Below are 48,743 nucleotides of genomic sequence, written 5' to 3'. Positions count from 1 at the left end.
CACCGCGGCGGTGAGGGCGGTCGCGGCGGCCACCAGGCTCGCCGGTTCCAGCGGGAGGGCGAGGATGTCGACCGCCCCGGCGCGGCGCAGAATGGCGCGTTCGTGAGGGTCGGTGTCCTCGGTGAGAACGAAGGCCGGAATGGCGGCCGCGGTGGGGTCCGCCGCGAGCTGGGCGAGCAGTTCGGGTGCGGTCGCGTCGGGCAGGTCGTGGTCGAGCAGGATGAACGCCGGCCGCGCGCGGCGCACCGCGTCGACCGCGAGGGCCGCCCGCGGCACGGTGACCGGGTCGGCGGACAGGCTCCCGGTGAGCATGTCCGCGACCGCTGCCCGCACGGCCGGGTCCCCGCTGACGTGCACGACCCGAAAACCACCGGGAGCCGCCCGGCGCCCGGCCGTGGCCGGGCCGTTCCCCCCACCGACCCCGGAGACGCCCGCGTGCCGCCCTCCGTAGGCACCCTCGACGGCACCGTCCCGGCGGGCCCGCCCGTTGCCGGCTTCGCCGTACCCCGACTGGCCGTACCCCGACTGGCCGTACCCCGACTTGCTGTGACCGGCGCGTTCGTGACCGGTCTCGGCGTAATGAGCGCGCCCATGGCCGGCGTCGCCGTACCCCGACTGGCCGTACCCCGACTGGCCGTACCCCGCTTCGCGGTAGCCGGAGCCGGAGCCGCCGAGATGATCACCGAAACCGTCGTCGTCCTCGTCGGGGTCCTCGAAGCGCATGTCGACGGCGTCGAGCACGACGGCGAACACGCTGCCGACCCCGTACCGGCTGGCGACGGTCAGCACCCCGCCCATGGCGGTGACCAGGGCGTGGGACAGGGCGAGCCCCAGCCCGCTGCCCTCGATCCCGCTGCGCTCGGCGCCGAGCCGCTCGAACGGACGGAACAACCGGTCGATCGCCCGCGGGGACAGGCCCGCGCCGTCGTCCTCGACCTCGATGCGGATCCGGGAGCCGGTGATCGGCACGATGCCGACCCGCACGCTGCCGCCCTCGCGGCCGTACTTCAGGGCGTTGCCGACCAGGTTGAGCAGCACCTGCCACAGCCGGCGGCGGTCCGCGTCGGCGATGAGCGGCACGGCCGGGTCGATCACGCGCCGGATGCTGCGCTGGGCGGCGAGCGGTTCGACCAGCTCCACCACGCCCTGGACGATGTCGAGGACGTTGACCGGGCCCTTGTTGATGTCGCCGCGACCCGCGCGCAGCCGAGCCAGGTCCAGTACGTCGTCGATGAGCGCCTGCATGTGCCGGCCGCCGGTGATGATCCGTTCGACGTCGTCGTGCAGGTCGGGGGTGAGTGGCTCCAGCTCCAGTAGCTGGGCGAAGCCGAGCATCGCGTTGAGGGGGGTGCGCAGCTCGTGGCCCAGGCGCGCGATCAGCTCGTCCTTGGCCCGGGAGTCGTTCTCGGCGATCTCGCGGGCGCGCTGGTCGGTGGTGTCGCGGGCGAGCAGGACCAGCCCGCCGTCCGGATCGCGCCGGATGGTCACGTGGTGGGGCACGGTCGCCCCGGTGGGGTCGACCAGCCCCACGGAGCCGCGCCACTGCCCGGACTGCGCCAACGCGGCCGTGACGGCCTCGTCGAGCGCCGCGCGGAACGCCGGGTCGACGACCTCGATGAGGTCCCGCAGGTGCGGGTCGCGGGGGATCCGGTCACCGAGGAACGTGCGGGCCGCGGCACCCAGGTCGGTGACATGACCGTCCGCACCGACGACCACAGCCAGGTCCGTCAGCGCATCGAGCAGCGTGCGTGGCCCCACCTACGCCTCGTCATCCGTTTTCTTCCACCCCACGGCGGGCAATGGTAGGGCGTGCCGTCAGGGACCGTTGTCCCGGGTTTGCGTAATCGCCCAAGCGGGGGTCGATCGCGCAACTTTTCGTGACAAGTCACTAGCTTACCGACCCATCCGTTTTGTCAACGTAGCAGGCGCGTGGCGCTGCGTCGGAGGGATGGCCGCGGGGGCACCGGCGTGGTAGGTCTGATCGCATGCTGGTTGCCTTCAGTGTCACGCCCATCGGAACCGGCGAGGGTGTCGCCGAGCTGGTCGCCGAGGCGGTCCGCATCGTGCGCGCCAGTGGCCTGCCGCACGAGACCAACGCCATGTTCACCACGATCGAGGGCGAGTGGGACGAGGTGATGGACGTCGTGCGCCGGGCCACCGAGGCCGTCGGCGGCCGTGCCGGCCGGGTCAGCCTCGTGCTCAAGGCGGACCTGCGTCCCGGCGTCAGCGATGCCCTGCACGGCAAGGTGGCGAGCATCGACCGACTGCTCGCCGGGGACGAGGCCGGTTGATCCAGGCCGCCGGACGCCGCGGCGGACAACGGGCCCCGAAAAGTCCTCCACCGGCAGGGCCGTCAGCCCCGCCCGGATGTCACGATGGAGGCATGCAACGTAGGCCACCAGTCCCATCCGGATCGCCGCGGGGTGCGGGAGGCCCGGGACGACCCGGGCGCATGCCCGACAGCCTCGGCGGTCTGCGCCTCGCCGGCGCCGTCCCGCTGGACCCGAAGCCGGCCACCCCGCCTCCGCCCGCGAACGCCGGCCCCGCCGCGACAGGCACCGCCGCCGGCACCGACGGCGCGCCCGCCGGCCCCGTGGTCATCGACGTCACCGAGGAGAGCTTCGCGAGCGACGTCGTCAGCCGCTCGATGCAGGTGCCGGTCGTGCTCGACTTCTGGGCGTCCTGGTGCGGTCCCTGCAAGCAGCTCAGCCCGGTGCTGGAGAAGCTGGCCGTGGCCGACGGCGGTCGCTGGGTTCTCGCCAAGATCGACGTCGACGCCAACCCGGGGCTCGCCCAGGCGGCGGGGGTGCAGGGCATCCCGGCGGTGAAGGCCGTCGTCGGTGGGCGCATCATCGGTGAGTTCACCGGCGCCGTGCCCGAGCGCGAGGTGCGCAACTGGCTCGACCAGCTGCTCTCCCTCGTCGACGAGGCGACGGGCGGGGTGCCCGGTGCGGCGGCCGGGGATCCGGCGCGGGACCCGTACCTGGCGGCGGCGGAGGATGCGCTGGCCCGCGGCGACATCGACACGGCGGTCGAGTCCTACCGGGCCCGCCTTGCCGAGGCGCCGGGGGACGCGGAGGCGCTCACCGGCCTCGCCCGCGCCGAGCTGCTGCGCCGGGTGCGCGATCACGACCCGGCGGACATCCGCAGGCGGCTCGCGGCCGATCCCGACGACGTCGACGCCGCGATCGCCGCAGCGGACCTGGGTATCGCGCAGGGCGACGTCGCCGGCGCGCTCGCTGGCCTTGTCACGGTCGTGCGGCGCACGTCCGGTCCGCAGCGGGAGCAGGCGCGCGCCCACCTCGTCGACTTGTTCCAGGCGCTCGGCGACGCCGAGCCCGCCGTCGCCCCCGCCCGTCGCTCCCTGGCCGCAGCCCTGTTCTGACGTCGGTTCCTTCCGGCGAGCACCGAGGGGCTGGATGTGGTCACAGCACATGACCGCGTCCAGCCCCTCGGTGCCGTCGAGCCCCCCACAGCCATCGCCGGCCAGGGCATCGGCGCTCGCCGCCGAGCCCGGCCGCACCCGGTTCTGATGCGCTGAGCTTCGGTTGTTCGTCCGCCCGAGCGGACACTGCCGCCCGCCGGCTCGGTCGAGTTCCTGTCGTCCGCGACCGAATCTTTCCAGGAATGCCCCCGTCCCATCGGATGTGGGGTTTCCTTGATGGCGGAACCCGTCGGCGAGCAGCATCCGGCCGTCATGGCCGGACCGGGCGGGACCTGGGCGGCGCCATGGGCCGGACCGGCCGGCCGATCGCGAATCTGGTCAAAACTGGGATCGAGGCCGCAGAGTGTCCGCGGGCGGTCAGGGGGCTGGCCGAGATCAACTTACGCCTGCAACACAGCTACGAATGTTCCGGACCGGCGCCGGCCTGCCCGCTGATCACCGAATGGAATCCGGCGCCGCAACCGGAGGCTGGGCCGTGGGCACCCGGCTGGCGCCCATGGCTACCAGCCGGGTGTTCGGCCCCTATTCGGGCACCAGCCAGACCGACGCGAGCGGCGGCAGCGTCAGGGTCGCGGAGGCGGGCAGGCCGTGGTGGGGTTCCTCGACGGCCTGCACGGCGCCGAAGTTGCCGACGTTGCCGCCGCCGTAGCGCTGCCCGTCGGAGTTGAGCACCTCCCGCCAGCGGCCGGGGAAGGGCAGACCGAGGCGGTAGCCATGGTGGCCGACTCCGGCGAAGTTCGTGACGCAGGCCAGTACCCCGCCGTCCGTCACCTCCGCGCCCGCCGGGCCGTTGCCGACCGCCGGCCCATCCGCCATGCCGGCTCCGGCCGGCTCGGCTCCGGCCGGGCGGCCGGCGGCGGAGGCTCCGTCCGACCAGCGTAGGAACGAGAACACGTTGTTGGCGGTGTCGTTGGCGTCGATCCAGGAGAAGCCGGTCGGATCGCTGTCCCGGCGGTAGAGGGCCGGGGTGGATCGGTACAGCTCGTTGAGGTCCGCCAGCAGGTTGGCCACGCCCCGGTGCGCCGCGTCGCTCAGCAGCGGCCAGTCGAGCGAGGCGGCCTCGTTCCACTCGTTGTCCTGGCCGAACTCGCAGCCCATGAACAGCAGCTTCTTGCCGGGATGCGCCCACATGTAGGCGTAGAGCGCGCGCAGGTTCGCCAGCTGCTCCCACCGGGAGCCCGGCATCTTGCGCAGTAGTGAACCCTTGCCGTGGACGACCTCGTCGTGGCTGAACGGCAGGACGAAGTTCTCCGAGTAGGCGTAGACCATCGAGAACGTCATCTGGTGGTGGTGGTAGCTGCGGTGCACCGGCTGGCGGGAGTTGTAGTCCAGCGTGTCGTGCATCCAGCCCATGTTCCATTTGAACCCGAACCCGAGCCCGCCGAGATGGGTGGGGCGGGTGACGCCGGGCCAGGACGTCGACTCCTCGGCGATCATCATGACGCCCGGGAAGCGCCGGTAGACCGTCGCGTTGGTCTCCTGAAGGAACGCCACCGCCTCGAGGTTCTCCCGGCCACCGTGCACGTTCGGCACCCAGCCGCCGTCGGGGCGGGAGTAGTCGAGGTAGAGCATCGAGGCCACGGCGTCGACCCGCAGGCCGTCGATGTGGAACTCCTCGAACCAGTACACCGCGTTGGCGACGAGGAAGTTGCGCACCTCGTTGCGGCCGACGTCGAAGACGTAGGTCCCCCAGTCGGGCTGCTCGCCTCGGCGCGGATCGGGGTGCTCGTACAGCGGGGTGCCGTCGAAGCGGCCCAGCGCCCAGGAGTCCCGGGGGAAGTGCGCCGGCACCCAGTCGACGATCACGCCGATGCCGGCGTGGTGCAGCGTGTCGACGAGGTGGCGGAACTCGTCCGGGCTGCCGAAGCGCGCTGTCGGCGCGTAGTACGCCGACACCTGGTAGCCCCAGGAGCCGCCGAACGGGTGCTCCGCGACGGGCAGCATCTCCACGTGCGTGAAGCCGTTGTCCAGGACGTAGGCGGTGAGCTGGTCGGCGAGCTCACGGTAGGACAGCCCACGCCGCCACGAGCCCAGGTGGACCTCGTAGACGCTGATCGGCTCGGCGTGCCAGGCCGTGCGGGCGCGCCGGGCGAGCCAGTCCTGGTCGTCCCACGTGTAGTCCGAGTGGGTGACGACACTCGCGGTGGCGGGCGGGACCTCGGTGCGGAACGCCATCGGGTCGGCCTTCTGCCGCCACACCCCGTCGAAGCCGAGGATCTCGTACTTGTACCGCAGCCCGACGCCGGCGCCGGGCACGAACAGCTCCCAGATGCCGCTGTGGCCCAGCGAGCGCATCGGGAACGCCCGGCCGTCCCAGAAGTCGAAGTCGCCGACCAGGCGCACCCCTCGTGCCGACGGCGCCCACACGGCGAAGCCCACCCCGGTGACGGTCGCACCGCCCGGGGTCGTCAGCTCGCGCAGGTGCGCTCCGAGCACCTTCCAGAGCTCCTCGTGCCGACCCTCGCTGATCAGGTGCAGGTCCACTTCGCCGAGAGTCGGCAGGTGGCGGTAGGGGTCGTCGACGACGTGTGAGTCGTGCGGGTAGGCCACCTCGACGCGGTAGTCGGGCAGGATCCCAGGCAGCGCCGCGGCGAACACCCCGCCGCTGTGCAGCCGGGTCGCCGGGTGGCGGTCCTCGCCGACGAGCACGGTGACGGCGCTCGCGTCGGGACGCAGCACCCGCACGACGGTCGTGTCCCCGGCCGGGTGCGCCCCGAGCAGCGCGTGCGGGTCGTGGTGGGTGCCGTTGACGAGCCGTTCCAGGTCCTCCCGGGCCAGGCCGATCGACGCGGCCGGCGCCTGCGCGGTGGCGCCGACGGGGCTGCCGAGGCCGGCGGCTGCGGAATCGGTGGTCGGGGCCGCGTCGGGGCCGACCGGGGTCGGCTGGTCGCCCGTCGCCGTCGGTGCGGCGGTGTCCGCGCCGTCGAGGTCGCGAAGGCGTCCCGGCTCCCAGTCGGCCAGAGCCACGCGGCCCGATCGGCCGCGGACCGGCGCGCTCGGCGGATCGAGGTCGGGCCGGCCGGTGATCTGCCCGGCGCCGCGGTGTCCCGTCCGCGCCGTGCCGTTGTTGACGTCGCCGTTGTTCACTGGGACACCCCTGCCTCTCTCTTCGCGATGGGGCTGATGGTCTGGCTGACCGGTGTCGGCGGCGGGTCGATCCGCCCCGCGCCCGCTCATTCGGCCGGCGGGTGGGTCTGGGTGAGCCGCTCCACCGAGGCCATCGGGATGCCGATCCACCCCGGCCGGTGACGCACCTCGTACAGCACCTCGTAGACGGCCTTGTCGAGCTCGAACGCGCGCAGCATCGCCGCGTCCTCCTGCGGGTCGCGACCGGCCACGGCGCCGTACCCCCGGCAGAAGGCCTCACGGTTGCGGTCGGCCCACTCCTGGGCCCGGTAGACCAGCGCGGGTTCGTCGCCCCGCTCCAGCAGCATGGAACGGGCAGCGTAATCGAACGAGCGCAGCATTCCGGCGACGTCGCGCAGCGGTGACTCCAACCCCACTCGCTCGATGACCGGGCGGGCCGGCTCGCCCTCGAAGTCGAACAGCACCCAGCCCGAGTCGACCCGAAGGACCTGGCCGAGATGCAGGTCGCCGTGCAGTCGCTGAAACGGCCGGGGATGGACGACCGACGGTGCCGCGCCGGTCAGCTCGTCGTAGCACTTGCGCACGGCGGCCTCGAAGGGACGCAGCTCGGCGATCGCCTCGACGGCGGCGTCGAGGCGGCCGTGCAGGTAGGTCACCAGGGCGCGCAGCGCGTCCGCGGTGGGCTGGCGTGTCGGCAGTGCCCGGGCGAGGTCCGCGTGCACCTCGGCGGTGGCCGCGCCGAGCCGCTCGGCCTCCGCGGAGAAGTCCCCGCCGACCTCGTCGGCATGCAGGTCGGCCTCGGCGTAGAGGTCGCGCACGCTGGCCAGTGCCAGCCGCCAGCCCTCGGTTCCGCTGCGCAGGTACTCCTGGAGGAAACCGAACGTGGTCGGCTGCCCCTCGAGTTCCCCGGAGAACCACGCGACCGGGGCGGCGACGTGCGTGCTGCCGGATTCGGCGAGGGCCCGGGTGACCTCCAGGTCCGGGTTGAGGCCCGGCCAGAGCCGGCGGAACACCTTGAGGATGTAGGCGTCCCCGTAGATGATCGAGGTGTTGGACTGTTCCACGCCGACGGCGTGCGCGGGCAGGTCGTCCAGCACCCGCGTCGACTCGGCGACGAGGTCGTCCCGGCGGGCGGAGCGGCCGAGGAACTGCAGCAGGGCGGAGCTGCCGTCGGGGTCGTGCAGCCCGTCGTACACCAGCCCGCCGCCGCACTCGCCGATCAGGAAACCCTCGTGGCCGAAGGGGGCGTCGGCCCGGATCACCATGGGCACCTGGTAGTGGTCCGGCGGCCCGTGGTCGTAGTCGACGTCCACGACGAGCAGCCGCAGCGGCTCGAAGACGGAGATGTCCCGGCGGATCCGGATCCGCCCGACGCCGCGGCCCTTGCCGGCGAACCAGCGCTGTCGAGGAAGCCAGTCGGTCAGCAGGCCGGTCAGCTCGGCGTGGTGGTCACCCATCCTCGACCTCCCGATGCCTGTGCTCGACGATCATCGTGTGCACCTAACGTCGAATATCCCGAAAGTTACCTTTCGTCGGCCGTGTTGCGCGTACCTCCGCGGCGACCTCGGTGTTCCCGCCGACCCCGTCCCGCGGTCCGCCGGCCGCCCCTGGTCTCACCTGACCCGGCCATCGTCACCAAGGTCATCGTCACCAAGGTCGGGTCCTGCGTCCTACTCTCCCCCCGACGGCCTCAGGGGGCTAGGGGGTGAATTCCCCCGGTACGGTCAACGCGAACCAGTAATGTCCGTGTCCGGGCAACGTCAGAAGGTAAGGCAGCTCACCGATCGGCGGGAAGTGCACCCGGCCGAGCAGCTCGACGGGCACCAATCCCTCGAACCGCCGCAGATCGAGCTCCACCGGCTGGGCGAAGCGGGACAGGTTCGCGACACACAGCACCCGGTCGTCGCCGAACTCGCGCACGTACGCGAAGACCGACGGATTGGACGCGGCCAGCTCCTCGTACGTACCCAGACCGAAGACGGGATGGCGCTTGCGCACCTCGATCATCCGCTTCGTCCAGGCCAGGAACGATGTCTGCATCCGCTGCCCGGCCTCGACGTTGAGGGCCTGGTAGCCGTACACCGGGTCCATGATCAGAGGCAGGTAGAGCCGGGCCGGATCGGACGTGGAGAAGCCGGCGTTGCGGTCGGGCGACCACTGCATCGGGGTTCGCACGCTGTCCCGGTCGCCGAGGTAGATGTTGTCGCCCATGCCGATCTCGTCGCCGTAGTACAGCACCGGGGACCCCGGCAGCGACAGCAGCAGGGCGGTGAACAGCTCCATCTGGTCGCGGCTGTTGTCCAGCAGTGGGGCCAGCCGGCGGCGGATGCCGATGTTCGCCTTCATGCGGGGGTCCTTGGCGTACTCCGCCCACATGTAGTCGCGCTCGTCGTCGGTCACCATCTCCAGGGTGAGCTCGTCGTGGTTGCGCAGGAAGATGCCCCACTGGCAGTTCGGCGGGATCTGCGGCGTCTGGGCCAGGATCTCGGAGATGGGATAGCGCGACTCGCGGCGCACCGCCATGAAGATGCGCGGCATCAGCGGGAAGTGGAACGCCATGTGGCACTCGTCGTCGTTGCCGAAGTACTCGACGACGTCGGAGGGCCACTGGTTGGCCTCGGCGAGCAGCACCCGGTCGGCGTACTTCGCGTCGACCTCCTTGCGGACCCGCCGGAGATACTCGTGGGTCTCCGGCAGGTTCTCGCCGTTGGTGCCGTCCCGCACGTAGAGGTAGGGCACCGCGTCGAGCCGGAAACCATCGATGCCGAGATCCAGCCAGAAGCGCAGGACCTCCAGCATCGCCTCCTGGACATCGGGGTTGTCGTAGTTCAGGTCGGGCTGGTGGGAGAAGAAGCGGTGCCAGTAGTACTGGCCACGCACCGGGTCCCAGGACCAGTTCGACTTCTCCGTGTCCACGAAGATGATCCGTGCCTCGGGATACCGCTCGTCCGTGTCGGACCAGACGTAGAAGTCCCCGAAGGGCCCGTCCGGATCCGACCGGGACGCCTGGAACCACGGGTGGGCGTCGGAGGTGTGGTTCATCACCAGGTCGGCGACGATCCGGATACCGCGACGGTGTGCCTCGTCGACGAGGCTGACGAAATCGCCGAGGTCACCGAACTCGGGCAGGATCTGGAAGTAGTCGCTGATGTCGTAACCGCCGTCGCGCAGCGGCGAGGAATAGATCGGCAGCAGCCACAGGCAGTCGACGCCGAGCCACTCCAGATAGTCGAGCTTGGAGATCAGACCGCGGATGTCGCCCGTGCCGTCGCCGTTGGAGTCGGCGAAACCCCGGATGAGTACCTCGTAGAACACGGCCCGCTTGAACCAGTACGGGTCGCGGGACGTCTCTCCGACGGGACCGGCGGGGGCCGGGCGGGGGATGTCGTCGCCGATGGGCTCGCTGAGCGGCTCCGGTTCCATCACGACCGGGCCCGCACGGTGAGGATGTGCGCGGGCTCGACCGACGGATCGAGCCGGACGTAGTTGTCCCGGCTCCACTGATAGGTCTCGCCGGTGATCTCGTCGGTCACGTCGAAGGAGTCGTCCCAGCCGAGGCCCAGGGCGGGCATGTCGAGGCGCACTGTGGTCTCCCGCGCTTCGTGCGGGTCGAGGTTGACGATGACGAGCACGGTGTCGGCCGGACCGCCTGGTCCGCCCGGGCCGTCCACCTCGGCCAGCCGCTTGGAGTAGACGATGAACTCGTCGCCGTCGGCGTGGTGCAGGTGCAGGTTGCGCAGCCAGTGCAGCGCCGGGTGGGCTCGGCGGATCTGGTTGAGCCGGGTCAGGTAGGGCGCGAGCGAGCGGCCCTCGCGCTCGGCCGCCGCCCAGTCTCGCGGCCGGTACTGGTACTTCTCCGAGTCGAGGTAATCCTCGCCGCCCGGCCGGACCGGGGCGTTCTCATACAGCTCGTATCCGGCATACACACCCCAGGTCGGCGACATCGTGGCCGCGAGCGCTGCCCGGATCCGGAACGCTGCGGGCCCGCCCTCCTGCAGGTAGCCCGGCAGGATGTCCGGGGTGTTCACGAAGAAGTTCGGCCGCATGTAGTGGGCGGCTTCGATCAGCTCCTGGGCGTACTCCTCAAGCTCCCATTTCTGGTTGCGCCAGGTGAAGTACGTGTAGGACTGGGTGAAACCGATCTTGGCGAGGGTGTGCATCATCGCCGGCCGGGTGAACGCCTCGGCGAGGAACAGCACATCCGGCTCGGTGGCCTTCACCTGGCCGATGAGCCACTCCCAGAACTCGACCGGCTTGGTGTGCGGGTTGTCCACCCGGAAAATTCGCACTCCGTGCGCGGTCCAGTGCCGGACGACCCGCAGGATCTCCTGGTACAGCCCGGTCGGGTCGGTGTCGAAGTTCAGCGGGTAGATGTCCTGGTACTTCTTCGGCGGATTCTCCGCGTATGCGATCGAGCCGTCGCTGCGCACGACGAACCACTCCGGGTGGTGCTTCGCCCACGGATGGTCCGGCGCGCACTGCAGGGCGAGATCCAGGGCGATCTCCATGCCCAGGGAGCGGGCCCGCGCCACGAACAGGTCGAAGTCCTCGATCGTCCCCAGGTCCGGGTGCACGGCGTCGTGGCCGCCGTGCTCGCTGCCGATCGCCCAGGGCGAGCCGGGATCGTCCGGGCCGGGAACGAGGGTGTTGTTCGGACCCTTGCGGTTGATCTCACCGACCGGGTGGATCGGCGGCAGATACACCACGTCGAAGCCCATCGCGGCGATAGCCGGCAGGCGCGCGGTGGCGGTGAGGAAGGTCCCCGAGCGCGGCGGGTCGAGGGTCGCCCCCTCCGAGCGCGGGAACATCTCGTACCAGCTCCCGTACAGCGCCCGGGGTCGGTCGACCCAGATCCGGTACAAGGACGAGCGGGTGACCAGCTCGCGCAGCGGGAAGGCGTCCAGCAGGCTCGTCAGCCGAGGGTCGAGGGTCGCGGCGATCCGTTCGTGGGGATCGTCGCGGGTGTCGTCTCGCAGCGCCGCCACCGCCCGGGCGAGCTCGGCGCGGCGCCCCTCCGGCACGCCCGGCAGCGCCCGCAGCAGCAGGCGCGCGCCGTCCTCGAGGTCGACCGCGAGCTCGTCGACGCTCTGCCCCGCCCCGACCTTGAGCTCGATGCCGTGCCGCCAGGTGGCGACCGGATCCGACCACGCCTCGACGCGGTACCCCCACAGGCCCTCGTCGCCGGCAGTGATCTCCGCCTCGAGCCGGTCGGTCCCGACACCCGCGGAATGCATGCGGATGAACGGCGTGCCCTGGCCGTCGGGACCCGACAGCACGACGTTCGCCCCGATGAGATCGTGACCCTCGCGGAACACGGTCGCACCGACAGTGAGATTTTCGCCCACGACCGCGCGCGCAGGCCACTGCCCGCACGACACGACCGGGGTCACATTGGAGATGACTACCCGGCCTACTGAACGTCCGATCATCATGGCGACCTTATCCAGACGAACCACACCTCAATGGTCCGCCCTGCACGTGGCGAATAGCGACACCTCTGCGTGAACTGCCTGGGGCCTCCGGATGGGTGATTGTTGGTGTTGGGGTGGGTCCGCCGGCCCCGTCCGGATGGTTCCGCCGGAGCCGATGTTCCCCAGTTGCGGCGTCCACGAACGTCCGAACCTCGTCTGTTGTGCCGTCCGGCGTGCACTTTCGCTGCCGTACCGGTGACAGTGGCGGGTCAGGCGCGGGTTTGGTGGACCCGCCCATCGTTGATGATGCGTTGGGTGACCGGATGGTTCATGTTCCACCCGCGTTACCGGCGAGTGAAGTGACCGCCCGATCGGGTCATCGCGAGTCGGGTCCGGATCCTGTCGAATTCGCGACGGCGCGCGGGCCCGCGGCCTGGACGGGTAGGACGCTGCGGTCACGGATGGACCGCCGGTGGGAACCTCGCGCGTGACTCGTTCGTCCCGCAGAGCAACACGTACCCCGGCACGTGGCTTCGCGGGCGGAGAGTGACCGTGCTGTTCGCGCCGGGCAGTACGCTGCCGGCGCCCGCCCGCCCGCCGGGGTACCGGGGTCACCTGGAGGCGCACCGCGCTCCCGTACAGCGGCCGCCGCCCCGCGTGGTGGCCCCCAGACAACGCAGTTCGACGTACAGCAGGAGGAACAGTGGGAGTCAGTCTCAGCAAGGGCGGCAACGTGTCGCTGTCCAAGGAGGCGCCCGGCCTGACCAACATCGTGGTCGGCCTCGGCTGGGACGTGCGTAGCACGACCGGCGCCGACTTCGACCTCGACGCCAGCGCCATCGCGTGCCGCGCCGACGGCAAGGTCGTCTCGGACGGGCACTTCGTCTTCTTCAACAACCTCAAGAGCCCCGAGGGTGCGATCGAGCACCAGGGCGACAACCTCACCGGTGAGGGCGAGGGCGACGACGAGGCCATCTCCGTGAACCTCACGTCGCTGCCCACGGAGATCGACAAGATCGTGTTCCCGGTCTCCATCTACGAAGCGGACTCACGCCAGCAGAGCTTCGGTCAGGTCCGCAACGCCTTCATCCGCATCGTCAACGGCACCGGCGGCACCGAGATCGCCCGCTACGACCTCACCGAGGACGCCTCCACCGAGACGGCGATGGTCTTCGGCGAGGTCTACCGGCACGGGGCGGACTGGAAGTTCCGCGCCGTCGGCCAGGGCTACGCCTCGGGCCTGGCCGGCATCGCCCGCGACTTCGGCGTCAACGTCTGACCCGGTCCGCGTCACTGCGCACCACGCCGGGCAGCGTGCCCGGCGACCGGGTGGCCGGGGCTGGTCCTGTGACCGGCTCCGGCCACCCCGCAGGCGCCCGTCCGCCGGCCCGGGACGACCGGCGGCCACGCAACGTGCTCCATCACCTGGCGTGTGTGGAGGTAGTGCGCGGGTAGGGGCGTGCTTATTCGGTGTAACCCATTTGTCAGGTCGCGCCCACCGGACGAGCAGCTACGATGCCGTCGACCGCCGCTCCGGGCCAACCGGCCGCGGGCCGACGCGGTCTCCGGCGAGTTCAGGCGACGTGGCGGGATCCGACGGACCGCGGATCCGCCCGCGCGGCGCGACCGGGGTCTGGCGATCGGTCCGGGAAGGTGTTGATAGGCGTGCACGCCTTGCGGATCTTCGGGTGGTCGTTGGCGATCACCGCGATCGGGGTGGTCGGAGCGGGGGTGATCGGCAGCCCGCGGGATGCGGCCATCGTGGCCATCCTCGCCGTGCTCGAGATCAGCCTCTCCTTCGACAACGCGGTCATCAACGCGACGATCCTGCGCCGGATGAACCCGTTCTGGCAGAAGCTCTTCCTGACGCTGGGCGTCGTCATCGCCGTGTTCGGCATGCGGCTGCTCTTCCCGATCGTCATCGTGGCGCTGACCGCGCACATCGGCCCGGTCAAGGTCTTCGACCTGGCGCTCAACGACAGCGCGCAGTATGCGGAGAAGCTCGGTGACGCGCACCCGGCGATCGCCGCGTTCGGCGGGATCTTCCTGTTCATGCTGTTCCTGGACTTCCTGTTCGACACTGAGCGGGAGATTCAGTGGATCAAGAAGCTGGAGGAGCCGCTGCGGCGCGCCGGCCAGCTCGACGTGATCCCGACCGTGATCGGCCTCATCGCGCTGCTCGTCGTGGGCGAGGCGTTCTCCGGTGACCACACCCAGCAGGTGCTGACCGCGGGCGTCGCCGGCCTGGCCACCTACCTCGGGGTGCGTGGCCTCGGGGAGTTCTTCGAGGCACGCGGAGTCGGCGCCGAGGAGGACGACGACGCCGACGCCGAGACCGCCGGGGACTCCGGGAAGTCGGCCGGCACCCCGCGTTCCTCCGGGCCCCCGAAGCTGGTGCTCGCCACCGGCAAGGCGGCCGCCTTCCTGTTCCTCTACCTGGAGGTCATCGACGCGTCGTTCTCGTTCGACGGCGTCGTCGGCGCATTCGCGATCTCCCAGAACATCTTCGTCATCGCCACCGGCCTGGGCATCGGCGCGATGTACATCCGGTCGCTGACCGTGTACCTCGTCCGCCGGGGCACTCTGTCCGAGTACATCTACCTCGAACACGGCGCGCACTACGCCATCGGCGCGCTGGCAATCATCCTCGCCATCTCGATCGAGACCGAGGTCCCGGAGATCGTCACCGGGCTGGTGGGAGTGGCCTTCATCGGCCTGGCGCTGGTGTCGTCCATCCTGCACCGCCGCCGGCACGCCGATGCGGACTCCGAGGACTCCGCCGGCCCGGTCAGGGGCGACGAGGGCGAGGGCGGTCAGGGTCAGCCGCGCGAGGCGGTGAGTACGCCGCTGTAACACCGCCGCGGCCAGCCGCGGTCGGCGACGGCGGACGGCGGACGGACCGCCGGGCGTCTCGCTCATCGCGTGGGCGCCGCGGTCTGGAGCGGTCCACCGCGGATGTGACATCGTCGGGGCGACATCGGCGCAGCCGGCGACCATCCACCCACCGGCCGTATCCGTCCACCGATTGCAGATCACCAATCCGGCAACCGCAAAGGAGCGGACCATGGGCATCGATTACTCCAAGCGTCCCAGCGCACCACCGGCCGGCTCCGGACCGGTTTCGCTGAGCAAGGTGACGCTGACGAAGTCCGCGCCATCCGTGTCGCTGAGCAAGCAGGGTGGCGGCGGCCGGCTACACGTCAACCTCAACTGGAACCAGAATCCGGCCGGCGGCCAGCAGCAGAAAGGCGGCTTCCTCAAGCGGGTGCTCGGCGCCGCCGGTGGGGGCATCGATCTGGACCTGGCCGCGCTGTTCGAGCTCGCCGACGGCCGCTCCGGCGTGGTCCAGGCGTTGGGCGACGCGTTCGGCTCCTTCGACGGCCCCCCCTACGTCAATCTGGACGCGGACGACCGGACCGGTGCCGCCGTGGGCGGCGAGAACCTCTACGTCAACCTCGCGCAGATCGGCCAGATCCGCCGGCTGCTCGTGTTCGCCTTCATCTACCAGGGCGTGGCCTCGTTCGACCAGGCCGGCGCGGTGGTAACCCTGACGCCCGCTCAGGGTGCCCCGATCGAGGTACGCCTCGACGAGCAGGCCGGCGGCGCACGGATGTGCGCGATCGCCCTGCTGACGAACACCGGCAATGACTTCACGGTCAGCCGTGAGGTCCGGTACGTCAGCGGCCACCGCGAGCTCGACCAGGCATACGGCTGGGGGCTGGACTGGACCGCCGGCCGTAAGTGAGACACGCCGGTACCTCGCGATGACCCCCCCGGTCCCGCCGCCCGGCGGCGAGGAGGATCGATACCCGATGTTCCAGCCACGCCGCGATCCCGCGCCCCGCGGCCGGGGAAGCTGGTTCCCGCCCGGCGGGGCGCGCTCCGGCCCACCGGGCGAGGAGGTTCCCGGTCCCTCGGATCCGGATCCGGATCCGTTGGAGCCCGACCCGTTGGAGCCGGATCCGCTGTCGGCCACCGGCGACCCGGGACGGGACCCACGGGGGGCGCGGGACGGGTTGGAGCCGTACGGCGCCGGTGGTTACTCGCCGTGGCGAGGACCGAATCGTTCCACCCAGGACCGAGCTGTGCCGGATCGAGCTGTGCCGGACCGAGCTGTGCCGGACCGGACAGCTTTCGAGCGGTCGGAGCGGGACGCCGGGCCCCTGCGTGACGACCTTCTTCGCGGCTGGAATCCGGGGTCGGCCGGCCGAGGCCCGGGGGACTATTTCGCCCCGCCCGAGCGCACTCACCGCTCCGGCGGGTCCCAGGAGGTTGGCGGGGGGGAGACTGCCGGGTCCGGCACCCACTGGGACGAGTCCGTACCAACAGGGGTGCGCGGATTCGGGGTGCCTGCGCTCGGCGCGGCCCCGCCGCTCGACCCGTACGCGCGCACGGGTCGCGATCGTCCCGGTGCCCTGGACCCCCTCCGCGCCGATGACCTCCGCGGCGCCGATGACCTCCGTCACTCTGATGACCTCCGCCACTCTGATGACGCCCGCCACTCTGATGACGGCCCCGGCTCCGCGGTGGACGCCCTCGGCGGTGCGGCGACGAGTACGGACGCCGTCGACGTGGCGCCCGGCACCGACGGCTACGACGGCCAGCGCTGGCTTGACGAGCCGGCGGACGGCTACCTCGATGAGCGTTACCCGCCTGCCGCGCGGCGCTACGCCGCTGACCCCCAGCATCTGGCCGAATCCGTCCACCACGCTGCAGCGGACCCCGCCTACCAGGCCGATCCCGGGCGTCAGGTGGATGGCGCGGATCAGGAAGATCTCGCCTACGAGGCCGACCTCGCGGATCCAGACCACCCCGGCCGTGTCGAGCAGGCAAGGACGGGAGGTGTCGGCCTGGACGCCGAGGCGGACCCGGGCGGCCCGCGGTTCGACGGCGCCCGGCGCCCGTACCCGCAGGAACTTGAGCACTCCCGCCGCCTGGACTATCCGGACCTGCTCGCGCCGGGGGAGCGCGACAGCTCGGGCGAGTATCCGCACGAAGTGCAGCCCGACGACCAGATGGTGGCGGAGTTCGGACGGTATGCCGAGCTCGCCGGGCCGGCGGGCGGCGCCGGGCCGGCGACCGAGGTGTGGAGGTCCGACGAGGCCGAGACGACCGCGCTCGGCGTCGACGACGAGGTGCTGCGAGCGGCCGGTTTCGCGGTACCGCCGGCGACGGGTACCCCGCCTGTGCCCGGCGAGTATTCCGATGCCGCCGGGTGGGACGGGGGCGAGAACGCCACCTCCGACCCGAACCCCGGGGACGGCCCGAACCCCGGGGACGACCCGTACTCCGGGTATTCCCGATACGACCTTCCCGAGCCCGGCGGCTGCCGGGAGGACGCGAGTACCGGGAGCGAGGACGTCCTACCCCTGGGCGATGTCCTCGCGACATACGACGCCGCAGGCGATCCGGCGGATTCGGACTGCCACGGTGGCCCGTCCCATCCCAGTGACCCGGATCACCTTGGCGACCCGGATCACCTTGGCGACCCGGATCACCTTGGCGACCCGGTGGGCTCGCCCGTTTCCGGCTCCGACGACGATGTGGACGAGGTGTTGGCGGTGGCAGTCGACCGGGGCGCCGGTCGGGGGGGCGAAGACGGTCGTGGCCAGGACGTCGGCCGCGACGAGGCCGCCGAAAGGCTTTGGGTGTCGGGGCGCGTGGAAGACTCCGCGCCGCCGCCTCCCCTGCGCGGCGGGCGGCCGGTCACCGGGCCGGCGGGGGACGGCGATCTGGCCGGGTCGATCGGCGCGATCCAGGCGGTGGCCCTCGAGCGACTCGCCGGCCAGGTCGACGAGCTCGCCCGGCTGCGCCGCCACGACGCGGAGCTGGTGGACCGGCTGCACGCGGAGAACAGCCGGCTGCGCGCCGGTGAGCTCACCGAGGCGATGGCGCCGCTGCTGCGGGGCCTGATCCGGCTGCACGATCAGATGGGTAGCCTGGGGGCGGACGATCCGCAGAGCGTCGCCGGCATCCTGCGCAAGCAGCTGCTCCAGGTGCTGGACCTGGCCGTGGACGTGCGGCCTTATACGGCGGTACCGGGCGGGACATTCGACCCGGCGCGGCATCTGGGTTTGCGGCGGGTGGCCACGGACGATCCGGGACGGGACGGGACTATCGCCCGCACCGTGCGACCCGGCTTCGTCCGTGGCGAGACGACCGTCGTCCGGCCCGCGGAGACCGAGGTCTACCGCTCGCGCTGAGTCGCGGTGGCGGCGAACGCTGACGAGACTTGCGAAGGGAAGAGTTCAGACGGTGGCGGGTACCAAGGTGTTCGGGATCGACCTGGGCACGACCTACTCCTGCATCGCCCAGGTCGACGAGTACGGCCGGCCAGACGTGATCCGCAACATCGAGTCGCAGCCCACGACGCCGTCGGTCGTGCTGTTCGACGGCGGTGGCGAGGGCACCACGTCCTTCGTGGTGGGCACCCAGGCCAAGAGGCAGGCCCGCATCCGCCCCGACGACGTCGCGCGGCTGGTCAAGCGGCACATGGGCGCGTCCGACTGGCGTTTCGTCGCGCACGACGTGGAGTACAGCGCCTCGGCGGTGTCGAGCCTCGTGCTCAAGGCGCTCGCCGCCGACGCGGAGCGGGCGACCGGCACCCCGGTCACGGACGCGGTCATCACCGTGCCGGCGTACTTCGGCGACGAGGAGCGCAAGGCCACCAAGCTCGCCGGTGAGCTGGCCGGGCTGAACGTGGTCGACATCATCAACGAGCCGACGGCGGCCGCATTCGCCTACGGTTTCGGCCAGGACGGCGCGGAGGAGTCGACCGTCCTGGTCTACGACCTCGGCGGCGGCACGTTCGACACCACGGTCATCCGGCTCAGCGAGGGTGCGATCACGGTGGTGGCCACCGACGGCGACCACGAGCTCGGCGGTGCGGACTGGGACAACGAGCTCGTCCGATATCTGGCGCAGAAGTTCACCGAGGCGCAGCCCGACGCGGGCGACCCCCTCGACGACGTCTACGACGAGCAGGAGCTGCTCACCGCGGCCGAGGACGCCAAGCTCGCGCTGTCCGGGCGGGACAACGTCGATGTCCTCGTCGTCCACAAGGGCAGGCGGGTGAGTGTGCCGGTGACCCGGGCGACGTTTGAGGAGATCACCGGGCCGCTGTTGCGACGCACCCTGGATCTGACCGGTTCCGTACTGGAACGGGCTCGGGAGAAGGGCGTCGAGAAGATCGATCTGTGCCTGCTGGTCGGCGGCATGAGCAAGACCCCGGCGGTCGCCCGCCGGCTGGGGGAGTCCTTCGGGCTCACGTCCCGGCTCGTCGACCCGGACCTGGCGGTGGCCAAGGGCGCCGCCGTGTACGGGCAGAAGAAGGCGCTCGAACGCGAGGTCCACTCGGATCTGGTGGCCAGCGGGGCGCTGCGGCCCGATCAGGACCTCACCGCGGCCGACGACGCCGCGGTGGAGAAGGCGGCGGCGGCCAGCGCCGGCGCCGCGGGGCTCGCGACCGCATCGGTGGTCGACCTCGTCCGCACCAAGGTCACGAACGTCACCTCGCGCGGCTTCGGGATCTTCGCGGAGGACCGCGGCGTGCCGGTCGCGGCCTTCCTCGCTCACCAGAACGACGCGCTGCCGATCTCGGTCACCCGCACCTTCTACACCGTGACCGACGATCAGGCCGAGGTCGACATCCGGGTCTTCGAGCAGGGCACGACCGCCGAGTCCACGGAGATCGACGACAACAAGGTGATTGTCGCCGGGGCGATCTCCGGGATTCCGCCGGGTCACCAGCGCGGCACGCCGGTCGAGGTCACCTTCTCGATGGCGGGGGACCAGACAATTCGGGTTACCGCGGCGCACGAGGGTGCCGCCACCGCGCTGGTTCTGCAGGTGCGTGCCGGGGTCGGTTCGGAGGAGATGCGCGCGATCGAGTCGGCGAAGGTCAGCCTGCTCAAGCAGCGGGACTGAGCCGGTCGATCCCGCGACCAGGGACTTCTCCCACGGCCCAGGAAAAACCCGCTCGAGAAGTGTTATGAGCTGCCAATTTCCCACGTACGCAGGCGCTTCCGGGTGTCGGCCCGGTAATCGGTAGGGTCAGCCGGGACGCACGGCCAGGGTCGGGAATCGCCGCCAGACGGTGATACCGGCCCCTGATCCACAAGGATCAGGCTGGGCGTCTGCGGCGTCCGGGACCCGGGGCGGGGCGCCGCTTCGTACTCTCGGATGTGGGGCCTGCCGGATGTAGGGCGGTAAACTGCCGCCCCACGTTCGGCGCCCGAAGACGGGCCGGTTGCCGGTCTGTTCGACGGGCACGGCGGTCACGTGGGACGAAGGTGGATCCTTGAGCGCGGCGTTCGATGGCAGCGGCTACCGCCAGCGGGTGCTCGCACCGCTGCGGGCGGGCTCCTTCCTGGACACCGCCGACCCTTTTCTCATCGCCGGTCTCGACCCCACCGTCCCGTACACCGACTCCGACATCGGGGCCCATCTTGTCCGGGTTCTCGCCTTCCTACAGCGGGAGCGCAACTCGGCCAAGTACGCCACGCTCGCCACCGAGCTGGTACGCCGCCGGGGGGAGTGGGAGGAGCCGCTGCGCGACGCGGAGTCCCGCGAGCGGGTCCGCGTACACGTCCTCGCCGCCCGGCGCAGCGGTGACGCGGAGCGGCTGGCCAAGGTCGACGGCTACCTCGCCACCGTCCGGGATCGCTTCGGCGGCATTCCCGCCTCCCGCGTCGACGGACTGCGCCGGCTCGCCGCCGCCGCCGGGGTCACCGTCGAGGAGTTCGACGCCCGGCTCAGCCGGGAGCAGATCATCGTGGACGGCGTCGGCGGCGGGGTGGAGCCACTGCCGCCCGAGGTCCGCCGCCAGATCGCCGAGCGGCTCACCGAACTGCGCGCCCTGCGTGGCGGGGACCGGGTTTCCAGCGCGTCGCTGTGGGCGTTCCTCGGGCTCGCCCCCGACGCCTCGCCGCAACGGCTCGCCGCCGCCTACGCCGCGGTGGCGGCTGCCAACAGCCGCCGTCCGCACGACCGGGAGAAGACGGTCACCGCAGACCTGCTGGCCCTCGTCTCGACCCGGCTCGTCGAGGGCGACCCGGCCGCCTACACGGTCGGCCTGATGGCGGACGCGGCCGACGAGCTGCGTCCCGCGGTGGAGGAACACGTCGTCCTCGACGGCGAGCTCACCGCCGTCGCCTTCGAAGGTCTCGTCCGCGCGGCGCTGGCCACCGGGCGCGGTCTCACCGCGGCGCAGGCGAAGTCCGTGGTTCTCGGGGTGGCGCGCAAGCTCGGCGCCGCGGTCAACGTCGGCGGGGTCGTCGACTACGTCGTCTGCCCCGGCTGCGGGCGCCCGGAGGCGGCCGGCGCCGCCCGGCACTGCCGGTACTGCGACACCGACCTCTACGCGACCTGCCCGTCCTGCGGCTCGATGACCGAGGCCGCCGCGGTGGTCTGCCGACACTGCGGGCACAGCCTGCGCCAGGCTCGAGAGGCGGCGGAGGCACTGGCCGCCGTGCGCCGCGCGCTGGAGGGCGGGCGGCCCCGCGAGGCCGGCGACCTGCTCGCCGCCGCGCATCCGGTGCTGGTCGCCGTCGGCGGTCCGGTCGCCGGCGCCGCTGAGGAGCTCGGCGCCCGGGTCTCCGCGGCGCTCGGCGCGGCCGACGCCGGCTGGCGGGCCCTGTCCGAGGCCCGCGCGGCCAGCCGGGCCGACGCCGCCCTCGACGACGCCCGCTGGCTCGCCGCGCAGGCAGCGGACGTGCCCGGGCCGGACGGCCGCGGCCCGGCCGAGGTGCTGGCCGAGCTCATCGCCGCCCAGGCGGTGATCCGCCGGCGGGTGCAGGCCGCGCGGGCGCTGCCGCGCGAGGCTCAGGAGGCCGCCCTGGCCGCGGTCCTCGCCACCGCCGCGGACAACCGGGAGGCGTTGGCGGCGTTGGCGGCGCTGCCGCTGTCGTCGCCGTCGGACCTCGTCGCGGTCGCCGGCCCCGACGGCTCGGTACAGCTGCGCTGGCGGGCGTCGCCGTCGGTCGGTGGGCCCGTCTCCTACCGGGTGGAGCGCGTCGTGCTCGTCGAGGGCGCCGCGGCGACGCTGGGCCGGCGCAGCCTGGGCACCACCCGGTCCACCGAGCTCTACGACGCCGGCGCACCGGCGTGGACGCCGGTGCGCCACGAGGTCACCGCGATCTGCGGCGAGCGCCGCTCCGAGCCGGTCGCCACGCAGCCCGTGGTCTGCACCCGTGACCTCGCCGAGCTGCGCGCCGAGCGGACCGCCGCCGGGATCCGGCTGAACTGGCGGCTCGACGGGGCCCTGTCGGTGGTCACGGTCGAGCGGATCGCCGCGCCCGGCTCGCCGGTCAGCCAGCCGCCCCGGCGGGCCCGGGTCACCGGCGGCGTCTTCCATGACACGGACGTCGTCGTCGGCGCGACGTACCGCTACCACGTCTTCGTCGAGTACCACGACGCGGCCGGGCATCCCGTCCGCACGCCCGGCGCCGAGGCCGAGGTCGAGGTGACCGCCCGCCCGAGGCCGGTGCAGGATCTCGCCGCGGTCACCACCAGCGGGCGCACCACGCTGCGCTGGACGCCGCCGCCCGGCTGGGAGGTGCGGATCTACGCGACGCCGGCGCCCGGCGGTGCCGGCGTCGAACCGGGCGGCACCGGGCCGCGGTTCGGGCCGGGTTCGGGTCCGTTACCGCTGCCCGGTGCCGGCTCGGGTCCGCTGCCGCTGCACGGTTCCGGCCCGCTGTTCGTCGGCGGGCTCGGCGCCGAGGGCGACGACGTCCAGCTTGCCGCCATCACCGGACCGGTCCGCCTGGTCGGTGCGAGCCGCACGGGACAGGCTGCGGAGTCCGCCCCGGTCGGCGAGGTGATCTACACCCCGGTGACGGTGCACGGCGAGACGGCTGTCGTCGGCCGGGCCGTGCGGCACGTGGTGATCGAGCCCGTGCGCGACCTACGCGCCGACGACCGCGGCGAGTCGATCGTGCTGTCCTTCCAGATGCCACCCGGGGTGACCGAGGCGCGGGTGCTCTGGCGGCGGGACCGCACGCCCACCGGCCCGGACGATCCCTACGCCGCCAGAGCCAAGGTCACCAACACCAGCCTGGAGATCAAGGGCGGCTGGCATCTCGCTGCCCCGGCGGACGGTTGGGCCTACCACGTGGCCGCCTATCCGATGTACCGGGCGGGCGGGATCGCCCGCGTCGCGACCGCCGGAGTGGCGGTGCTGGCCCGGCCCGCGACCCGCAGCGACCCGCCGCCTCCCACCTCGTCCGGACCCGCCACCGGCGGTCACCTCGTCGGCAGACTGGGGGGCGGGCCCGAAGGCATCCCCGGTGGTCCGTTCGCGGGGCGGCCTGCCGCCGGGCCCGATGCGTCCGGCTCGGATCCGATCACCGCCGCGCATCCGCTGGGAGGCCCGGCCCAGCCGCGCACCGGCGCCGTCCTGCTGCCCGTGCCGGTCGGCGCCCGCCAACCGATGGCGGGCCACCAGCCAGGCGGTGCCCGGGGGCCCGCGCATGGGGAGCACCCACCCACGAACCCGTTCGGTGTCCTGCCGGTGCCCCTGCTCCCGCCGGCAGGTGCCGGCGAACCGGTCGCGGGCGGCCCGGCGCAGGCGTGGCAGACGCGGTTCGCGCCCAGCACACCCGGCCCGGTCGTTCCTGGGAGCGCGACCCCGACCCCGACCGGTGCCCAGGGGGCCGGGGCCGACGATGCGCTGACCGGGCCGATGCCGCCTGCGCCGCATCCCGTCCCGCTGATCCAGCCGACGGTCACCTACACCGTGAGCCGCTCCGGGTGGCGGCGGCGGACCCTGCGGGTCCAGGTGCATACCTCCGGCCCGGCCGGCGAGCTGATCCTGTTCGCGCGGCCGGGCACAACGCCGCCGCGGGCGGCCGCGGAGGCCCATGAGCTGTCCCGGCTGGCCGCCGTCGATCAGGCCGTCACCCGCACCATCGACGTCACCCTGGACGGGGCGCAGCTGCCGTGGGGTGTCCGGCTGTTGCCGGTCCTGATGCATCCCACCGGCTGGACGGTCACGCATCCGGACGACGAGGATCTGGTCGTCCGCTGATCGGCTCGATCCGTTCGGCTCGATCCGTTCGGCCGGATTGAGTCTCTCCATGCTGCGGTTTGATTAACAGTTGTCTTTCGGTGGCCGCCGGGCGGAGATATCACGCCAGATCTGCAATGATGGCACTACTACGGAAAGTATTCGTCCTAGTGCTGTTCCTTGCAGGCGGTGTGCCCCTTACGATTGGGTCCATCACACGTAGTTCCAGCACCGGTCAGGTGGGTGTTCGACACCTGGTCGGAGCACCTGTCGAACCGTCCTGACTCCGAGGTTGGAGGCGGTCGGCATCACGGACGGGCCGCAGTGGCAGCCCGGTCGACGCACCCGCCGCGGTGTCGTCGAGCTCTGGTGGCGCGCTGGGTGGTCGCGTAAGCGGCCGCTCGGAGGGGACGTTCCATCAACGGTCGTGATCCGACCATGCTCCGTTGTCGGTGTGCGGTGCGCTCGGCAGGTGCGTCTCACGCCAACTCCGAAAGGCAGCGCGCGAGCATGGTCTCGACCTCTCGTCGCCGACCGTCCCCTCCGGTCGGCCGTTCGGTCTCCCTGTCCCATCGACCTCGTGGCGCACCCGGCCGATCCGGCCCCGGTCGTCGCCGGGCCCGCCGGCCGGTTCGAACCGGCGCCCGGCTGGGCTTGGTCTCGGTGTTCGTCCTCGGGCTGCTGCAGGCAGTCACCCCGCTGGCGCAGGCCGCGGGGGAGACGCCGAGCTCCCAGCCGTCCCCGACGTTGCCGAGTGCGGCCTCGCCGAGCGCCACCCCGACGGCCTCGACCGAGCCCGCAAGCACCGCCGCCCAGCCCGGGGTCCCGATCTCCACGATGACCCCGCAGACCAGCAGCCGGATCGCGCTGGTCCTGTTCGACGAGGACATCGTGCTCGTCGGCGGGCGTGACTTCGCCGCCGGCGACGACGTCACCGTCGCCGCCGAGACCACCAGCCTGGGCGCCAGTGCGCTGACCAAGACGGATGGCGACGGCCGTTTCATCCTGGGCTTCCGGGTCCCGGCGGACTTCAAGGGCACGGTCAACGTCAAGGCGACCCAGGGCGCCGCCGCCGCCGCCGTCGGCGCGCTCGACGTGACCGGTCCCGAGGCGGCCGCGCAGGAGTTCAAGACCGCGCCGGCACTGCCCGACCTGCCCGTGCAGCGCTCCGACGCCACCACCGGTACCGCCGGTGCCACACCGTCGACCGTGTCGCCGAGCCCGGCCGCCGCGGGGTCGCCGACGCCAGGCACCTCGCCGCAGCCGTCGCCCACCGTCGGCGTCACCGCGTCGCCCGGCCCGCTACCCAGCCCCGCATCGTCCGCGGCTGCGGGTAACGGCGGCCACCGGCCATTCGGCTCCGCCTCGCCGTCCGCCACCGTGCCGGCCGCCTCGCCGTCGGCCACCGGGCTGCCGGCGGTTCCGCCCGCCGGCCCGACCGCCACGACCGCCACCTCCGCCCCGGCGGCCGGCGGCGCGCAGGACATCGACGCCGGGGGGGCCAAGTCGGGCCTGCCCTGGCTATCCGGCTTCCAGTCGCACCAGGTCGCGCAGCTCACGGATTTCGGCAACTGGCGGGGGCGGCCCAACGACCTCGTTCACGTCTACACCGACCGCACCTCGGGTTGGGGGGGGCTCGTGCAGCCGAGCTGGCCGGTCGACCTGTTCAAGGGGTTCGCCGGCAAGCTGCTGATCAGCCAGCCCACCTACCCCAAGGGGCAGGGCAACAACGCATCCTGCGCCCGCGGTGAGTACGACTCGGAGTGGAAGAAGCTGGGCAGCTTCCTGGTCGAACACGGCCGGGCCGACTCCATCGTCCGGATCGGCTGGGAGTTCAACGGCACGTTCATGTACTGGCACACCGACGCCGACCCGGCGACGTTCCGCACCTGCTTCCAGAAGATCGCGGCGGCCATCAAGTCCACCGACTCGCAGGTGAAGATCGACTGGACGTTCAACGCGCACAACTCCCCGGTGCCCACCGGTAACAGCCCGTGGGGCGCCTACCCCGGTGATGAGTACGTCGACTACGTCGGCATCGACGCCTACGACCACTTCCCGCCGTCGAAGGACGACGCGACGTGGAACAAGCAGTGCGAGGACGTCAACGGCCTGTGCTATGTGATCCGGTTCGCCCGGGAGCACGGCAAGAAGGTCGGGGTCGGCGAGTGGGGCGTGGCCTCCTGTAGCGGTGACGGCGGCGGCGACAACCCGTTCTACATCCAGAAGATGTTCGAGACGTTCAAGGCGGCCGGCGACGTGATGGGCTACGACGCCTACTTCAGCGATCCCACTCCCGGGAACGTCTGCTCGACGATCACGAACGGCGGGCAGAACCCGAAGGCCGCCGCCGAGTACAAGAAGCTGTTCGGTACCGGATCGAGCTGACCGGGCGCCGGAGGGCGGGCCAGCGGCAGGTCGCCGGGCCGGGGCGGAGAGATCCGTCCCGGCCCGGCGTCGTTGCTTCGGTGCCGTCCGTGACCGGGACCCGCGGGACGCACCCGGTCCGCGCTGCCCGGTGCCCGGTGCCGGGGGCTCGGTCGCAGGTCGGCTGATCGTCGATGACCTCAGGGTGACGGCCGAATGTCGGCTGGCTGACGATTGTCGTTGCCTGTCGTCAGCTGCCCCCGGGCAGGTACCGTCACCCGAAAGGCGACGTTTGACGATCTTGCCGGTCCGGCCGCGGCGCATACCGAACCGGGGACCTTGGTCGAGCGACGCCGCCGCCTTGGACGAGGGGAACGTCGCTTGCGCCACTTCGCCTTCCTCGACACGGAGACGATCGAGGCCCTGTTTTACCGGCCGCCGGAGGAGATCGCCGTCGACGGGGACCGCCGGCTGCTGGCCACCGCGCTCGGTGCGACGCTGTATGCACCGGGCACGCGGCCTCAGCTGGCATCCGACGTGCGCCGGCAGACCGCGGCCGGGGCGAACTCGATGGTGCTCTGCCTCGAGGATTCGATTGCCGACACGGAGGTGGCCGCAGCCGAGGCCAACGTCGTCGCGGCGCTGCGCTCGCTCGCCGACGATCCGCCGCGCTCCGGCGACGGCATGCCGCTGTTGTTCGTCCGGGTGCGCGCCGTCGGGCAGATCCCCGACCTGATCGCGCGACTCGGCGCGGCCGGTGCACGCTGCCTGGCGGGCTTCGTCCTGCCCAAGTTCGCCGAGGAGGGCGGCGAGGCGGCGCTGGAGGCGGTGCTGCGGGTGTCCGACATCATCGGCCGGCCGCTGTGGGCCATGCCGGTGCTCGAAAGCCCTCCGGTGATCAATCGGGAGACCCGCGTCGAGGCGCTCACGGCCGTGCGGCGACTGGTCGACAAGCACGCTGAGCAGGTGCTCGCGATCCGGCTCGGCGCCACCGACCTGTGCGGGCTGTTCGGGTTGCGCCGCGGCCGCGACCTGACGATCTACGACATCGCCGTGGTCCGCGACTGCATCGCCGACATCGTGAACATCTGCGCCCGCGGCGGCGACCACATCGTCACCGGCCCGGTGTGGGAGTACTTCGCCCAGCCGGAGCGGTTGTTCGTCAGCTCGCTGCGGGTGACCCCGTTCGCGCAGGCCGACCTGGCCGACGGCAGTCAGAAGGCGATCCGGATGCGCAGTGCACTGGTCTCGGCCGACCTCGACCGCCTGATTCGGGAGGTCGTCCTGGACCGGGCCAACGGGCTGATCGGCAAGACTGTGATCCATCCCAGCCACATCCCGGCCGTGCACGCGCTGCACGTCGTCAGCCAGGAGGAGTTCACCGACGCCGAGGCGATCCTCGCCGGGGACGCCGGCGGGGTCCGTGCGAGCAGCTACGCGAACAAGATGAACGAGCTGCGCCCGCACCGAGCCTGGGCCGAGGCGGTGCTGCGCCGGGCCAGGGCGTTCGGGGTCCTACGCGAGGGCGACACCTTCGTCGAGGTGCTGGCGGCGACCCGCGGTCACGGCCGAGCGGAGACCGCCCGATGACCACGTCCACGACGACGACACCGGTGCCCGCGGACCCGGGCTGGCTGTGGGCGGAGCTGGGGCTCGCCGTCGAGGTGAGCGCGGACGTGCGCGGCGGTGGCCTGGACGCGCTGGTGGGGCTGGCCCTGCGGCGCAACCCACGCCGGGCTCACCTGCTGGTCAGCCGGGTGCTCGGCAAGCACCTGCCGGTCCCGCCGGGCGCGGGCCTGGCCGCCGGAGCGGACCTCGCGGCCCAGGTCCGGGCCCTACCCGGCTTCCCCACCCGCGACGGAGCCGGCGACGGAGCCGGCGACGGAGCCGGCGACGGTGCCCGGACAGGGCCGCTCGTCATCGGTTACTGCGAGACGGCGACGGCGCTTGGCCATGCCGTCGCCGACGGGCTGGTGGGCAGCCATTACCTGCACACCACTCGGCGGGACCTGCTCGGGGTGCCGCCGGTGCTGGAGTTCACCGAGTCGCACTCGCACGCCTCCCACCACTGGCTGGTCCCACAGAATCCGGCGGTCCTGCACGGCGGCGAGCCGATCGTGCTGGTCGACGACGAACTGTCCACCGGACGGACCGCCCTCGGCACCATCCGCATCCTGCACGCTCACGTTCCCCGCTCGCGCTACGTGGTGGCGACCCTCGTCGACGCCCGCCCGGCCGCCGCGCGCACCGCGTTCGCCGACCTCGCCGCCGAACTTGGCGTCCGGATCGACGTTGTCGCCCTGATCGCGGCCACCGTCACGGTGCCGCCCGAGATCGCCGACCGGGCGGCGAGTATCCGCGCCCGCTTCTCCGCGTCCGTGCCGCCTGCCGAGAAGTCCCCGCCCGCGGAGAAGCCGCCGCCCGCCGAGAAACCCCGACCGGCTGAGGCCGGCCATCCGGTCCGGTGGCTGACCGCCGACTGGCCGGCGGACCTGCCCGAAGGCGGCCGGTACGGCTGGTCACCGGCCCACCGACGCCGGCTCGACGACGTCCTGACGCCGGTCGCCGCCGCCGTGCGCGCAGCGCTGACTCGACCGGGCGGCCGCACACTCGTTCTGGGGACGGAGGAACTGATGTACACCCCGATGCGGATCGCGGACACGCTCGCCGCCGCCGCCGGCTCCGGCGAGGTCCGTTACCAGTCGACGACCCGCTCGCCGGTCCATCCCGTCGACGTCGAGGGCTACGCCATCCGGGCGGCGCTCACCTTCCCGGCGCCGGACGACCCGAGCCGGGTCAGCCACGTCTACAACGTCCGTCCCGGCGTCTACGACGACATCGTCCTGATCGTCGACTCGGGCGCGGACGCGGCATCGCCCGCCGCGGTCGCGGACCCGGCGGGGCTCGTCGGCGAGCTGCGCCGCTGCGCCCCGGTCGCCGTGCTCACCCTGCCCGCCTACCGACCGGCCCCCCGACCCGCCGGACCGCCACCGGACGCCGCCGCCGCGCTGGACCTGCCGGAGCGGACCCTGCCGGAGCGGACCCGATGAGCGCCTCCGGTTCTGGCCCGGCGACCCCGGTGGCCGGGCAGGCGGGCGACCGCGTGCCCGCGGGGACGATTGGCTCGGGCTCGTACGACCCGGCCGACGTGACTTTCCTGCTCACCGATCTGAGCGCCGTCGACCTCGAACGGCCCACCGAGGACCGCGAGGAGGCGATGCAGGCCGGCCGGCACTACTCCGAGGATCTGCCCGTCGAGTACCAGCCCGACGCCGGTTACCTGCGTCTCTACCACCAGGCGCTGGAGCGCTCGGCCCGGCGGGTGGCGCTGGCCACGGGGCTCGTCGCCGAGCTCGTGCGGGTCTCGAAGCCCGAGCCGGTCCTGGTCTCGATCGCCCGGGCCGGGACGCCGGTCGGGATCCTGATGCGTCGCTGGTACGGCTGGCGACACGGCCTGGACACCCCCCACCACGCCATTTCCGTGATCAAGGATCGCGGGATGGACATGAACGCCGTGCGCTACCTGACCGACCGGTTCGACCGCGGGGCGATGCAGTTCGTCGACGGCTGGACCGGCAAGGGGGTGATGACGCGGGTGCTCAGCGACGCGGTCGCGGGCCTCGGGCTCGACGACACCCTCGCCGTGCTCGCCGACCCGGCGCGCTGCGTGCCGCTGTACGGCACCCGCGACGACTTCCTCATCCCGAGCGCCTGCCTGAACTCCACGGTCAGCGGGCTGGTCAGCCGGACCGTCCTCAACGCCGAGCACATCGGCCCGGCCGACTTCCACGGTGCGAAGTTCTACGGCGAGCTCGCGCCGTACGACCTGTCCCGGCACTTCATCTCCACGGTCGTCGCGCAGTTCGACGCGGTCGCGGACGAGGTCGCCGAGACCTGGCCGCGGCTGTGGGGGGCCGACCGGCGGCCGACCTGGGCCGGCTGGGCGGCGGTGGAGCGGATCGCCGCCGCCTACGACATCCCGGATGTGATCATGGTGAAGCCGGGGGTCGGCGAGACCACCCGGGTGCTGCTGCGCCGCGTGCCGTGGCGCATCCTCGTCGACCCGGACCGCGTCGACGAGCTGGGGCACGTCCTGGCGCTTGCCGCCGACCGCGGCGTCCCGGTCGAGGAGATGACCGACCTGCCGTTCTCGTGCGTCGGGCTGGTGCGTCCGGTCGGCGCGGCGCCGGTGTTCCACACGCCGAACGCGCGCTGGCGCCCGGACGTCCCGGATCTCCCGGATGTTCCGGGTGTTCAGGATGTCCCGATCGTTCCGAACATCTCGGACGCTTCGTGACGGCGGAGAGGGGCAGCCACCTGGTGGCCCTCGACCTGGACAAGACGCTGATCTTCTCCCGACGCTCGATGCTGCTGCCGGCCGGCACCGCCGAGCCCGAGCTGGTCGAGGTCGAGCGGCTCGACGGCGCCCCGCTGTCCTTCGCGACGGCTCGGGAGCTCGCGCTGCTGGCCGAGCTGCACCGCCGGGCCGTCGTCGTCCCCGTCACCACCCGCACGCTCGCCCAGTACCGCCGGGTGGATCTCGGGATCCGGCCGCGGTACGCGATCGCGGCCAACGGCGGGCACCTGCTCGTCGACGGCGTCCCCGACCCGGCATGGGCGGCCGGGATCGCGGCGCAGCTGGCCGCCGCCTGCGCGCCGCTGGCCGAGATGCTGGCGCTCGCCGAACGGTTCGCCGCCGGCGGCTGGGCCCGGACGGTCCGCGCCGCCGACGACCTGTTCGTCTACCTCGTCGCCCACGACCGGCCCGCCATCCCGGACCTGGCCGGCGTCATCGCGGCGGCCCGCGTGGGCGGCTGGTCGGTGTCGGCGCAGGGCCGCAAGGTGTATCTGGTACCGACGATGCTGACCAAGCAGCGAGCCGTCGACGAGGTGGTCCGCCGGGCCGGGACGGCGACGCTGCTGGCCGCCGGGGACTCGGTCCTGGACATCCCGATGCTGCTGGCGGCCGACGCCGCCGTCCGGCCCGCCCACGGCGAGCTGCACGAACTCGGCTGGTCGGCGCCGAACGTCGCCGTCACCGCCGGCGCGGGCGCGCTCGCGGGCGAACAGGTGCTGGCGGCGCTGCTGGACCGGGTGCGTGCGGACCGGCCCGATCAGGCTTCCGCCGCCCCGGCGTGATCCTAGGCGGCGACCGGTCTTCGTGGTACACTGGGTAGGTGTCCCACCGCGCACCGTTTCGTCCAGGAGGAACCGTGACCGATACGGGCGTGAGCGCCGTGACCGATCTGGATGCGACGCTAGAGGGCCTGTTGTCGGTAGAGAGCTTCGATCCACCGGCGGGGTTCACCCGGCGCCGCCCCGTGGACGCCGACCGGGCCGCGGCCGAGGCGGACCCGCAGGCGTTCTGGGCCGCCGCGGCCCGCGAGCTGCTGAGGTGGGACAAGCCGTTCACCCAGGTGCTCGACGACACGAACCCGCCCTTCTACACCTGGTTCGCCGACGGCGAGCTGAACCTGTCGGCCAACTGCCTGGACCGCCACGTCGAGGCCGGCCTGGGCGAGCGGGTCGCGTTCCACTGGCGCGGCGAGGAGGGCGAGCAGCGCGAGGTCACCTACGCCGACCTGCTGGCCGAGACCCAGCGGCTGGCGAACGGGCTGCTTTCGCTCGGCGTGCGCGCCGGGGACGTCGTCGGCATCTTCCTGCCGATGATTCCCGAGGTGGCCGCCGCGATGCTGGCGTGCGCCCGGATCGGCGCGGTCCACAACGTGGTCTTCGGTGGTTTCGCCCCGTCCGCGGTCCGGGAGCGGATGGAGGTCTCCGACGCCAAGGTCCTCATCACCGTCGACGGGGCGCGGCGCAAGGGCCGGCGGGCGCCGGTGAAGGCCGCCGTCGACGCCGAGTTCGGCGACCTGCCCGCGTTGAAGCACATCGTGGTGGTCCGCGGCCCGGGGGAGAACGCCGCGCCGGTACCGATGACCGCCGGGCGCGACGTCTGGTACGACGAGCTGCTCGCCGCCGCCGACCCGGTGTGCCCGGCGGTCCCGCTGCCGGCGGAGCATCCGCTGTTCATCCTGTACAGCTCCGGGTCGACGGCGAAGCCGAAGGGCATCCTGCACACCACCGCGGGCTACCTGCTCGGCGCCACCTACACCCTGCGGACGGTGTTCGACCTCGACCCGGCGACGGACGTCTACTGGTGCTCCGCCGACGTCGGCTGGATCACCGGGCATTCCTACATCGTGTACGGACCGCTGTCCAACGGCGTGACCAGCGTGATGTTCGAGGGTGCCCCGGACTATCCCGACCATGACATCTGGTGGCGGATCGTCGAGGAGTACAAGGTCACCGTCTTCTACACGGCGCCGACGGCGATCCGCACCTGTATCAAGTGGGGCGCGCAGTATCCCGCCCGCCACGACCTGTCCTCGCTGCGGGTGCTCGGCACGGTCGGCGAGCCGATCAACCCGAAGGCGTGGCTGTGGTACCACCTGGTGATCGGGGGTGGGCGCTGCCCGATCGTCGACACCTGGTGGCAGACCGAGACCGGGTCGGTGCTCATCGCGCCGCTGGCGGGGGCCACCGCGACCAAGCCGGGGTCGGCGACGAAGCCACTGCCCGGAATCAGCCCGGCGCTGCTGGGCGAGGACGGCCGGCCCGTCACGGAGGGAACGGGCATCCTGGTGATCACGCAGCCATGGCCGTCGATGCTGCGCACCCTGTACAAGGACGACGAGCGCTTCGTCGAAACGTACTTCTCCCGCTTCGGCCCGACGACCTACGTGGTCGGGGACGCGGCCCGGCTCGACGCCGACGGCTACTTCTGGATCATCGGCCGGATCGACGACGTCATCAACGTCTCCGGGCACCGCCTGTCCACCGCCGAGGTGGAGTCGGCGATCGTCGCGCACGAGGCCGTCGCCGAGGCCGCCGTCGTCGCGCAGGCCGACGAGCAGACCGGCCAGGCGATCGTCGCGTTCGTGACGCTGGCGGGGGAACGGGTCGGCGACTCCGCAGTCGAGGCCGAGCTGCGCGAGCATGTCGCCCGGCGCATCGGCAAGCTGGCCCGGCCGCGGCGGATCGTCTGGGCCGACGACCTGCCGAAGACCCGCTCCGGCAAGATCATGCGTCGGTTGCTGCGGGATGTCGCCGAAGGCCGGGAGCTCGGTGACGTCACGACTCTGCGGGATCCCGCGGTCATGTCCGCCCTTGCCGCGAAGGTGGCCGCCGCGCCCGACGAGGAGTAGTAGGACCGGCTCGTCCCGGGACCGCGACCGCGGCGGATTTCGGCTGATAGTTCGGCCGGGCGGTGAGTTGTGCGGAGAACGTAACCCGCAGGTCGAACCCGGGTGCGGCCACGTCAACGGCACTCCTCTAGGCTCACGTCTTCGTGAGAGCCCTACGACGGTTCACCGTCCGTGCGCAGCTCCCCGAGCAGCTTGCTCCACTGGGGGAACTTGTCCTGAATCTTCGCTGGTCCTGGCACCCCGAGACGCTGGACCTGTTCGAGTCGGTCGACCCCGAGCTCTGGCGGGCCACCAAGGGTGACCCGGTCCGCCTGCTCGGCGAGGTCGATCACGACCGGCTCGTCGCCCTCGCCGCGGACCGCCGCTTCGTGCGTCGGCTCACCGGCGTTGCGGACGATCTCCAGGACTACCTCTCGGCCGACCTGTGGTACCAGCGCCAGCAGCTGCCGGGTGCGCCCGCGGCGATCGCGTACTTCTCGCCGGAGTTCGGCATCACCGAGGTGCTGCCGCAGTACTCCGGCGGGCTCGGCATCCTCGCCGGCGACCACCTCAAGACCGCCAGCGACCTCGGTGTGCCGATCATCGGCGTGGGGCTGCTGTACCGGGCCGGCTACTTCGTCCAGTCGCTGTCGCGCGACGGCTGGCAGCAGGAGCGCTACCCGGGTATCGACCCGCACGGGCTGCCGCTGACCCAGCTCACCGACGCCGCCGGCACCCCGGTGAAGGTGGCCGTCGGGCTGCCCGAGGGCCGCACCCTGCACGCGCAGATCTGGAAGGCACAGGTCGGTCGGGTCCCGCTGCTGCTGCTCGACTCGGACGTCGAGGACAACCAGCCGGCCGAGCGGGGGGTGACCGACCGGCTCTACGGCGGCGGTACCGACCACCGGCTGCTGCAGGAGATGCTGCTGGGCATCGGCGGCGTCCGGGCGCTGCGGGCCTACGCGGCGGTCACCGGCACGCCGACGCCGGAGGTCTACCACACCAACGAGGGCCACGCCGGCTTCCTCGGCCTCGAGCGGATCCGCGAGCTCGTCGAGACCGGGCTCAGCTTCGACGAGGCGCTGGAGGCCGCCCGCGCCGGCACTCTGTTCACCACGCACACCCCGGTGCCCGCCGGCATCGACCGTTTCCCCCGCGACCTCGTCGCCCGCCACTTCGGCGGGGACAACTCCTGGCCCGGCGTGCCGGCGGAAAGGATCCTGGAACTCGGAGTCGAGTCCGACCCGAACGTGTTCAACATGGCGCACATGGGCCTGCGCCTCGCGCAGCGTTCCAACGGCGTCAGCAAGCTGCACGGCATCGTCAGCCGGGAGATGTTCGCGGGCCTGTGGACCGGGTTCGATTCCGCCGAGGTGCCGATCGGCTCGGTGACCAACGGCGTGCACGCCCCGACCTGGGTATCACGGGCCGTCATCGAACTGGCCGACCGCCAGCCCGGTCCCGGCCTGCTCGCCGACGACGCGGCCGGCTTCGCCAAGATCTCCACCCTGCCCGACGAGGTCATCTGGGCCACCCGCCGCCAGCTGCGGGAACGGCTCGTCGCCGAGGTTCGCCGCCGGGTGCGCGCCTCCTGGCTGGAGCGCGGCGCCGCCCCCGGCGAGCTCGACTGGGTCGAGTCCGTCTTCGACCCCGACGTGCTCACCATCGGCTTCGCCCGCCGGGTGCCGTCCTACAAGCGGCTCACGCTGATGCTGCGGGACTCCGACCGGCTGCGCCGCCTGCTGCTGCACCCGCAGCGGCCGATCCAGATGGTGATCGCCGGCAAGGCCCACCCCGCGGACGACGGCGGCAAGCAGCTCGTCCAGCAGATCGTCCAGTTCGCCGACGACCCGGCCGTGCGCGCGCGCATCGTGTTCCTGCCCGACTACGACATCGGCATGGCGCGGTTCCTGTACTCCGGTTCGGACGTCTGGCTGAACAACCCGCTGCGCCCGCTGGAGGCGTGCGGTACGTCCGGGATGAAGGCGGCGCTCAACGGCTGCCTCAACCTGTCCATCCGGGACGGCTGGTGGGACGAGATGTTCGACGGCCAGAACGGCTGGGCGATCCCCACCGCCGACGGCGTCGAGGACCCCGACCGGCGCGACGACATCGAGTCCGCCGCCCTGTACGACCTGTTGGAGAACACCGTCGCCCCGCGGTTCTACGACCGTGATGCCGGCGACGGCCCGCCGCGGCGCTGGACGGCGATGGTCAAGCACACCCTGTCCAGCCTCGGTCCGCAGGTGCTGGCCAGCCGGATGGTGCAGGAGTACGTCGAGCGGTACTACGTGCCGGCCGGCGTCTCCGCTCGGGTCGCCGCCGCCGACGGCCTGGCGGGCGCCCGGGACCTCGCCGGCTGGAAGAGCCGGGTGCGCGCGGCCTGGCCGAGGGTGCGGGTGCTCAACGTCGACTCCGCCGGGCTCGGCGACACCCCCCAGGTGGGCCAGTCGCTGGTGGTGCGGGCCACGGTCGACCTCGGCGGGCTCGCCCCCGACGACGTCGACGTCCTCGCCTCCTTCGGGCGCATCGACCAGACCGACCGGATCCTCGCCCCCGAGGTGCTGTCGTTGCAGCTCGTCGGCGAGGGCGAGGGCGAGGGCGGGCACCGCTTCGAGGGCACGATCCCCCTCGGCCGCACCGGTCCGTTCGGCTACACCGTGCGGGTGCTGCCCCGCCACCACCTCACCGCCAGCGTCGCCGAGCTGGGTCTCGTCGCCAACCCGTAGCCGCAGCGGCCACGGTGGTGGCAAGTCGCCGGTTGTAGCCGGCGGTCGATCAGGCCGGGGGATGCGCCCGTAGCAGCAGGACGCTGCGGGCGCAGACGGGCAGGACCGTGCCGGGCGGCAGCATCCGGCGGGGGTCGGCGAGGGTCGCCGGGAAACCCGCGAGGTCCTCGTCGGCGGTGTCGAGCAGCAGGTCGTAGCGCTGCGCCCACGGCGCCGCGGGCAGGGTGACGGCCGTGTCCGCGCCGTCAGGGTGGATCACGACCAGCAGGCCCGGCACGGTCTCACCGCCGCCCCCCGCTCCTGTCGCCCCCGTCGCGCTCCCCGCGGCCTCGGCGCCCGCGGCGATGTGGGCGACCAGCGTGACGACCCTCGGCGCGTTCCAGTCCGCTGAGGACATCACCTGCCCGTCGGCGCGGAACCAGGTGATGTCCGCCAGCTGTCCGGGGGTCGACTCACCGCCGTGGAAGAACACCTCACGGCGCAGCGCCGGCTCGAGGCTGCGCAGCGAGATCAGTCCGCTGACCAGGCGTAGCAGGGCCGGGTCCGGTCCGGCCGGGTCACGCCCGCCAGCCCCGGGGTCGGGGCCGGTCTGGGGCGCGGAGCCCGGCCAGGCCTGCCAGGACACCGGGTTGTCCTGGCAGTAGGCGTTGTTGTTGCCGCCCTGGGACCGACCCAGCTCGTCGCCGGCGAGCAGCATCGGCACCCCGGCCGACAGCAGCAGCGTGGCCAGCAGGCCGCGGCGCACCCGGCGGCGGGTGGCGAGGATCGTCTGATCGTCGGTGGGGCCCTCCGTGCCGTAGTTCGACGAGCGGTTGTCCGATTCCCCGTCCCGGTTGCCCTCGCCGTTGGCATCGTTGTGCTTCTGTGTGTAGGAGACCAGGTCGGCCAGCGGGAAGCCGTCGTGGGCGGTGACGAAGTTCACCGACGCCCACGGCCGCCGTCCCCCGTGCTCGAACAGGTCGGACGAACCCGTCACCCGATAGCCGAGGTCCGCGACCCCGCTGGTGCGGCCGTTCCACACGTCCCGGACAGTGTCGCGGAAGCGCCCGTTCCACTCCGCCCACGGTGCCGGGAACGACCCCACCTGGTAGCCGCCCCAGCCGACATCCCACGGCTCGGCGATCAGCTTCACCGAGGACAGCAGCGGGTCGGCGTGGATCGCCGCCAGCAGGCCGGCGGCGGGATCGAAGGCGTCGGGGTTGCGGGCGAGCGCGGTGGCGAGGTCGAAGCGGAAGCCGTCGACGCCCATCTCGCTCACCCAGTAGCGCAGGGAGTCGCAGATCAGTTTCACCACCTGCGGCGATGTCATGTTCAGGGTGTTGCCGCAGCCGGTCACGTCGCGGTAGCGCCGCGGGTCGGTGGGTTCGACCCGGTAGTAGGCCGCGTTGTCCAGGCCGCGTAGGGACAGCGTCGGGCCGCGCTCGCTGCCCTCGGCGCTGTGGTTGTAGACGACGTCGAGGATCACCTCGATGCCGGCGGCGTGCAGCGTCGCCACCATCGCCTGGAACTCGCCGATCGGATCGGCGGTCGCCGCGTAGGCGGCGTGCGGCGCGAAGAAACCCAGGGTGTTGTAACCCCAGTAATTGATCTTCGAGCGCTCGAGTAGCGCCGGCTCGGAGACCGAGGCCTGCACCGGCAGCAGCTCGAGCGCGGTGATGCCCACCCGCTGCAGGTGGTCGATCACGGCCGGATGGGCCAGCCCCGCGTAGGTGCCGCGCAGCCGCGCCGGCAGGCCCGGATGGAGGCGGGTGAAGCCACGCACATGCGCCTCGTACAGGACGGTCCGCGACCACGGGATCGCGGGCCGGTTGTCCGCCGGGTGCCGGCGCCGGCTGCGCCGCCGGGCGCCATCCCGACGGGCCGCGCCGGCGACGACGCAGCGGGGCACGAACGGGGCGGAGTCCCGGGCGTCCGGCTCGTAGCTGTAGGGATCACCGCCGCCGAATCCGTAGATCGCCGGATCCGGCCGCAGCACCCCGGTCAGCAGCCGGGCGTACGGGTCGATCAGCAGCTTCGCCGGGTTGTAACGCTGGCCGCGGCCGGGATCGTACGGGCCGTGCGCGCGCAGGCCGTAGCGTTGCCCCGGCTCGATGCCGGGCAGGTAGCCATGCCAAACTTCGCCGTCGCGTTCCGGCAGGCGGTGGCGGGTCTCCCGGTCGGCGTCGTCGAACAGGCAGAACTCCACCGCCTCCGCGCCGGGAGCGGCGACGGCGATGTTGACCCCGGCGCCGTCCCACAGCACCCCGAGCGGGCCGGGCTGGCCCGGGAGCGGACCACCGCCCGGGCGGGAAGAAACGTCGGATGTGCGATGTTTGCCGCCTGTGTCGGACACCCCGGTGAGGTTAATCGACGTCTCAGCCCCCGGTCGGCCGATCGGGCACCTCCGCTGCGCCCGGAGCTCGCCCCCGCGATCGCATGAAGATCAGCACCGGTCGGCCTATCGTGACTTCCGACCACCCACCGACCCGCACGACCCGACCCGGGCGGCCGGCGCGATCCATCCTGGTATGTCCGACGACCAGGCCGGGTCACCGTCGGCTCCGGCGCGGTCCGCGGGGCCAGCCGGGTGTTGGACGCCCGGCTTCCTCAGCACGGGCCAAAGTCGGGAGGACCGTGGATGAGCGTCGTGCGGCTCGAGGTCGACGGCGGAATCGGCACCATCCGGCTGGATCGACCGCCGATGAACGCGCTGGACTCCGGCGTCGCCGCCGAGCTGCGGGCGGCCGCCGTCGAGGCGACCCGCAACCCGGCGGTCCGATCGGTGGTCATCTACGGGGGTGAGAAGGTCTTCGCCGCCGGCGCGGACATCAAGCAGATGGCGCCGATGGGGTACGCCGAGGCGTCGGCCTGGGTCGGCGACCTCAACTCGACCTTCGAGGTGGTGGCCCGCATCCCGAAGCCGGTGGTCGCGGCGGTCACCGGCTTCGCCCTCGGCGGCGGACTGGAGCTCGCGCTCTGCGCCGACGTCCGGGTGTTCGCCGACAACGCGAAGGTCGGCCAGCCGGAGATCCTGCTCGGGGTGATCCCGGGGGCCGGCGGGACGCAGCGCCTGCCGCGGCTGATCGGCCCGGCGCGGGCCAAGGACCTCATCTTCAGCGGCCGGCAGGTGCGCGCCGAAGAGGCCGCCCAGATCGGGCTGGCCGACGTCGTCGTGCCCGCGGCAGAGGTGTACGAGCGGGCCCGGGAGATCGCCGGGCGGTACACGAACGGACCCGCGATGGCGCTGGCCGCGGCGAAGCAGGCCGTCGACGACGGTTCGGAACTGGCCCTCGCCGAGGCCCTGCGCCTGGAGGCCGCCCTGTTCGCGGGCCTGTTCGCCACCGAGGACCGCCGGATCGGGATGGAGTCCTTCATCGCCCACGGCCCCGGCAAGGCCGACTTCACCGGCCGCTGACCCCTACCTCATGGCGAGGTCGGCGATGACGGGGAAGTGATCGCTGCCGAAGTCGTGGCCGACCTGGAAGCCGGTGACCGCGAAGGCGGGCGAGGCCAGCACGTGGTCGATGCGCAGCACCGGCGGCAGCAGCACCGAGCGGGCGCTCCACGTCGGTTCCCACCCGCCGCCGACGACGTCGTGCGCGTCGCGGACCCCGGCGCTGTCGAGTCGGCGCAACGGCCGGTGGTCGCGGGTGGCGTTGAAGTCGCCGGCCATGACCACCGGCAGGGTGGCGTGCTGGGCCTCGTGGCGCAGCGCGGTGAGCTGAGTGCGCCACCGGTTGGTGTACGTGCCGGACGTCGGCGAGATGGTATGCACCGCGTACATCACGAAACGGCGGTTCTCGTCGACCTCGATGGTGGCCCGCAGCGACATCGACCCGCCGACCCTGGGGGTGGCGGCGTCGCGCAGCGGGAATCGGGAGTAGATCGCCGCGCCGAACGCGCCGGCGTCCGGGTGCACCTCCCGGTACGGGAAGCCGCTCAGTGCCCCGGAGGCGTTCACCTGGGACAGCGTCAGCGGCGAGAGTTCGACGAGGACGAGCACGTCGGGGTTGGCCGAGCGGATCTGGGCTCCGAGCCGGTCGGCATGGGCGTTGCGGTAGAGCAGGTTCGCCGACATGATCCGCAGCCTGGCCGATCCCTGGGGCGCGTCCTCGGCGCCACCCGGGAGCACCTCGGGGACCGCCCAGAACAGATGGACGGCGACCAGCACGACCGACAGGATCAGCAGCAGGTTGCGGCGCAGGGCGAAGGCCACGGCCAGCGTCGCGTAGGCCGGCAGGTAGAGCAGTGGGGTCACGGCGTTGATCGCCGAGTAGGGCCAGTCCAGACCGTCGTCGAGGTGGACGAGCCGGCCGAGGGCGAGCAGGGCGAGGCCGGCCGCGACCACCCAGGCGATCACCGCGATGACGGTGGAGATCGCGATGGTGGGCCGGGCCCTGGGCTCGGGGGCGGCGACCGGGATGTCGCCCGGTCCGGTGGCGGTCTTGCCGTCCGGCGCCGTGCGTCCGGACTCCTGCGCGGCTGTCACCATCCCAGAGTGCCCGGCTCGCCGGGACACCCGAGCGGTGGGTGGCCCTCATGACCTGGCGGGGACCCCCGCCGGCGGCCCGCCGAGAGCGCCGGGCCGCCGCGGCTCGGCGGGGGCGCGGCTACGCGGCGGTGGGCTGCAGCAGCGGCCGGACCCGCTCGCGCCATTCCCGAACCGCGACGGTCGGGTGCTCGCCGAGGGCCCCGTCAAGCTCGGCCAGTTTCTTCACGATCCGTTGCGAGGAGACCTGCCCGGCGACGGAGACCGCCTCGTGGGCCGCCTCCAGGGCGCCCTCCAGCTCCGGTGCCGGCCGGAGCAGCCGGGACAGTGCCAGGTCGGCCTCGGCGTAGCTGCGGGTGCGGGCGCGGGCCGCCCCCTGCAGCTCACGCGCCTGCACCAGCCTGTTCTCCGCCTCCCGCGCCCGGCCCAGCAGCAGCAGGCAGTGACCGCGGCACTCGGCGGCGTCGCCGGCGTTGTAGTGGCCGGCCCAGGGCGGTCCGTCGCCGTCGTCGCGGGCGATGGCCGCGTCCATCTGGTCCAGGACGCGCCGGCATCCGGCCTCGTCGCCGTTGCGCGCCAACGCCCAGGCGTTCTTGTCGTACAGCATGGCCTGCACCGCGCTGGTGGAGTGCTTCACCGAGCGGCGCAGCGCGGCCCGCGCCAGCGCCAGGCTCTGGCGCTGATGGCCGAGCTGAGCGGCCTGGTCGCTCATGCCGGTCAGCACCCGTCCGGCGAGCATGGCGTCGCCTGCGTGCTCGGCGAGGCTGAGGGCCTGGATGTAGTAGCGCTGGGCGAGTGCCTCACGATTGCTGTCCTGGGCGAGCCAACCGCAGAACTGGGTCAGCTCCGCCAGGGCGCTGAACAGGTCCGGGTTCGGGTGGTTGTCGCGGGCGGCCCTGGTCTGGTCGTGCAGGAAGCCGACCGCCTGGGGGCGGATCTCGCTGCTGCCGAACTTGGCGTCCAGTTTGCGGAAGGTGGCGGTCACGTCGCGGATCAGCGCACCGCCGCCCGCGACCGGCGTCGCCACCCCGACGATCCGGTCGACGACGCCGGTGAGGCTGGAGAGCACCGGATCTGCGAAGGCGGACGCGATGAAGGCAGATCCGTCCTGCAGAAGGTCACGTCGCCGCATGTCTCGTCCCGATAGTCCGGCAAGGGTGCGCAGGGTCTCGACGGGCGCGTTCGCTCCGCACAACCCCAGGTCGTCGTTGCGGTAGGACTCCCCGCGCCAGCCGAGGTCGGCCGGCAGGACGGGGTAGCCCAGGGCGGCTGACATCTCGGCGGCCGCCAGCTCGGCGACCATCGGGTCGCGCGGGCGCATCCCCCGGCGCCAGTGACCGACAGTCGTCCTGGCGAGGCCCAGCTCGATCTGGCGCTGCTGGCGGGCACGGGCGTTCACCTGGTGGGCGAACCTGGTGTCTGATACCCCGGCTTCGCGCAGCAGACGCGCGAAGGGGTTGGCGAGTGCGGAATTGTCGGACGGCGTATTCGACATCTGTCCCCCGTCGAAGTTAGGTCGACCTAAGCTGCGGTGGCTCGGCCGTGCGCACCGCCTGGGGCAGAAAGTAGTGGACCGGTCACTGTCAAGGGAAGAGGGTGTGCACAACCCGGCGCAATTGCACGCCTGTCCGGGACTGATGCCTCTGGTCCTTGGTTGGCGGGAGGGGATGGCTCCGGGGCAAGGCCACGGAGTACGGATGGCCAGTCATCTGCACATCCACCTGCATGGAACTTATGCGCGTGCATATCGGACTCGTCGGACAAATGCTCCGGAAAGTGATGTCCATCGAGGGGGGCCTTGTCCCACTCTGTGGTGAACTGGCCGGGCGTGATGCGCCCACCGCGGGGTATGGCTGCAGCGGGGCGCACGGACTAGTCTCGGTGACGGCGCGTAGTCGCTACCCGTCCTGATCCGGCTGTCCAGGTCAGGGGCACAGTGCGGTCCGCGTCACGCCGCCGATCATCGGGCGTGTGAGCGCCCCAGATGCGACGATGTCAAGAGCACTGACATCGGATGTTGGCTACGGAGGCCCCAAGGCGTGAACATCGTCGTTACCGTCAAGCAGGTTCCCGATACCTGGGCGGAGAAGAAGCTCGACGCCGCGGACAAGACCGTCGACCGCAAGAGCGTCGACAACGTCATGAACGAGATGGACGAGTACGGGGTCGAAGAGGCCCTGAAGATCAAGGAAGCGCACGGGGGTGAGGTCACCGTCGTGACGATGGGGCCCGCCAAGGCGGTCGAGACAATCCGCAAGGCCCTGTCGATGGGCGCGGACAAGGCCGTTCACCTCACGGACGACTCGCTGCACGGGTCGGACGCGCTGGCGACCTCCGCGGCGCTCGCGAAGGTGATCTCGACGCTGTCTCCGGACATCGTCATCACCTCTTCAGAGGCGTCGGACGCCCGTGGCGGCGTCATCGGTGCGCTGCTGGCGGAGCGCCTCGGGCTGCCCCAGCTCACCCAGGCCCGCAAGGTCACGGTGGACCCGGGCGCGAGCAAGGTGACGATCGAGCGGCTGGCCGACAACGGCTACGCCCTCGTCGAGGCGAGCCTGCCGGTCGTGGTCGGCGTCGTCGAAAAGATCAACCAGCCGCGTTATCCCTCGTTCAAGGGCATCATGGCGGCCAAGAAGAAGCCGCTGACGACGCTGTCCGCCGCCGACGCCGGGCTCGACGGCGCCGCGGTCGGCCTCGCGGGCGCCGCTTCGGCGGTCGTCACGTCCGAGCCCGCCCCGCCGCGTTCGAGCGGGACGATCGTCAAGGACGAGGGCGACGGCGGAACGAAGGTCGCGGAGTTCCTCGCCGCGCAGAAGCTCATCTGAGGGGTTTGTTCGATGGCTGAAGTTCTCGTACTCGTCGAGCACGCCGACGGTGAACCCAAGAAGGTCACCGCCGAGCTGCTGACGCTCGCCCGCACGCTCGGCGAGCCGTCCGCGGTGTTCCTCGGTGCCCCGGGCACCTACGCGAAGGCCAAGGAGTACCTCGCCCAGTACGGCGCCGCCAAGGTGTATGTGGCGGAGTCGGACGACATCGCGAGCTACATCGGCGGACCGGTGGCGGAGGTGCTGGCCAAGCTGGTTGCCGAGGCGTCGCCCGTGGCGGTGCTGGTCGCGGCCACCGCGGACTCCCGTGAGGTCGCGGCCCGGGTCGCCGCCAAGACCGAGTCCGGTCTGATCTGGGACGCCACCGCGTTGTCCGCGGACCTGGTCGCCACCCAGGGGATCTTCGGCGGTTCGACGATCGTCACCTCGAAGGTCACCAAGGGCGTGCCGGTGGTCGTCGTCCGGCCGAACTCCACGGCTCCCGAGGCCGCGCCGTCGACGCCGGCCGAGCAGACCGTGGACGTCGCGATCTCCGACGCCGCCAAGGGTGCGAAGATCGTCGATCGGGTGGTCGAGGCCAAGTCCGGCCGGCCGGACCTGACCGAGGCTCAGGTCGTCGTCTCCGGTGGTCGTGGTCTCGGTGCCGCGGAGCACTTCACGCTGGTGGAGAAGCTGGCCGACACCCTCGGCGCGGCCGTCGGCGCCTCGCGTGCCGCGACCGACGCCGGTTGGTACCCGCACCAGAACCAGGTCGGCCAGACCGGCAAGACGGTGTCGCCGCAGCTCTACATCGCGGTCGGCATCTCCGGTGCCATCCAGCACCGGGCCGGGATGCAGACGTCCAAGACGATCGTCGCCGTCAACAAGGACCCCGAGGCGCCGATCTTCGAGTTCGCGGACTACGGGCTGGTCGGCGACCTTTTCAACGTCGTCCCGCAGCTCACCGAGGCGATCGAGAAGCGCAAGGCTGGCTGATCGGTTTCCCGGACCGGCACGGCCGGGCCTCCACCCGTCCTCGACGAGGCTGGAGCCCGGCCGTTGTTGTTTCCTCTTCCTCCTTCCTCCCCCTGAGCCCTACGGTGAGGCCGGGCCACGGTCGCGGCAGGCGTCCACCCGCCGAGTGGAGGGATCGCGCCGAGTGGAGGGTTCGGACCGAGTGGCCAGATCGGGCCTCGCAACCGGGGACCTCGGTGCCGGGCCCGCGCTGGCTGTGGACATCGGCGGCACCAAGATCGCAGCGGCAGTCGTCGACGCGGACGGCACCATCCGCGCGACCGCCCGTCGCCCCGTGCCTGCTCACCGTCCGTCCGAGGTCTCACCGGGCGGGCGCGAGCCGGGTGAAGACGGGGTCGCCGAGGAGGTCTTCGGCGCGCTACGGGACTGCGTCGGGGAAGCGCTCGCATCCGCCGGGATCGCGGCGGATGCGATCGGCGGGGTCGGCTGCGGGTGCGCAGGCCCCATGCAATGGCCGGCGGGCGTGGTGTCACCGCTGAACATCCCGTCCTGGCGGGCGTTCCCGCTGCGCGCCCGGCTGCGGGAGCTGTTCCCCGAGCGGCCCGTACTGGTCCACAACGACGGCGTCGCACTCGCCGCCGGTGAGCACTGGGCCGGAGCGGGGCGCGGCGTGCGCAACCTGCTCGCGGTGACCGTCTCGACCGGCGTCGGCGGCGGGCTTGTGCTGGGCGACCGGCTTTTCCACGGCACCTCCGGCAACGCCGGGCACATCGGCCACCTCGTCGTGGACGTGGACGGACCGGACTGCCCGTGCGGCGGGCGCGGCTGCGTCGAGGCCCTGGCCTCCGGTCCGCGGACGGTGCACCGGGCGCGGGCGGCCGGTTGGGCTCCCGCCGCAGGTCAGCCGGCTGACGGCCACACCCTCGCCGCCGCGGCCGCGGCCGGTGACGAGATCGCCTGCCGGGAGCTCGCCCGGGCCGGAACCGCCGTCGGCGCGGGCCTCGCCGCCAGCGCCAGCCTGCTGGATCTGGAGGTGGCTGTGGTGGCCGGCGGATTCGCGCAGTCCGGCCCGATCTTCTGGGATGCCCTGCTCGCCGGCTTCGGGCGCCATGCCGGCTTGGCCTTCGTCCAACGGCTGCGCATCGAGCGCAGCGACGATCCGGGCCGGATCGCGCTGCGGGGCGCCGCCGCCTTCGTGCTGGCGCCGCACCGCTACGGCTGGCCCGACTGACCCACCGCCCACACCTCGGCGCGGTGCGGGTCGTCGATCCTTCCCCTCCGGGGTCCTTCCCCCTGGGGTCCGTCCCCCTGGGATCCGTCAGCCGGTGAAGCCTCCGTCCGCGGCCAGCACGGAACCGGTCATCCCGCCTGCCGCGGGTGAGCAGAGGAAGGCGACCGCAGCGGCGACCTCCTCGGGTCGCAGCAGGCGGCGCAGGTAGGCATGGTCGGCGAACTCCCCGGGGTCGGGCAGGTCGTAGATCCTGGCCGACTCGGCCAACATCGTGGTGTCCATCGAACCGGGGCAGACGACGTTCGCCGTCACCGCCGTCCCGGCGAGGTCCGCGGCGAGGCTGCGCACGAGCCCGACGACGCCGTGCTTGCTGGCGGAGTAGGCGGCCAGGCGGGCCAGCGGTCGGGTCCCCGCCGCGGAGGAGACCGCGACGAACCTGCCGGCGGGGGCCTCGAGCAGCGCCGGAACCGTCGCCCGGATGACGTGGAACACACCCGTGAGGTTCACGCCGAGCAGCGTCTGCCAGGAGTCGTCGTCGGTCTGCCAGATCGGGGGTCCGCCGGCGATGATGCCGGCGACGGCGACAGCTGCGTCGAGCTGGCCGTAGCGCTCGACGGCGACGGCGACGGCCGCGTCGACGTCGGCCTGCCGGCGGACGTCCGCGCGGACCGCGACCGCGTCGCGGCAGCGGGCGGCGACCGCGTCGAGATCTCGTCCGGTCGCGTACGGGTAGCCCGCCGTCGGCGGCTCCGGCGCCGCCAGATCGGCGAGGACGAGTCGGTAACCGGCGGCGTTGAGGGCGTCGGCGACCGCGGCACCGAGGCCGCGGGCCGCCCCGGTGATCAGGGCGACGGGTGCCGACGACGAGGTCGCGCCGCCATTGCCGCGGGTCATGCGGGTCATGCGGGTCGGCCCGCGGACCGCGCCGCGGGGGGTGTGATGCCCTGGCGCCGCGCCCAGCTCAGCAGTCGCTCGACGGCGTCGTCGACGTAGGCATCGAGCAGTCGGGCGCCCTCAGCCGCCGATGCGCCCGCCGGATCTCCCAGTACTCCGGTGGGGCTGAGCGCGGCGACGCCTTGGGCGACGAGCTCGTCGAGCGACGGACTGGGGCCGGCCACCGCCAGGTCCAGCCGCACCAGGTCCGGCGCCAGGTGCAGCAGCAGCGAGGTCTCCGTGCGACCTGCGTGCAGGTCGCGGTCCGCCGTGGGGATGCCCGCGATCCGGGCCAGGGCCGTGGTCGGGGCCCATAGATGCACCGGGCGACCCTCGCTGGCCAGGATCCGTCGCGCCGACATCAGGGCGGCGACGTTCCCGCCGTGTCCGTTGACCACCATGACGGCGCGGGCTGTGTCATCGACCGAGCGGACGAGCTCGACGATCACCCGCTCGAGCACCTGTGTGCCCAGGGAGACCGTGCCGGGGAACCCGGCGTGCTCCCCGCTGGCCCCATACGGCATGGCCGGCCCGAGGAGCACGGGGTCCAGCCGGTCGGCGAGACCGCGGGCGACGGCGGACGCGACCCGGGTGTCGGTGTCGAGCGGGAGGTGCGGTCCATGCTGCTCGGTGCTGCCCAGGGGCAGCACCAGTAGAGGGCGATCGTTCATGAGCTCCCGCCAGGTGGCCCGGCCGAGCATCGACACCGTGTTCCTCCTCTGCCAGACCCGCAGCCGTCCCGCCCTGCGAGTCCTGCGTCCTGCGAGTCCTGCGAGTCCTGCGCCTTGCCTCCGGACACGGCGCGGCGCATCCGCGGCCATCCGGCTGACGCCTTGTCCTGCCAGGCGCCCGGCGTGGGGCGTCCCTCGCCGGCCGGAACGCCGGTGGCATCCGATCGGGACGCGGAGGGGAGCCCTGCACCCGCGACCCGGCCCCGGCTGGCGAAGCACCGCCATCGCCTGGTCAGAGCCTGCTTGGGCGGTCCCGTGTCCTCGATCCGAGGCCGGAGAGTCGGACACCTGGCCGGAGATCCGCCTCCTGGGTCGGAGATCCGCCCCCTGGCCCGACTCGGCCAGGTCTGGCTGCCGACGAGATCCGGGCGATCGAGACATGGCACTCGCATCGGATTCCATCCCAGCATGCGGGGTCACCCACGGTCGACCGGTGTGTTGGGGCTCGGCATCGGGATGCGACTGGAACGCTGTCTCGGCGCGTCTCGTGGCACCCCGATGCGCCGGCCGGCTCCAGGGTGTCCCGACCGGGCTGGGGGACCCGTCTCCGCCGAGCGGCCCGATCCCGCCCGTGGCCGGAGTACCGATCGACGTCGATGTGCGCGACGAGGTTTGGGCTGTGGCGATGCGGGAACCATCTAGCTCAGGACCAGCCGACGGCGAGAGCCGGCAGGCTGGGAACCTGGTCGGGGCGTGATGCGTTGACCAGGACAGACGGCATCAGACCGGCGGTCGGCGTCAGTAGACGCGGCTCCGCAGGCCAGGAACCGTCCCGGCCCCTGGGGCAGGGACGAGGGCTAGCGCACCGTTAATCGGCGGTGCCAGAAAGTTATGCCCCTGGGTTCGCCTACGGTGGCTCTCCTCGTGTATAGTTCTCCTTCGTCGCCCAATGAGCTCTGCAAAGAGCTTGATGTCGCGCAGGACCAAATCTCCTCCGAGGGGGCACAGACCCCCCGAGGAAACGGGCCGCGGACGGTGCGATAAGGTGTGAAAGTGGCAATCGCCGGCAGCTCGGTGGAAATCATCGAAAGCCGGAGCGATTTGACACAAACCAGCCAAAGCTCGTAACATAGAAACATCGCTCGGGCCAATCACCGCAAGGCGGATTGTCTAGAGTGCGCCACAAAATGCACTACCTGTTCGAAGAGGGTCATTTCGCTCAAAACGAAGCGATTTGACACCGAACGAAGAGGCCGGTAAGTTAAAGAAGCACCAGAGCGAAGCCCGAAAGGGCAAAAAGCTGGTAGCGCCTGCTCCTTGAGAACTCAACAGCGTGCCGATTGTCAGTGCCAATTGTTTTACCTCGTTCATGGCCTGGCTGGTTGTTCTTCTTAACCCTGGTTTTTCGGGGTGTGGGGGATGGCTGGTGAT

At 72.1% G+C, this 48,743-nt stretch carries 30 protein-coding genes; 19 read left to right on the top strand and 11 right to left on the bottom strand.

What is annotated here, in order from left to right; all coding sequences use genetic code 11:
• The coding region (locus NBZ83_RS05780) for an ATP-binding protein (protein WP_261574478.1) at window positions 1-1,758 on the bottom strand (1,758 nt) is incomplete at its 3' end.
• 227 nt (window positions 1,759-1,985) lie between these two features.
• Between NBZ83_RS05780 and NBZ83_RS05775 the strand changes: the two genes are divergently transcribed.
• The gene (locus NBZ83_RS05775; protein WP_261568448.1) at window positions 1,986-2,291 is read left to right on the top strand and encodes an MTH1187 family thiamine-binding protein; all 306 of its coding nucleotides are present in this window, start codon (window positions 1,986-1,988) and stop codon (window positions 2,289-2,291) included.
• A 161-nt stretch (window positions 2,292-2,452) separates the two neighbouring features.
• Window positions 2,453-3,385, top strand: a complete 933-nt coding sequence (locus NBZ83_RS05770; protein WP_261568447.1) for a tetratricopeptide repeat protein — start codon at window positions 2,453-2,455, stop codon at window positions 3,383-3,385.
• A gap of 582 nt (window positions 3,386-3,967) precedes the next feature.
• On the opposite strand, the gene glgB is transcribed toward NBZ83_RS05770, so the two are convergent.
• The 4 genes from glgB to NBZ83_RS05750 all read right to left on the bottom strand — a co-directional run bounded on the left by glgB (window position 3,968) and on the right by NBZ83_RS05750 (window position 11,964).
• Window positions 3,968-6,412, bottom strand: a complete 2,445-nt coding sequence (glgB, locus tag NBZ83_RS05765) for a 1,4-alpha-glucan branching protein GlgB (protein ID WP_438803289.1) — start codon at window positions 6,410-6,412, stop codon at window positions 3,968-3,970.
• 206 nt (window positions 6,413-6,618) lie between these two features.
• Window positions 6,619-7,989 carry a maltokinase N-terminal cap-like domain-containing protein gene (locus NBZ83_RS05760; RefSeq protein ID WP_261568445.1) on the bottom strand — a complete coding sequence of 457 codons (1,371 nt, stop codon included), beginning with the start codon at window positions 7,987-7,989 and terminating at the stop codon, window positions 6,619-6,621.
• A gap of 241 nt (window positions 7,990-8,230) precedes the next feature.
• Entirely contained in the window at window positions 8,231-9,955 is a 1,725-nt protein-coding gene (gene treS / locus NBZ83_RS05755; protein WP_261568451.1) for a maltose alpha-D-glucosyltransferase, read from the bottom strand.
• A complete protein-coding gene (locus NBZ83_RS05750) occupies window positions 9,955-11,964 on the bottom strand; it encodes an alpha-1,4-glucan--maltose-1-phosphate maltosyltransferase (protein ID WP_261568450.1) in 2,010 nt (669 codons plus the stop codon). The genes treS and NBZ83_RS05750 overlap by 1 nt, the downstream gene beginning before the upstream one ends.
• Before the next feature lie 682 nt (window positions 11,965-12,646).
• Here NBZ83_RS05750 and NBZ83_RS05745 point away from each other — a divergent pair.
• From NBZ83_RS05745 to glgP, 13 genes are all read left to right on the top strand, one after another.
• Entirely contained in the window at window positions 12,647-13,222 is a 576-nt protein-coding gene (locus NBZ83_RS05745) for a TerD family protein (RefSeq protein WP_261568444.1), read from the top strand.
• Window positions 13,223-13,608: 386 nt separating this feature from the next.
• Window positions 13,609-14,796 carry a DUF475 domain-containing protein gene (locus tag NBZ83_RS05740; protein ID WP_261568443.1) on the top strand — a complete coding sequence of 396 codons (1,188 nt, stop codon included), beginning with the start codon at window positions 13,609-13,611 and terminating at the stop codon, window positions 14,794-14,796.
• A gap of 211 nt (window positions 14,797-15,007) precedes the next feature.
• A complete protein-coding gene (locus tag NBZ83_RS05735) occupies window positions 15,008-15,688 on the top strand; it encodes a TerD family protein (protein WP_261568442.1) in 681 nt (226 codons plus the stop codon).
• A 781-nt stretch (window positions 15,689-16,469) separates the two neighbouring features.
• Window positions 16,470-18,146: a hypothetical protein gene (locus NBZ83_RS05730; protein ID WP_261574476.1), complete on the top strand. Its 1,677-nt coding sequence runs from the start codon at window positions 16,470-16,472 to the stop codon at window positions 18,144-18,146.
• Between the two features lie 52 nt (window positions 18,147-18,198).
• Complete coding sequence (locus NBZ83_RS05725; protein ID WP_261568440.1) at window positions 18,199-19,869, top strand: Hsp70 family protein; 1,671 nt, start codon at window positions 18,199-18,201, stop codon at window positions 19,867-19,869.
• Window positions 19,870-20,242: 373 nt separating this feature from the next.
• Complete coding sequence (locus NBZ83_RS05720) at window positions 20,243-23,971, top strand: zinc ribbon domain-containing protein (protein WP_261568439.1); 3,729 nt, start codon at window positions 20,243-20,245, stop codon at window positions 23,969-23,971.
• A 642-nt stretch (window positions 23,972-24,613) separates the two neighbouring features.
• Complete coding sequence (locus NBZ83_RS05715) at window positions 24,614-26,338, top strand: glycosyl hydrolase (protein ID WP_308203346.1); 1,725 nt, start codon at window positions 24,614-24,616, stop codon at window positions 26,336-26,338.
• A gap of 360 nt (window positions 26,339-26,698) precedes the next feature.
• Window positions 26,699-27,907, top strand: coding sequence for an HpcH/HpaI aldolase/citrate lyase family protein (locus NBZ83_RS05710; RefSeq protein ID WP_261568437.1), 1,209 nt, complete (start codon window positions 26,699-26,701; stop codon window positions 27,905-27,907).
• Window positions 27,904-29,367 (top strand): phosphoribosyltransferase family protein, encoded by a 1,464-nt coding sequence (locus NBZ83_RS05705; protein WP_261574475.1) that lies wholly within the window; start codon window positions 27,904-27,906, stop codon window positions 29,365-29,367. Before NBZ83_RS05710 ends, NBZ83_RS05705 begins: the two co-directional genes overlap by 4 nt.
• Window positions 29,364-30,614: a cysteine protease StiP family protein gene (locus NBZ83_RS05700; RefSeq protein WP_261574474.1), complete on the top strand. Its 1,251-nt coding sequence runs from the start codon at window positions 29,364-29,366 to the stop codon at window positions 30,612-30,614. The genes NBZ83_RS05705 and NBZ83_RS05700 overlap by 4 nt, the downstream gene beginning before the upstream one ends.
• The gene (locus tag NBZ83_RS05695) at window positions 30,611-31,456 is read left to right on the top strand and encodes an HAD family hydrolase (protein WP_261568434.1); all 846 of its coding nucleotides are present in this window, start codon (window positions 30,611-30,613) and stop codon (window positions 31,454-31,456) included. Before NBZ83_RS05700 ends, NBZ83_RS05695 begins: the two co-directional genes overlap by 4 nt.
• Before the next feature lie 74 nt (window positions 31,457-31,530).
• Entirely contained in the window at window positions 31,531-33,522 is a 1,992-nt protein-coding gene (gene acs / locus NBZ83_RS05690; protein WP_261574473.1) for an acetate--CoA ligase, read from the top strand.
• Window positions 33,523-33,665: 143 nt separating this feature from the next.
• Window positions 33,666-36,230, top strand: a complete 2,565-nt coding sequence (gene glgP / locus NBZ83_RS05685; RefSeq protein WP_261569948.1) for an alpha-glucan family phosphorylase — start codon at window positions 33,666-33,668, stop codon at window positions 36,228-36,230.
• A 49-nt stretch (window positions 36,231-36,279) separates the two neighbouring features.
• On the opposite strand, the gene glgX is transcribed toward glgP, so the two are convergent.
• Complete coding sequence (glgX, locus tag NBZ83_RS05680; RefSeq protein ID WP_261574472.1) at window positions 36,280-38,562, bottom strand: glycogen debranching protein GlgX; 2,283 nt, start codon at window positions 38,560-38,562, stop codon at window positions 36,280-36,282.
• Between the two features lie 285 nt (window positions 38,563-38,847).
• Here glgX and NBZ83_RS05675 point away from each other — a divergent pair, with 285 nt between their 5' ends.
• Complete coding sequence (locus tag NBZ83_RS05675; RefSeq protein ID WP_261569946.1) at window positions 38,848-39,624, top strand: enoyl-CoA hydratase/isomerase family protein; 777 nt, start codon at window positions 38,848-38,850, stop codon at window positions 39,622-39,624.
• A gap of 3 nt (window positions 39,625-39,627) precedes the next feature.
• Here the strand turns inward: NBZ83_RS05675 and NBZ83_RS05670 are convergent, their stop codons facing one another.
• Window positions 39,628-40,701, bottom strand: coding sequence for an endonuclease/exonuclease/phosphatase family protein (locus tag NBZ83_RS05670; RefSeq protein WP_261569945.1), 1,074 nt, complete (start codon window positions 40,699-40,701; stop codon window positions 39,628-39,630).
• A gap of 118 nt (window positions 40,702-40,819) precedes the next feature.
• Window positions 40,820-42,193, bottom strand: a complete 1,374-nt coding sequence (locus NBZ83_RS05665; RefSeq protein WP_261569944.1) for an NsdA family TPR-like regulatory protein — start codon at window positions 42,191-42,193, stop codon at window positions 40,820-40,822.
• A gap of 544 nt (window positions 42,194-42,737) precedes the next feature.
• On the opposite strand from NBZ83_RS05665, the gene NBZ83_RS05660 reads away from it, so the two are divergent.
• The 3 genes from NBZ83_RS05660 to NBZ83_RS05650 all read left to right on the top strand — a co-directional run bounded on the left by NBZ83_RS05660 (window position 42,738) and on the right by NBZ83_RS05650 (window position 45,708).
• Window positions 42,738-43,523 carry an electron transfer flavoprotein subunit beta/FixA family protein gene (locus tag NBZ83_RS05660; RefSeq protein WP_261569943.1) on the top strand — a complete coding sequence of 262 codons (786 nt, stop codon included), beginning with the start codon at window positions 42,738-42,740 and terminating at the stop codon, window positions 43,521-43,523.
• A 12-nt stretch (window positions 43,524-43,535) separates the two neighbouring features.
• Window positions 43,536-44,498 carry an electron transfer flavoprotein subunit alpha/FixB family protein gene (locus tag NBZ83_RS05655; protein ID WP_261569942.1) on the top strand — a complete coding sequence of 321 codons (963 nt, stop codon included), beginning with the start codon at window positions 43,536-43,538 and terminating at the stop codon, window positions 44,496-44,498.
• 181 nt (window positions 44,499-44,679) lie between these two features.
• On the top strand, window positions 44,680-45,708 hold the full coding sequence (locus NBZ83_RS05650; protein ID WP_261569941.1) for an ROK family protein: 1,029 nt from the start codon (window positions 44,680-44,682) through the stop codon (window positions 45,706-45,708).
• Between the two features lie 87 nt (window positions 45,709-45,795).
• Here the strand turns inward: NBZ83_RS05650 and NBZ83_RS05645 are convergent, their stop codons facing one another.
• The 3 genes from NBZ83_RS05645 to NBZ83_RS05635 all read right to left on the bottom strand — a co-directional run.
• Entirely contained in the window at window positions 45,796-46,602 is an 807-nt protein-coding gene (locus NBZ83_RS05645; RefSeq protein WP_261569940.1) for a mycofactocin-coupled SDR family oxidoreductase, read from the bottom strand.
• A 5-nt stretch (window positions 46,603-46,607) separates the two neighbouring features.
• Window positions 46,608-47,342: a mycofactocin biosynthesis peptidyl-dipeptidase MftE gene (gene mftE / locus NBZ83_RS05640; protein WP_261569950.1), complete on the bottom strand. Its 735-nt coding sequence runs from the start codon at window positions 47,340-47,342 to the stop codon at window positions 46,608-46,610.
• Window positions 47,343-48,482: 1,140 nt separating this feature from the next.
• A partial coding sequence (locus NBZ83_RS05635; RefSeq protein WP_261569939.1) for a hypothetical protein occupies window positions 48,483-48,743 on the bottom strand: 261 nt, incomplete at its 5' end.

Source organism: Frankia gtarii (assembly GCF_025403375.1).
In the GTDB taxonomy this organism is placed as follows: Bacteria; Actinomycetota; Actinomycetes; order Frankiales; family Frankiaceae; genus Frankia; species Frankia gtarii.
The sequence above is the reverse complement of the archived record's forward strand: the minus strand, read 5'-3'. Positions and strand labels throughout refer to the sequence as shown.

Excerpts from the sequence above, each read along its gene's own strand:
- NBZ83_RS05775 (WP_261568448.1), top strand. The coding sequence starts at position 1,986 with ATGCTGGTTGCCTTCAGTGTCACGCCCATCGGAACCGGCGAGGGTGTC.
- NBZ83_RS05770 (WP_261568447.1), top strand. The coding sequence starts at position 2,453 with ATGCCCGACAGCCTCGGCGGTCTGCGCCTCGCCGGCGCCGTCCCGCTG.
- NBZ83_RS05760 (WP_261568445.1), bottom strand. The coding sequence starts at position 7,989 with ATGGGTGACCACCACGCCGAGCTGACCGGCCTGCTGACCGACTGGCTT.
- treS (WP_261568451.1), bottom strand. The coding sequence starts at position 9,955 with ATGGAACCGGAGCCGCTCAGCGAGCCCATCGGCGACGACATCCCCCGC.
- NBZ83_RS05750 (WP_261568450.1), bottom strand. The coding sequence starts at position 11,964 with ATGATGATCGGACGTTCAGTAGGCCGGGTAGTCATCTCCAATGTGACC.
- NBZ83_RS05735 (WP_261568442.1), top strand. The coding sequence starts at position 15,008 with ATGGGCATCGATTACTCCAAGCGTCCCAGCGCACCACCGGCCGGCTCC.
- NBZ83_RS05705 (WP_261574475.1), top strand. The coding sequence starts at position 27,904 with ATGACCACGTCCACGACGACGACACCGGTGCCCGCGGACCCGGGCTGG.
- NBZ83_RS05700 (WP_261574474.1), top strand. The coding sequence starts at position 29,364 with ATGAGCGCCTCCGGTTCTGGCCCGGCGACCCCGGTGGCCGGGCAGGCG.
- NBZ83_RS05675 (WP_261569946.1), top strand. The coding sequence starts at position 38,848 with ATGAGCGTCGTGCGGCTCGAGGTCGACGGCGGAATCGGCACCATCCGG.
- NBZ83_RS05670 (WP_261569945.1), bottom strand. The coding sequence starts at position 40,701 with ATGGTGACAGCCGCGCAGGAGTCCGGACGCACGGCGCCGGACGGCAAG.
- NBZ83_RS05665 (WP_261569944.1), bottom strand. The coding sequence starts at position 42,193 with ATGTCGAATACGCCGTCCGACAATTCCGCACTCGCCAACCCCTTCGCG.
- NBZ83_RS05655 (WP_261569942.1), top strand. The coding sequence starts at position 43,536 with ATGGCTGAAGTTCTCGTACTCGTCGAGCACGCCGACGGTGAACCCAAG.
- NBZ83_RS05645 (WP_261569940.1), bottom strand. The coding sequence starts at position 46,602 with ATGACCCGCGGCAATGGCGGCGCGACCTCGTCGTCGGCACCCGTCGCC.
- mftE (WP_261569950.1), bottom strand. The coding sequence starts at position 47,342 with ATGCTCGGCCGGGCCACCTGGCGGGAGCTCATGAACGATCGCCCTCTA.